The following is a 54649-nucleotide window of genomic DNA, read 5'->3' as shown; positions in this document are numbered from 1 at the left end:
GCGTCGCCCGCCAGTGTCGTGACGTCGACCGAGGGCGGCTGGATCGGGCCGGTGCCGATGGCGCCGGTCGAGGGCGAAGGTTCGGCGACGCGGGTGGGCAGGGCCACGACCTCTCCTGCCCGCAGGCGGTCGTTCGGGGCCAGGCCGTTGAAGCGGGCGACCTCGCGGGCATCGACGCGCAGGCGGCGCGAAAGCTCTTCCACCGTGTCGCCGCGCTGGGCGATGGCGACCTGATAGCCGGGATAGGAGATGACGCCGCGATTGTCGGGTTCGGGCCGGGGGGCCAGCGTCTGGACCGAGTTGGTCGTGTCGAAGCCGTTGCCGATGCTTCGGAGATCAAAATCCAGGGGTTCGTTGCAGGCTGTCAGCGCCAGAAGCGAAGCCGCGCAGCCGAGCATACGCATGGGGGAGAGTGCCGTCATGGGTCCGTCCGCCTCAATCTGTCCATTCGGGCCCGGTTTTCCGGGCTCCTGATACCGCTCTACTCTTGTCCCAGCCCTTCGATGAGCGGGACGAACCGGACGGGCAGCAGTTCCTCGTAATCCAGCCCGTCTTCGGTGCGGCGCACGCGAATGAGGCTCTGGACCGTGTCGGACTGTCCCACCGGCAGGACCATGATACCGCCAACGGCGAGTTGCGCCAAGAGCGGACCTGGGGGGTCTTCCGCGGCTGCCGTGACGAGAATCCGGTCGAAGGGGGCCTGTTCGGGCAGCCCGAAGCTGCCATCGCCGGAAATCGCCGTGATGTTGGTCAGATCCATCCCTTCGAAAAGCTTGCGGGCAGCGCGGACGAGCCGGGGATGGCGGTCGATCGTGTAGACGCGGCGGGCGAGCTGGCTGAGGATCGCGGCCTGATAGCCGGAGCCGGTCCCGATTTCGAGCACCTTGTGGCGCGGTTCGATCTCGAGCGCCTGGGTCATGAGGCCCACGATCGTCGGCTGACTGATCGTCTGGCCGCAGGCGATCGGCAGCGGCGTGTCGTCATAGGCGCGGTCCGAGAAGGTATCCGTGACGAACGGCGCGCGGTCGATCTTTTCCATGGCCGTCAGCACGCGCTTGTCGGTCACGCCGCGGGAGCGCAGCGTGTAGAGGAACTGCATCTTGCGGGTGGCGTCGTCGCTTGTCACCGCTGGTTCTCAGCCGAAGGCACGGGAGAAATCCTCCAGCGTGCGGGTGCAGGTGAGGTCGGCGCGCATCGGCGTGACCGAGATGTAGCCATCGAGATTGACGGCGACGTCGGTGCCGGGGGCGGAGGTGATGTTCTGCTGGCCGCCCTTGATCCAGAGGAACTTGCGCCCCGAGGGGGAGAGATGGGGTTCGAGGCCGAAGGAGATGCCGCGTCGGTAGCCCTGCGCCGCGGCCTTGAGGCCGAGGACATCGGCGGCGGGAACGGGCGGGAAGTTGACGTTGTAGAAGAGGCGATAGTCTTCCTGCTCCTCCGGGGTCGTGTCGAGAATGCGGCGGACCGTGTCGGCCCCGTGCTGGCGGGACGCCTCGAACGGGTCATCGAGGCGCGCGTTCTTCGGCCCGTAGAACTGGGAGAGCGCGATCGACGGGATGCCGTGGAGGGCGCCTTCCATCGCGCCGCCGAGAGTGCCGGAATAGAGTGCGTTCTCGCCCGAATTGTTGCCGCGATTGACGCCGGAGAGGACGAGATCGGGCTTGGCGTCCGCCATCACCTCGTAAAGGCCGGCAAGGACGCAATCGGCGGGGCTGCCTTCGGCGGCGTAGCGCCGTTCTGACATCTGGGACATCAGGAAAGGGTGGGTGTAGCTGATCTTGTGGGCGACACCCGATTGTTCGAAGGCGGGGGCGACGGTCCAGACCTCGCCGCTGTCGCCCGCGATGTCGGCCGCGATAGCCTCCAGCACCTTGAGGCCGGGGGCGTTGATGCCGTCGTCATTGGTCACAAGGATGCGCATGGGGTTTGTCTCGCCGCCAGGGGGTCGGAGAGGGGTTAGCCCAAGGGTGCGTGAGCGGCAAGATGAGGTTGAAAATCGGCAGGAATGCCGGGTGGAGGGTGGCGCTGTTGGTAGGCGTTCTGCGGTCAGAATTTTCTAGAAAATTCTGAAAGGGCAAATTCTTCTAGAAGAATTTGGCTTTAAAATCCTTCTAGAAGGATTTTTCACCTCCGGACTGTGAGGTCTCTAGCGCGTTCAATCCGCCAAACCGAGCGCGCCGACGATCCTTTGCGCCTCCTCCTGGCACGGTGTCAACGCCGTACGATCTTCGCCCGGGAAGAACCGGGCGCGGATGGCTGTGGGCATGGGGCGTGGTTCCACGATATCGATGTGGGGGCCGGTGCGGGCCGTCTCGGCCTGCCAGGAGCGGGCGAAGGCGATCTGGGCGGCTTTGGTCGCTCCGTAATGGGAGAAGAACTTCTCGCCCGCATGGGGGTCGTCGAAGAAGACTGCGCGCCCCGACTGGCCGAGGAGCGGGGCGACATAGGGGATCAGTCGCCCGGTTGCCGTGACGTTGACATCGATGCTTTTGGTGAGGTCCTTTTCGGCCGCATGGCTCGTGACCGAGAGGGGCGCTGCATGGGCGGCCGTATGAAGCCACAGGTCAAGCCCGCCCCAGCGGTCGTAGATGGACCGGCAGAGCTGCTGCATGGCTTCTGGCAGGGCGACGTCCATCGGAGCAAGCGTCGCCGCGCCGCCTTTGGCCTTGATGCGGTCGTCAAGCTCTTCCAGCGCGCCGGTGGTTCGGGCGACGGCGATGATGTGATAGCCGGGGGCCAGCGCCTCGGCCAGGGCGGCGCCGAGGCCGCGCGAGGCGCCGGTGATTAGGGCGGTGCGGTCGGTCATCGCGGCGGATTAGCCGCGGCGGGTTGTGGCGTCAATGACAGGCGGCGACACAGCGCTCAGGGCAGGCAGTTCGGCGGGCGCAGATCCTGCACGGCATCCTCCGGGCCGCATTGCTCGCCGGAGATCGGATACTGCTCTTCCGGTTGCGCGCAGGCGGCAAGCAGGACGATAAGGGCGAGAGACGCAAGGCGTGTCATGACGGGAACCTCCGCAACGTGATCTTTCCCGCAGAGTAGCGGTTCCCATCCGCAACTCTTTGATAGAACGCAATTCGCCAGCCCGTCTGCGTCATGGCCCGGGGGTCGTCAGTTCGACGGTGCGCCCATTGCGCTGAAGGATCACGCGGCCCGGTTCGATTGCGGCGACGATATCCTGACCGATGCGGTCGCCGCGGCGGACGGTGAAGGTGCGACCGCCCGGACGGCGCAGAAGCGCCTGCGGGCTGGCGGACCCGCCCGATGTGCCAAGCAGTGTCAGATCACGGCGGGAAATGCGGACAGATGTGGTGGCGCTCCGCGCAACCCTGGGAGGTGTCGTGGTTGTCAAAGTCAGTTGCTCCGACCGGGCGACTGTCTTCGAAATTGGAAGATATGCCCGGCTCATGAGGTGTGAGTGGAGCTTGTCGATGCCATGGCGGCGGGGGCTTGAAAAGTCCCGTGCCGCGACGTCGTTTCGGGGCGGCAGGACTACGCTCACCCCGATTGTTTTGGTGCTTAGATTGACGTCTGACCAAACGTTCTGAGGTGCTCGGACGGGCGAACCTGAAGACGGCTGTCAGGCTTGCGTCTGGGCTGGCCCGGTGGCGTTGTGACGGATATTGAACTCTGCCAGCGCTTTGACGCAGTCGCCTTGGGCACCGATGCGTGACCAAAGCTCCGCGCGGTGGTCCAAGGCCTTTTCAGGTTCGAAGGCCGTCTGGTTCGGTTTGTCCGCAAGAAAGCTTTCGATATTGGCTGTCACCCTATCGATCAGGTCGTAGCAGAAATCCATTGCGGTGGCGGATTGGTACCTCGCACCCGAAAGCCGGGGAATATCGGACTTGGAGGCATTGGCGATGCGCCTGTTCCGACGCTCGAAGAAAGATTGTGCGACCTGATCCCGGTTGCGTGTCAGGTGGACCTAAAGGGGAGCGGCACCGTCATGGCTGTCGAGCCTGCCGAGGAGCCAACTGAGGCGGTTGTCGACCTCGATCTGCCCTTTGGGGTAGTCGAAGCGGGCCGCGCCGGTCGGGTGGGATCGCGCCTCGCGCCCGGCGGTAAGTTCGGCATGTGTAGGCACGCCCGAGCCAGTGGCGTGGAGCCGCAGTGGCCGGTGCAGAGAACGAAGACGTTATTCATCGCGTGCGCTCCTGTTACTCGGCAGCTTTCAGTCGGAAGCCTTTCTCGATCATGTCGGCGGGTTCGACCGGGTATTCGCCGGAGAAGCAGGCGTCGCAATATTGCGGATGGTTCGGGTCGCGGCCCTTGGCTTCGCCCACGGCGCGGTAGAGGCCGTCAAGGGAGATGAAGCGCAGGGAATCGACGCCGAGGTGGTCGCGCATTTCGTCCTCGCTCATCGTCGCGGCAAGGAGTTTTTCGCGGTTCGGCGTGTCGACGCCGTAGAAGCAGGGCCAGGCGGTGGGGGGCGAGGCGATGCGGAAGTGCACCTCTTTCGCGCCGGCGTCGAGGATCATTTCCTTGATCTTCTGGCTGGTCGTGCCGCGCACGACGCTGTCGTCGACGAGGACGACGCGCTTGCCGCGGATCAGCGCCCGGTTGACGTTGAGCTTGAGGCGGACGCCCATGTTCCGGATCTGCTCGGTCGGTTCGATGAAGGTGCGGCCCATATACTGGTTGCGGATGATCCCCATGCCGTAGGGAATGCCGCTTTGGGCGGCGTAGCCGATGGCCGCGGGGGTGCCACTGTCGGGTACCGGGCAGACCAGGTCGGCCTCGACCGGGGCCTCCTTGGCCAGTTCCTTGCCGATCGCCTCGCGCGTCTCGTAGACGGAGCGGCCGCCGAGGATGCTGTCGGGCCGGCTGAAATAGACGTGTTCGAAGATACAGAAGCGCGGTCGCTTGGGCCGGAAGGGATGGTGGCTTTCGATGCCGGCCTTGGTGATCACGACCATTTCGCCCGGTTCGATTTCGCGGATGAATTCGGCGCCGATGATATCGAGCGCGCAGGTCTCGGACGACAGGACGTGACTGTCGCCGAGTTTACCGAGAACCAGCGGGCGCACGCCCAAGGGGTCGCGCACGCCGATGAGCTTGGTGCGCGTCATGGCGACAACCGAGAAGGCGCCTTCGACGCGGCGCAGGGCATCCTCCATCCGGGAGGGGATGTCGCGCTGGAGCGAGCGGGCCATCAGGTGGATGATGCATTCGCTGTCGGAGGACGACTGGAAGATCGAGCCGCGTTCGATCAGCTCGCGGCGCAGCGCGTCGGCATTGGTGATGTTGCCGTTATGGGCGATGGCCGCCCCGCCCATCGAAAACTCGCCGAAGAAGGGCTGGACATCGCGGATCGCGGTCTGCCCCTTCGATCCGGCGGTGGAGTAGCGGACATGGCCGATGGCGAGCGAACCCGGCAGCGCCTCCATCAGCGAGGCGGAGGTGAAGGTGTCGCGGACATAGCCGAAGCGGCGGGCGGACTGGAACCCCACTTGCGGGTCGTAGGAGACGATGCCGCCCGCCTCTTGCCCGCGATGCTGGAGGGCGTGGAGACCGAGGGCCACGAAATTCGCGGCATCCGAGGTGCCGATGATCCCAAAGACACCGCATTCTTCGCGGAGCTTGTCCTCGTCAAGGGGGTGGGCGTGCCAGCGCGGCGCGGTCTGGTCGGACATCAGGTGGGTCTGGTCCCGGTAAAGACTACGATGAATCGAGATAAGGGCTGCGGGCGCCGGTGTCACGGAAAACCGCGTCTGCGTGACGCAGCGTGGCGGTTTGGCCGCAGCTTTAGCCCGTCGTCATATGGATAACGGAGCGTTGGGCGATCAGACCAATGATCGGCTGGCAGCGATGCGGCTGCCTGAGCAGGCCGCGATCGCGCCAGTTCGGGTTGTCCGGAGGATTGCGGGGCCGCCATCGGCGGCCCGTCCAGGATCACTCGGTCGGCGTGGGCGTGGTGGTATCGGTTGGCGTGGGCGCGGTCGTGGGCGTGGTGACGCCGCTTTCCGGGCCGCAATCGCCGACAAGCTGCTGGTACTGCTCGGTGAACCAGCCGATGGCGGCCTCGGGATCCTGACCCTCGATCTGCTCGGTGACCTGGGCGAAGACCTGGGCCGAGCGGCTTTCGTCGACCATCTGGATTTCCTGGGCTGTCAGGACCGTTTCGTAGACGAAGAAGCCGATAGCGACGATCAGGACACCGCGCAGGACGCCGAAGATGAAGCCGAGGGCCTGGTCGACCGTGCCGAGCGCGGAGCGCTGAACGACCGACGAGAAGAGCGGCGTGAAGAGCGAGAAGACGACAAGCGCGATGGCGAAGACGCCTGCGAAGGCGATGATGATCGACAATTCGCAGCTGTCGCCGATAAAGTCGCTGACGATCGGGATCTGGGCAATCAGCGGGCGCACTTCGCCCGCGAAGAAGAAGGCAAGGATCGCCGCACCGATCCAGCCGGCAATCGCCATAGCCTCGCGCACGAAGCCGCGCGAATAGGCGAGGATGCCCGAGAGAAGTACGATGACGGCAACGCCTGCGTCGACGAGTGTGAAGCCTTCCATGGCCTGCCCTTTTTGTCCCCGGTCAGCCGCGGGTGGGTTCGCGGCTGCCAAATATCGCCTCCACGAAGTCTGAAACATCCGCCATCTGACGCATCTTCAGACCCGTCTGCACCGGTTTTTTCGTCTCCGGCGCGATCGCTGTGGAGAAACCAAGTTTCTGCGCTTCTTTCAACCGGTTTTCGGTTTGAGGGGCCGGGCGGAGGGCGCCGGATAGGCTGATTTCCCCCCAGATGACGTGGGTGGCGGGCAGCGCCGCATCCTCCCGCGCGGAGATCAGTGCGGCGGCCACGGCGAGGTCGGCGGCGGGTTCGGTGACCCGCATCCCGCCCGCCACGTTGAGGTAGACATCGAGCCCGGTGAAGGGCACCCCGGCGCGGGCTTCGAGCACCGCGAGGATCATGGCAAGCCGCGACCCGTCCCAGCCGACGACGGTGCGGCGGGGGTTTGCATGGGGGGAGGGGGCGACGAGCGCCTGGAACTCGCACAGGACGGGCCGGGTGCCTTCTATGCCTGCAAAAACGGCCGATCCTGGGGCGGGTGTTCCGCGGTGGGAGAGGAAGAGGGCGGAGGGGTTTTTGACCTCGGCAAGCCCTCGCCCCGTCATCTCGAACACGCCGATTTCGCTGGCCGGTCCGAAGCGGTTCTTGACCGACCGGAGGAGGCGGAACTGGTGGCCCCTGTCGCCCTCGAAATAGAGGACGGTATCGACCATGTGTTCGACCACCCGGGGGCCCGCGATCTGGCCGTCCTTGGTGACGTGGCCGACCAATATGACCGAAATGCCACGGGTCTTGGCAAAATTCGTCAGCTCATGCGCGGCGGCCCTGACCTGGGACACGGAACCGGGCGCAGCATCGAGCGTGTCGAGCCACATCGTTTGAATCGAATCGATCACGGCGAGTTGCGGGCGTTCCTGATCGAGGGTCGTCAGGATGTCCCGCAGGTTGGTTTCCGAGGCGAGCGCGACGGGGCTTTCGGTAAGGCCGAGCCGTTCGGCCCGCATCTGGACCTGGGCGGTGGCTTCCTCGCCCGAGATATAGAGGGTCTTGAGCCCGCCCCGGGCGAAGCGGGCCGCCGCCTGGAGGAGAAGGGTGGACTTGCCGATGCCGGGATCGCCGCCGAGGAGGGTCGCTGACGCCGCCGTCAGGCCGCCGCCGAGGACACGGTCGAGTTCCTCGACGCCCGAGATCGTGCGGGGCGGCGCTTCGGCCTTTGTCGCAAGGTCGGTGAGGGGGATGGCCTTACCGCGGCCTGAGAGCGCCTTGGGGCGCTCTGAGAGGGGCTGGGCCTCTTCGATGGTGTTCCAGGCGCCGCAGGTCTCGCATTGGCCGGACCATTTGGAATGGCTGGCGCCGCAGGCGGTGCAGCGGAAGGCGGTGTCTTTCGGCATGGGAGAGGTTTGGCGCGGCTGGGCGCCGCGCGCAATGGGGCTGTTACGGCAGGGACGGGGCTGCGTCGGTCGGTGTGCGGTCGCGCGCGATGTGGCGCGCGGTCAGGATCGAGATCGCGATGCTGGCGAGGATGCAGCTTGTGAAAAGGTAGAGGCCCCAGCCGGTTTCGACGCGGCCGACGCCGATGCCCTTGATCACCACGATGTAGAGCGCGATCAGGAAGATGTCGGCCATGGCGAGCTTGCCCAGCCAGGACAGGACCGGCAGCACCTTGCGGCGCATCAGGCCGAAATGGACCATCGCGAGGCCGATCGTCTTGAGATACGGCGCGAAGAGCGCGAAGGCGGTGACGATCAGCGCGAGGAAGACATCGGTCTGCCAGAGCGACTGGAGGCCCGAGACGACGCTGATTTCGCTCAGCCCGAAGAGCGGCAGAAGGCCGGCGCGCAAAAGCGGCGCGAACCAGGCGACGGGGAAAAGGATCAGGAGGGCGAGGTTTGCGATACGAAGGATTGTCACTGGCACTGTCCGGAACTGTCGATGGGATCTGCCTCATGTCGGAAATGAAAAAAGCGCCCGCAAGAGCGGGCGCTGAGTTCAGGCGACATATGTGGCAAATCGGCTATTCGGCAGGTTTCGCCATCCGCACGACATTGGTCTCGCTTCCGTCGCGGATGAGGCCGAGTTCTGGCAGGATCTCGTCCAGTTCGGCGGTGAGCCGTTCAAGTTGCGAGGCGACGACGCTTTCTTCGAGATGGATCTGGTCGCCCCAGCGGCGCAGTTCGCGGGCCGTCTGCTGAGCCTTGACGATCATCTCCTGCTGGCGCTCGATCTCTTCCTGGCGTTCGGCGAGGAAAGCTTTCGCGCGGGCGATCTTGTCATCGCTGTAGACCTCAGCCAGGTGACGCGAGGTCTGACCCATCTGGGCGGCAACCTCGATCACGTCGGCCTCGAGCTCCTGCAGGTCGGGATGGTCGCGCAGGAAGGCGATGCGTTCGCGGACGGCATCAAATTCGGAAGACAGCGTGAAGATCCCCGCACGGTCGGCGGCATGAACATGATGATAGGCGCGTGCCACGTCTTCCATTTTGAGCGCGAAATTGCGGTGGCTCGTCTCGAGCCGCATCGTACGCATTGCGCTGGGCACGAAAAACATGAGCCCCACCAGCAGTGCGGTGACTGTGATCTGCAAATACATCCCGCCAGCGGGAATGATCGTGTCACCGAAGGCTAGCGGTGCCACCAGCCAAGGCGCCGCGCCCATCGACGCAGCGATCGTATAGGTTAGAGCTGCCAGGGCGATTGCCGCCAGTACGAATAGAGCGATCGCTTGCAGCCAGGCAGTCGCCGAGCGTGCCATTAAATCCATTGGTCAAGAACTCCTTCACCCCCACCGGTCTGAAGTTGAAAAATTGCCACTTCAGAACGGGAATACCCAACACACGGGATTCGTTCCCATTTTTTGACCGCTCGATAATTTCTTCTTAACACATTTCGGTCTGCGGATCAGGTAAGAGATTCCCGCCTTGTTTCGCGGCGGTAGCGGGGGCCGAGGGAGGTGAGGATTTCATAGCCGATGGTGCCTGCCGCCTTGGCCAGCGCGTCGATGCCCTGGTGGGGGCCAATGATCGTTAGGGTTTCGGGCGGTTCCTCGAGGTCGGTCACATCGACGGTGAGGAGGTCCATTGAGACGCGCCCGGCCAGCGGGCACGGGGTTTCGCCGTGCCAAAGTGTCGCGCCGTTCGAGAGCGCGCGGATCAGCCCGTCGGCATAACCGGCCGAGAGGGTGGCGATGACGCTGGGCCGTTCCGCCGTCCAAGCGGCGCCGTAGCCGACGGTTTCGCCGGGGGTGAGATCGCGGATCTGGATGACGGGGAGGTCGAGTTGCACCACGGGTTGGGCATCCGTGTAGGGCGCGCCGCCGTAGAGGCCGATGCCGGGGCGGGTGAGGTCGAAGTGGTACTCGGCCCCGAGGAGGATGCCGCCGGTCGCGGCGAGGGAGCGGCGGGTGGCGACGCCCTCGACCATTTGCAGGAAGGTGTGCAGTTGGGCCTTGTTTTGCGGGTGGTCGGGTTCGTCGGCGCAGGCGAGGTGGCTGATGGCAAGCCGCGCGGCTTCGGGCGGGATGATCTGGCGGATCGCGGCCCAGTCTGCAGGCTCGATCCCGAGGCGATTCATCCCGGTGTCGAATTGCAGGCCGAACGGGTGGGTCGGCAGCGCCTCGAGGTGGCGGACGACCTGTTCGAGCGAGTTGAGCAGCGGGATGAGGTTCAGGGTTTCGATCAGCCCGGCGTCGGCCTCCATATGGCCCGAGAAAACGTAGATTTCGGGTCCCGGTCCGAGGGCCTGACGGACGGCAGCGCCCTCTTCGGCCTGGGCCACGAAGAAGGTGCGGGCGCCGGCTGAGGCCAGCGCAGGGGCGGCGAGGTCGATGCCTAGCCCGTAGGCGTCGGCTTTGACCACGGCCCCGGTCTCGCAGGTCGTCATCGCGTCGAGGTGCCGCCAATTCTCGGCAATCGCCGCAGGATCTATCGTGAGCAGTCCGGTTCCCATGGGGCAGGGAAGTGATGGATGCGCGCGTGCGGGTCAACCGCCCAGGTCATTCTGGCGGGGGTCGTCAGCTGCGTGCTAGGCTGCTTTCCGGGAGGAGAGATCATGGAGCGGATCCGGTTGATGCTGGCGCATCCGAGCATCCTCGTCATGGCGGCGGCGGTGCCCTTGGGTATTGGTCTGGCGGCGGGCGGGCCGGCCTGGGTCTGGCTGTTCGTGCCGTTGGGCGTGCTGGCGCAGATGGGCAACGAATACGCGCTGCACCGCTTCGTCTTTCACCTGCCGCCGCCGCGCCGGCAATGGGCGTTCGATCTGCTCTATCAGGCGCATTACGGGCACCATGATTTTCCGACGAACCGGAAGCTGTTCTTCGCGCCGATCTGGGTGACGGTGCCGGTTCTGGTGGGGAATTTTGTTTTGCTTTTCGGGGTGTTGGCGACGCTTGGGGTGGTGTATGCTTTGCCGATCGCGGCTGCGGTCGTGCTGATCGGCGGGACGGCGACATTCCTGGGCTACGAATGGTTTCACATGACCGCCCATCTGGACGTGCCCAAGATGCGGGCCGAGCGGCATGTGACGCGGCTGCACAACCAGCACCATTTCCGCGACTTCTCGAAATGGTTCCACGTCACGCCGGGCGGGGCCATCGTGGACCGGGTGATGGGGACGGCCATCGACCGGGAGAGCCTGAAGGCGCAGCAGCGGATCGAGTTCATCCGGACGCTGGGTCTGCGGCCCGACGATCCACGCCTGATCGCCGCGCGGGAGCGGTTTGCGCCGCGCTATGGGCTGTCGGAGGACGAGGTGCTCAGGGCGGCACGCGGCTAATGCGGAGAGATGAGGGCATCGCCCGACCTGGAGGGCGTTCCGACGCTCCTGCCGCGTCCCGCATTGCCAGAGGTTCAGGCGTTAGGCTGCTTGAGACGTTGCAAAATCGCCCTCCTGGGGGAGGTCGGGCGATGCCCGGCGGTGCCGCCGGGCGGGACATTTGAGCGGCGTGGCTCTCTAGCCCTCTGCGGCCGCCTGCCCCTCTTCCTCGGGCTCGAAGTCCAATGCCACGCCGTTGATACAGTAGCGCAGGCCCGTGGGCTGAGGGCCGTCGGGGAAGACGTGGCCGAGGTGCCCGCCGCAGCGGTTGCAGTGCACCTCGGTGCGGCGCATGAAGAACGAGCGATCCTCCTGCTCTCCCACGTTTTCCTCGCCGATGGGGGCGTAGAAGCTGGGCCAGCCGGTGCCGCTTTCGAACTTGGTCTCCGCATCGAAAAGCGGCAGGCCGCAGCCTTTGCAGAGATACGTCCCCGGCTCTTTCGGGAAGTTGTCGTGGGTGCCCGCGCGTTCTGTCCCGTGCTTACGCATTATGCGAAATGCCTCGGGCGATAGTTGCTCTTTCCACTCAGCTTCGGATTTTTCGATCTTGTTCAGCATTTGTGACATCCTGTGTCGTGTTCCCCCCTTATGTAGAAGGTCAGGTGGGGACGCCAAGACTGAGGGATGTTCGGATGATCCTTCTGGAAAAAGGGCGCTATGCCGCCCGTCTGGCCGAGACGGAGGCCGATATCGCGGCGGCGCAGGCGCTGCGCCACCGGGCGTTTTTCGGGCGCGAGGGCGTCGATGCGGACGCGTTCGATGCGATCTGCCGCCATGTTCTGGTGGAAGACGAGGGGCGCCTTGTCTGCTGTTACCGGGTTCTGCCCCTGGCCCATGGGGCCGAGATCGGGCGGAGCTACTCGGCGCAGTTCTATGATCTGAAAGCGCTTGAGGCATTCGACCGGCCGATGATCGAGATGGGGCGATTTTGCATCGACCCGGACGTGCGTGACCCTGATGTGCTGCGCGTGGCTTGGGGCGCGATGACGCGGATCGTGGACGAGGGCGGGCACGGGATGCTGTTCGGCTGTTCGTCGTTTCAGGGAACGGATCCAACGCCTTACGCGGAAACCTTCGGGTTGCTGGCGGGTCGGCACGTGGCGCCCAAGCGCTGGCGACCGGGGCGTCGGGCGCGGCAGGTCGTGTCGCTGGGCAAGGCCCTGATCCCGGCGCGGATCGCGAATGCGACGCGGGCGATGCCGCCCTTGCTGCGCACCTATCTGAGGATGGGCGGCTGGGTGAGCGACCACGCGGTGATCGACAAGGCGATGGGCACACTGCATGTGTTCACGGGGGTCGAGGTCGACCGGGTGCCCGGGGGGCGGAAGCGGTCGCTGAGGGCCATCGCCGGTTGATCCTTTCGGGCTTGCGGCTTAGCTGACGCGCCATGGCGCGTGCACCCCTTCTGCAACTCTCCGACATCTCGCTGACTTTCGGCGGCGATCCGGTGTTTTCTGGGCTCGATCTGGTGGTGCAGCCGGGGGACAGGGTGGCGCTGGTGGGGCGGAACGGGTCGGGAAAATCCACGCTTCTCAAGGTGATGGCGGGTCTGGTGGAGCCGGATGCGGGGGAGGTCGTGGTGCCACCGGGCGTGTCGGTCGGCTATATGGAGCAGGACCCGGAGATGGCGGGCTGCGCGACCTTGGGTGACTATGCGGCGAGCGGGCTGGAGCCGGGGGAGGCCTACCGGGTCGAGATGGTGGCTGAGGGGCTGAAGTTCGATCCTGCCCGCGCCGTCGAGGTGGCCTCGGGCGGGGAGCGGCGCCGCGCGGCCCTCGCCAAGATCATGGCCGAGGCGCCGGAACTGATGCTGCTGGACGAGCCCACGAACCATCTGGATATCGAGGCGATCGGCTGGCTGGAGGGCGAGCTGAAGGCGGCAAGGGCGGGCTATGTCCTGATCTCGCACGACCGGGCGTTTCTGCGGGCGCTGACCCGGGCAACCCTTTGGATCGACAGGGGAAAAGTGCGCCGTCAGGAAGAAGGGTTTGCCGCCTTCGAGGCCTGGCGGGACAAGATCTGGGAGGAGGAAGACAGCGCGCGCCACAAGCTGGACCGCAAGATCAAGGCGGAGGCGCGGTGGGCGGTTGAGGGGATCTCGGCCCGGCGGAAGCGCAATCAGGGGCGGGTGCGGGCGCTGGCCGATCTGCGGGCCGAGCGGGCGGATATGATCCGGCGGCAGGGGGCCGCGGCGATGGCGCTGGAAGCTGGACCGAAGAGCGGAAAGCGGGTGATCGAGGCGCGGGGGCTGGCCAAGACGCTGGGCGGGAAGGCCATCGTGACGGACTTTTCCCTGCGGGTCGGGCGTGGGGAGCGGATTGCCTTTGTCGGGCCGAACGGGGTGGGAAAAACCAGCCTTCTCAAGATGTTGCTCGGGGAGGTGCCGCCCGATGCGGGGGAGGTGGTTCTGGGCACGAACCTCGAGGTCGTGGTGTTCGATCAGGCGCGCGCCCAGCTGGATCCGGACATGTCGCTGTGGGAGAGCCTGACGGGCGACAGGGACATGCGGGTTTCGGGGGCGGCGGATCAGGTTCTGGTCCGGGGCCAGCCCCGGCATGTCGTTGGTTATCTTAAGGATTTCCTGTTTTCCGAGGCGCAGGCGCGAGCCCCGGTTCGGTCGCTGTCCGGGGGCGAGAAGGCCCGGCTGCTGCTGGCCAAGATCATGGCGCGGGAGAGCAATCTGCTGGTCCTCGACGAGCCGACGAACGACCTGGATGTGGAGACGCTGGACCTGCTGCAGGAGTTGATCGGGGAGTATGACGGGACGGTCCTGCTGGTGTCGCACGACCGGGATTTCCTCGACCGGGTGGCGACGACGACCGTGGCGATGGAGGGGAACGGGCAGGCTGTCGTCTATGCCGGCGGGTGGAGCGATTACGTGTCCCAGCGGGGGGAGCGGGCCGCGGAAAGTTCCGCGAAAGCAAAGGGTTCGAAGGCCAGGGCGGCGGCCAAGGAAGAGGCGAAGCCGGAGGGGTTGAGCTTTACCGAGAAGCATCGGCTGGAGGCGTTGCCGGGGGAGATCGCCCGGCTGGAGGCCGAGATTGGCAAGCTGGAAGGGCTGTTGTCGGACCCGGATTTGTACGGGCGGGAGCCGGTGAAGTTCGCCAAGGCGACGGAGGCCCTGACCGAGCGGCAGGCCAAGCTGGGCGCGGCCGAGGAGGAGTGGCTGGAGCTGATGGAACGGGCCGAGGCAACACAGACCTGAACCTATTGGTGGCGGCTTATGGGTCTTTCCGGCGCCCTTCGGCGAATCGCCAGAAAAACAAGGTTAATCCGGGAAAATGAGGGTGCGGCATCCGGGCGGCAAATGGTCGGCATCACGTCGGAGGGCCGAACGCAACACTGGCGGTGTTAACGGAGCGCGCGGTGATTTTGGTGCGCAACGGGTGGAAACGGTTCGGGGGTGGCAGAGGGGGATTGTTGAAAATCGCTGGACGGTCCAGCGCAGAGGCAGCGCAGCATTCAAACTGATATGACTATGCCACATCCTGATCGCCGGGCGAGCGCCTGACCGGGGGCTGGCGCCGCTAACGGAGGAACGGCGCGCTTTATGGCAGCCAAGCTCGTGCCACAGATCGGGCGGGCAGCGCTCCGTCCCCAAAGCGCCAGACCGCGTTCGTCGGGCAAAAGGTCCACTGGACCTTTTGCTGATCCTCCTCACCCAGTCAGGCGCTCGCTCGGGCAGCGGCGGGGCCGCTTGATTCCGGGCGTGATGCTAACTCCTCCAATGTCTGGATTGAGCCCCAATTTGACGGATGCTGCTCCCGCAATGAATGGCTGCTTCAGAGAGTGGCTCGGGAACTCCTAATTATTGTGTCCTATAACTCGATTGATCGCGTCGATGGCGATCTCGCCAATTCGTTCGGCTCCCGGCTGACTCGGATCGTATTAGGCGACGGTCAATCCAAGCACATTACACCGAGCCAGGATTCTATCGAGGCACGCTAGAAGGTCGTTTCCAGAAAGCCCGCCTGTTTCGGCATACTCGTTAGCCATCCCCTCCGATGTATCAATGCAATCCATGTCTAGATGGATGAGCACTGCGTCAGTGTCTATTGGCAAAAGGCTGTTGAGCGCGTCGGCGAAGGACTGGGGCCGGTGACGACCGCCCTGAACCATTGAGACAGCCGCAGCCGAGAGACGATGGAGAAGGCCGCCCTCCAGATTGCGTGATCCGCAATAAAGGAGCCGATGAGGTTCCAGCGGACTGAACCCCGGAACAGTCATTGCAAAGCGCCGCCAGCACTGCCCAGTTAGGGTCGCAGCCCCCATGCTGTCGAAGTAACCATGCTCGATGTCCTCGGGCGTGTAGAAGTCGGTGTGACCATCGAACCAGATCAGTGGCACATCAGGGCTGCCGAGACCGGCATAAGTACCAACTTCTACGTTGCAATTACCCGACAGGACCAGCGGGAAGCGACCTGTGCGAACGGCCTCAGAAACGGCGTGTGCAACCCGTCTCTTAACTTCGAATGCCCGCCCCACCTCGCCGTCGCACTCGGGAATATGGCCGAGGTCGGATAAGCTGGTTTCGACTCCAACGCGTTTCAGGTCATCCGCTAGACCCATTTCCATCAGGCGGATTGGACCGGCGCCAACGCGATCCTCCCGTACACCGCCATGATACGGCGCAAGTATGATCTCTACAGATTTCACGTCGCTAGGATGAAGCCTGACAGTTTTAAGTGCAATTTGAGAAGCCGCCGTTCGTTAAGCCGCAGCGAATTCACACTTTGTCCCGCTGAATGGCCTTCCATCTCGTGCGCAACACGAGCCGGGCCAGTGGCGGCCCGTGGGGTGGCGCTACACCGGTTGCGCGGCGCGCTTCTATGGTGCTGTGTTCATCTTCCCTCTGAGGTCAGGGCGCGGGTGGCAAAGCGCCAGCCCTCGGGGCGGGCCGGCGCTGGCCCGGCGCCTTCGGCTTGAGTCCGGGCCAGTCAGCGCTCTGCGACCGATGCCATTTTTCCATAGGGTAGCAGATAGAGCTTGATCTCAAGTTAGGTTGAGATCGTACCGCTGTGATCCTCAGCAGGAGGACGGTCATGGCGGACGTGCAGAGCACACCGGAGGCGGAGACCTTCGTCTCGTGGCGGGAGTTTCTGGGGAGCCCTCATGCCGCGTCGCTGGCCTTGGTTTGCCTGGCCGTGTGGCTCCATGCCGCCGACAGCCTGATGGTGGCGACGATGCTGCCCGCGATCGTGGCCGAGGTTGGTGGAGCGGCGCTGGTCGGCTGGTCGGTGTCGCTTTACGAGATCGGGTCGATCGTCGCGGGGGCGGCGAGTGCGCTTTTGACGATGCGGTACGGGCTGCGGGGCCCGATGGGGCTGGCGGCGCTGCTGTTCGGGGCGGGGTGCCTGTTGAGCGCGGTCAGCCCGACCATGCCGCTGGTCCTGACCGGGCGGGCGATGCAGGGGCTGGGCGGAGGTGGGCTGGTCGCGATGGGATTCGTGGCCGTCAGCGTGCTGTTTCCGCGGCGCTATACGGCGCGGGCGATGGCCGTGATCTCGGGGCTTTGGGGCGTATCGGCCTTTACCGGGCCGCTGATCGGCGGGTTGTTCGTGGAATTCGCGACCTGGCGCTGGGGGTTCGCCTTTTTCGGCGCGCAGGCGTTCCTGCTTGCCCTCTGGATCCTGGTGCGGAGCGCGGCGGGGCCGGTGCGCCCGGTGGACGGCGGCACCGGGTTCCCGGTGGGGCGGCTGGGCCTTCTGTGCCTCGGGGTGGTGCTGGTGTCGCTGGGAGGCGTGGAGGTCGCGCCTTTGCGGACCGGGCTGTTCGTGGCGGGCGGGATCGCGTGCCTGGCCGGGTTCCTGTTGCTGGACGGCCAGGCGGAGGCGACGCGGCTTTTGCCGCAGCGGCCGTTCGATCCAAGACGGCGCGCGGGTGCGGCGCTGTTGATGATCCTCGCGCTGTCGGTGGCGACGATCCCGATCCTGGCGTTCGGGCCGCTTCTGATGGTGGCGATCCACGGGATCTCGGCCCTGACGGCGGGATATGTCGTGGCCTGTTCGTCGATCGGCTGGACGGTGACGGCGGTGTTGGTAAGCGGCGCGCCGGAGCGGTTCGACCGGCTCTGGATCGCGGTCGGGATGGGGCTGGTGGCGCTGAGCATCGCGGGTTTCCTCTATGCGGTGCCCGCCGGGCCTGTCTGGCTGATCGCCGTCTTTGCGGCTGTCGAAGGGGGCGGCTTCGGGCTGGCCTGGACGTTCATCCTGCGGCAGGCGATTGCGGGTGTGGCGGCGGCGGAGGCGCAGCGGATCTCTGGCGCGCTGCCGACCGTGCAGCGGTCGGGCTACGCGCTGGGGGCGGCGGTGATGGGGATTGTCGCGAACGCGTCCGGATTTCTTTCGATGGCGGGGGCGGAGGATGCGGCGCGGGTGGCGGCCTGGGTCTTTGCGGCGTGCCTGCCCTTCGCCGTGATCGGATTGGGGGCGATGGCGGCATTCGTCGGCCGGAGCAGGAGGGCGGGGATGCGGTGAGACTGTTCCATGCCCGTGATGTCGGGCCTTTGTGGCGGGGTCGGCAGGCGGCTGCGACATCCCGTGCACCGGAGTGTCACAAAGCTATGATGATGATTTGTGTTATACGGGACTCCTACTAACCCAGCAGGAGAGACAGATGTCCCGTAAGGAGATCATCGAGAGCCAGGAATACGGCAACAAGGCCGAAGCGTTCGAAGCCTATGACGATATTCCGACGAACCCGAACCTCGGCAACACGATCGGCGACGTCATCAACCGCCGCTACGGTCGCCGCGACGTGATGCGCGGGATGCTTGGCGTGACGGCGACGACCGCCCTGTTCGGCACCTCCGCCATGGTCGCGCCGCGTCAGGCCGCCGCGCAATCCGCCGCCGAGAGCCGCTATGTCTTTGACGAGCTGGCCTGGGGCAACGACGAGACCCACCATATCGCCGAGGGCTATCGCGCCGACGTGCTGCTGCGCTGGGGCGACCCGATCACCGCGGACGCGCCCGCCTTCGATCCGCTGAACCAGAGCGCCGAGGCGCAGCTGCAGCAATTCGGCTACAACAACGATTACGTGGGCTATGCCGAGATCGAGCCGGGCCGGGGGATGCTGTGCGTCAACCACGAATACACCAACGAGGAGGTGATGTTCCCCGGCCTGGGCCGTCAGGACCGCGACGGGTTCCAGGGGATGACGAAAGAGCTGGTCGATATCGAGATGGCGGCCCATGGCGGCACCGTTGTCGAGATCGCGAAGGGCGAGGACGGCCTGTGGGCGGTCGATCTGGAGAGCCCGCGGAACCGGCGGATCACCCCGCTGGATACCGAGATGACGTTCTCGGGCCCGGCGGCAGGCCATGTGCGGCTGCAGACGAACGACGACCCCGAGGGGATGCGCGTGATCGGCACGATCAACAACTGCGCCGGCGGCATGACGCCCTGGGGCACCTACCTGATGGCCGAGGAGAATTTCCACGGCTATTTCTGGACCGACAATCTGGACGCCGCGGGCGATCCGGTGATGGACAGCGGCAATCCCGAGACGACCTCTTACGGGCGCTACGGTGTGCCGGGGGCGTGGTATGCCTGGGGCCGGTATTACGACCGGTTCAACATCGATGCCGAGCCGCGGATGCCGAACAAATACGGCTGGATCGTCGAGGTCGATCCGATGGATCCGGATTCGGTCCCCGTCAAGCATACGGCACTGGGCCGGTTCCGGCATGAGGGGGCCGAGACGACGGTGTCGTCGGGCGGTCAGCTGGTGATCTATTCCGGCGACGACAACCGGTTCGACTATCAGTACAAGTATGTCTCGGCCGGGACGGTCTCGGACGACCGGGCGGCGAACAGCCAGCTTCTGTCGGACGGCACGCTTTATGTGGCGCGGTTCAACGATGACGGCACCGTCGACTGGCTGCCGCTTGTCCACGGGGAAGGCCCGCTGACGGCCGAGAACGGGTTCAACGATCAGGGCGACGTGGTGATCGACGCGCGTCTGGCCGCCGACCTGCTGGGGGCCACGCCGATGGACCGGCCGGAAGACGCGCAGCCGCGCGGCGACGGGACGGCCTATATCATGCTGACCAACAATACCCGGCGCGAGACCGGCAATGCGGCGAACCCGCGGCCCGATAACGCCTTCGGCCACATCATCGAGATCAAGGAAGATGGCGGCGATCATGCGGCGACCCGCGGCACCTGGGACATCCTCGTGCGCTGCGGCGATCCGGAACTGGCCGGGATCGGGGCCCAGTGGAACCCCGAGACGAGCGAGAACGGCTGGTTCGGCTCGCCCGACAACTGCGCGATCGATGCGGAGGGGCGGCTCTGGATCTCGACCGACCAGGGGTCGGGCTGGGCCAATACGGGCAAGTCGGACGGCCTTTATGCGCTGGAAACCGAGGGCGATCTGCGCGGGCATTCGAAGCTGTTCTTCCGCTGCCCGGTGGGCGGCGAGCTGTGCGGGCCGTACTTCGCCGACAATGACGAGACGCTGTTCCTGGCGGTCCAGCATCCGGGAACGGACGGCACCCGGAACTTCGAAGGGTTCGAGCGCGATTCGACCTTCGAGGATCCGGCGACCCGCTGGCCGGACTTCCAGGACGGGATGCCGCCGCGCCCGTCGGTCGTCGTCGTCACGAAGGAGGGCGGCGGCAAGATCGCCGTCTGATCCCTCAAGACAGGACGGAACGGGTTGTCGAAAGGCGGCCCGTTTCTACCTCTGGCCGATCCACCTTGCGCGTTTGCCCAAACGTGGTAGCCTTGACGCTGCGGGGGAGACGAGTGTCCGCTGGTTGCACGTAGGGCAGGCAGAGTTGGGAGGCTCGGCATCATGCACCTCAAGAAACCCAAAGAGACACCCGGCGCGCAGCATGGCCCTGCGCGCATTCTGCGGGAGCGTTTGTCGGACGACCGGCTGGAAAGTCTGGCGCGGGAGGCGCTGGAGCGGCTGTCGGGCGGCACCCCGGCCGGTGGCGCCGGAGCCGCCGATCCGGAGATCCTGGACGCGCTGACCGAAGCGCTGGTCGCCCCGGGCCAGTACGAGGCGATGCGGATCGCCCGGGGGCTGATGGCATCGGGCGCGGGAATGGAGCGGCTCTATCTCGATTATCTGGCCCCCGCGGCGCGGCGCCTTGGCGTGGCCTGGGAAGAGAGCCGCCTGAGCTTTGCCGACGTGACGGTCGGGACCAGCCGGATCTACGGCATCATGATGCTGCTGCGGCGGGTCCATGCGCGCGCGGCCGGCCTGAAGGGACGGCATGCGGTGTTCGCCGCGGCGCCGGGAGAGGATCACGTTCTGGGCGTGCAGATGGCGGCCGATCTGTTCCGTCAGCACGGGTGGGAGGTGACGATCCGCGTCGGGCTGGACCATGAGAACCTGGTCAACGACCCCGTGATCGAGGAATGCGGCCTGATCGGCCTGTCGGCCAGCGGAGAGCGAAGCCTTCCGGCGCTGATCCGGCTGGTCATCGCCCTGCGCTATGCCAATCCGGAAGCCTTCGTTCTGGTCGGCGGCAATTTGGTGGAGACGGAACCCGCCCTTCTGCGGCTCACCGGCGCCGACGGCCTGGCCCGCGACCTGCCCGCCACGATCCGCCGGATGGAGCGTTATCTGGAGGCTTGATCGCGAAGCCAGTCGGCGAGGTCTTCGCCTTCGAGCTTGCGCTGGGCCAGTTCGATGATGAGAGGGCCGATGTCGTCTACTGTCCACGCAATCTGCACGCCGTTCAGGTCGAGGCAGACGTCCATCGACTGATGCGCTGTCCGCTTGTTGGCGTCGTTAAAGCAATGGCCCGTTGCAATCGCTTCGGCATAGGCGGCAGCGAGATCGAAGACATCGCGGATCATGCCGTAGGCGAGCTTGTTCTGGACGCGAGCCAAGGCGCCATCCAACGACTTGTCCCGCGCCAGTCCTTCCAGTTCGCCGGGGTTGAGAACCGCGTCATGAACGGCGACGACCAGTTCGGTCGTCAGAAAAACGTAGGCCATTTACTTGTCGCGGAGGTAATCCAGCACCGGCTGATTGATATGACGGCGGCGCTGGAGGCTCTCCATCACCTCTTCCATCGTCGCGACCCGGTGCTCTCCGGGGTCAGACACGGCTTCAACCGGAACGAAATATCCAACAGGCTTGGAGTTCTTCATGATCGCCACCGGCTTGCCCCGGGCGCGGTCGAGCACCTTCTGCGGTTCGCGCAGTTCGGTCATCGTGGCGATTTCGTTGGTCAGTAGCCGGGTCATGTGCGCCTCCTCGGGGTATCGCCAATATATATTGCATATAGATTTGTGCAACACCGTATACTTTATAATATACAATGTGGTGCTTAAAGTTCGATAAAGACCCGCGGCACGTCTGCCCCATTGACCGGCTGTCTGTTCCCCCGCATATCCCCCTGATGACCGACCTTGCCCATATCCGCAATTTCTCCATCGTCGCCCATATCGACCATGGGAAGTCCACGCTGGCCGACCGGCTGATCCAGGAGACCGGCACGGTGCAGGATCGTGACATGAAGGAGCAGCTGCTCGACGCGATGGATATCGAGCGGGAGCGGGGGATCACGATCAAGGCGAACACCGTGCGGCTGGACTATACGGCCAAGAACGGCGAGCAGTATGTGCTGAACCTGATCGACACGCCGGGGCATGTGGATTTCGCCTACGAGGTGTCGCGGTCGATGCGGGCGGTGGAGGGCTCTCTGCTGGTCGTGGACTCGACGCAGGGGGTCGAGGCGCAGACGCTGGCCAATGTCTATCAGGCGATCGACGCGGATCATGAGATCGTGCCGGTCTTCAACAAGATCGACCTGCCGGCCAGCGATATCGACCGGGTGGCCGAGCAGGTGGAGGATGTGATCGGGATCGATGCGTCCGGCGCCATCCCCGTTTCAGCCAAGACGGGGCAGGGGATCCGCGACGTGCTGGAGGCGATCGTGGCGCATCTGCCCGCGCCCAAGGGCGAGCGGGACGCGCCGCTGAAGGCGATGCTGGTCGACAGCTGGTACGACGCCTATCTGGGCGTGATCGTTCTGGTGCGCGTGATCGACGGGGTGCTCAAGAAGGGCGACCGGGTGAAGTTCATGTCGAACGGCACGGTCCATCCGGTGGACCGGGTGGGGGTGTTCAAGCCGGCGCTCACCAATGTGGATCAGCTGGGGCCGGGAGAGATCGGGTTCCTGACGGCCTCGATCAAGCAGGTGCGGGATACCCGCGTCGGCGACACGATCACCCATGAGAAGAAGGGCGCGACCGAGGCGCTGCCGGGTTTCAAGCCGTCGCAGCCGGTGGTGTTTTGTGGCCTCTTCCCCGTGGATTCGGCGGAGTTCGAGGATCTGCGGGACGCGATTGAGAAGCTGGCGCTGAACGATGCGTCGTTTTCCTTTGAGATGGAGACCTCGGCCGCGCTGGGCTTCGGCTTTCGCTGCGGGTTCCTGGGGCTGTTGCATCTGGAGGTGATCCGCGACCGGATCGAGCGGGAATACGATATCGAGCTGATCACCACGGCGCCGTCGGTGATCTACCACGTCTATATGCGCGACGGCACGATGGTGGAGTTGCACAACCCCGCCGACATGCCGGACCTGACGCTGGTCGACCATCTGGAGGAGCCGCGGATCAAGGCGACGATCCTGGTGCCGGACGAGTTCCTGGGCGACGTGCTGAAGCTCTGCCAGGACCGGCGGGGGATCCAGCTGGACCTGACCTATGCGGGCAGCCGCGCGATGGTGGTCTATGACCTGCCGCTGAACGAGGTGGTGTTCGACTTCTACGACCGGCTGAAATCGGTGACGAAGGGCTATGCGTCCTTCGATTACCAGATGGAGGGGTATCGCGAGGATCATCTGGTGAAGATGCAGATCCTGGTGAACGAAGAGCCGGTGGATGCGCTGTCGATCATGGTCCACCGCGACCGGGCCGAGGCGCGGGGGCGGGCGATGTGCGAAAAGCTCAAGGACCTGATCCCGCGGCACATGTTCAAGATCCCGATCCAGGCGGCGATCGGCGGCCGCGTGATTGCGCGGGAGACGCTGGCGGCCTTGCGCAAGGACGTGACGGCCAAGTGCTATGGCGGGGATGCCACACGGAAGAAGAAGCTGCTGGAGAAGCAGAAGGCCGGTAAGAAGAAGATGCGCCAGTTCGGGAAGGTGGATATCCCTCAGGAGGCGTTTATTTCGGCGCTGAAGATGGATTCCTGACCGGTCACCTTTTGGGTGATTTTTGCGGCCTGTCCGGTATAACATCCTGCAATGCCGACGATCTTTCGACAGCACGGGTTCCGGTTCTTCTTTTATTCGAACGAAGGCGATCCGCGCGAACCGGTGCATGTCCATGTGATGAAGGACGGCGGCGAAGCGAAGTTCTGGCTAACGCCGGTGGTGCGGGTCGCCCGGTCATCCGGGTTCGATGCGCGGACCTTGCGGCGGCTGGCAGGGGTCGTCGCAGAGCGGCGGGCCGAGATCGAGGAGGCATGGCATGACCATTTCAGCGACGAAGGTTGAGTTCGACGCAGACACGATGTGGGTGTCGCTGGAGGATGGCCGGACGCTGGGCGTGCCGTTGGCGTGGTTTCCGCGGCTGATGGCGGCGGATGCGGCGGCGCTCGCGCAGGTTAAGATAAGTGCGTTCGGGCTGCATTGGGAGGCGCTGGACGAGGATATCTCGGTGCCTGCGCTTCTGGAGGGGAAGGCGGGGTAGGTGGCGGCTTGAGGTCGGGGCGGCTCTGGAGGATCGATATCCAGTTGGGGGTGTTTATCTCGACTTTGAATATGGACAGAGATTGCGTTAGTAGACCCGTCTTGGCGTTCTTTAATCGATGGGCATGAAGCTTAGTTGGTCAAACATAATTTGGGCATTTCTTTTTCTGCTGTCTTTGAGCTTTTTCGTAAGAGGGTACTTGGAGGCCTTTGGATTTAGTGGTCGTGATTATTGGACATTCTCAGCGTCCTTCTCTGTATTTCGAAGTATTTTTCTTGACTTTCTGTCTTCATTGGTAACGTTAAGGCTGTACTTTTCTGTTCTTCTGGCGCCGATATTCATTTTGACTTCCCCGCGAAATTTAAGATTGCCCCTAAAAATTTTAGGAGCAAGAAAACTCCGATATATTAGAAAGGCCATATACATCCTTGCGATAGATCTGGGGCCTGTATCTTGGTTTATGCCACTATTTCTGACTCCGTTTATTACAACTGCAATTCCTACCGCTTCGATTTTCTCGATTTCGATTTTCATCATGTTTTATTTTTTGATTATGTTCTTCGTTCCGCGAGATATTTTCCATATCGCTCGCCGGAGTTCTTCTGCAGCTGATGGGAATTGGATCGATTTCATTAGTTCTCGACGCACCGCATGGGGTGTTCGAAGCCTAACAATACTTTGGATCGGAGTTTCATTCTTCATGTATGAGTTGGGACACGAAACTGGAAGAAACATAGCGCTGAGTCCAAGTCATTTTGCTTCGATTGAAGGGATGGGGAACTGCTTGATCGTTGTTGGTAGAAGCAACACACATATCTTTGTAACCAACAGATGGCGGACGACCTCATATGCGGTGCCCCATGAGAGAGTAGATAGTATAATGTATAGAGATTTCTCGACCGATTGTTCTGAGTGATCTCTTATATCTCGTTTTAGAGGCTCAGCTCCTATTGGTAAATGCGTGTTGTTGCAACGGCTCAAGCAGCACGCCGGTAGGGCTTTGGGAGGATGGTGCGATTAGCTCAGAGGCGCCCCGTCGGGTCGGGCGCAGCCCTCTCCTCTCTTGATCCGATGCGGCGCATGTTGACGCCTGTGGGGTCGGGCGCTGCCCTTGTCTCTGTTGACCCTTGGTCAGCGCTCCGACTTGCCCCAAATCAAGGCCGCCCGTTGGGATCCGGGGCAGTCTCCTCCGGAACACGACCAGAAGGAGGCATCGATGCCTGATCTTGTTGCCATGGCCGAAAAGCTCCGCGCGCGGCGGGCGGAGTTGGAGGGGGAGATCGCGAAGATTGCGGACGAGCTGGACGATCCGGTCCCGAAGGATTGGGAGGACAGCGCGTCGGAGCGGCAGGGGGATGAGGTGCTGGAGGCTCTGGGCTCTCACGATGCCGCCGAAATGCGCCAGATCGACGCCGCGCTCGCCCGGATCGAGGATGGCAGCTATGGCTATTGCGTCCGCTGCGGCAGCGAGATCAGCGCCGAACGGCTGGCCGTCGTGCCCGCGACGCCGGTCTGCCGGACCTGCGCCCGGCAGATCTGAGGGCGCTTCGGGTCGGGACCCTAGAAGAGGTTGCCGCCCTGATCCTCGGCAATCGCGTCGGCGCCGACGGCGGCCCCGGCCCCCACGGCGGCGGCGCAGCCCTGCAGCAGGGGCGCGGCAAGCAGGAGGGCAGCGATCAGAAGGGCTTTGCGGGGCATGGCGGTCTCTCCTCTGTCAGGTCGCAGGGAGAATGGCGCCCTGACGGAAAAGGTTCCCGGGCCCGGCGGAGGCCCGCCGGGTCGAAGATCCCCAGATTGTCGAAGGGCCCGCCCGCCCGCGCGCTTAGAAGAGGTTGCCGCCGCGCTCTTCCGCGATGTGGTCGGCGCCGATCGCCGCGCCCGCCCCGAGCGCGAGGACGCAGCCCGAGAGGGTTCCGCTAAGCGCCGTGAGCGTCAGGGCCAGCAGTAGGATGCGTGTCATATGTCTCTCTCCAGGTGGTGCTGGCGGAGAGTACCGTGCGCGGCGGGCAAGGGGCCAGCGGGCGGGGGCGTTTTGGCGGGAAAGCGCGGCGTCCGGGCAACTGTGACGTGTGGGTGGGCTTGGCACCGGCGGCGGAATGAGCGATCAGGCAGGCAGGGAAGGACGACGCCCCCGGCGCGTCTGCGTATCCGGGATGAGGCAAATGCTCCGCAAGTGGTATTTCGCGGTCAACGAGAAGGGGTTCCGGTCGAGCAGCCCGCTGATGCGCGTGGCCGTGGGCTCGGCCCTGGCGAATACGGGTCTGGAGCCGATCTGCCTTTATAACGGCGCCGACGAGGCGCATGTGGCGCAGCTTGAGGCGTGGGGCGCGCGGGTGGTGCGCCATACAAGCCGGCTGGAGGCGCATCTGCGCAAGGGCTACGGCGACAAGTACGACGTCTTCTCAGGCCACTGGCTGCGCGTCGATATCCCGTGGATCGAGCAGGAGGAGGATGTGATCCTCTATACCGACATCGACGTGATGTTCCTGCGCCAGCCGCGGGTCTGGCTGCGGCCGGTCTATCTGGCGGCCGCGCCGGAGCGCTATCGCTGGCGGTGGCCGCATTTCAACAGCGGCGTGATGGTGCTGAACCTGCCGCGGATGCGGGCGGTCTATGACGCGTTCGCCGCGACGATCGCCAAGCGGATGGAGGGCGGCTGGACCGAGGCGGGGCATGACCAGGTGAGCTACAACAACTTCTTCAAGAGCCGCCGTCAGCCCCTGGCCCATGCGATGAACTGGAAGCCTTACTGGGGCGTCAACAAAGATGCGCGGATCATCCATTTCCACGGGCCCAAGCCCGCGAACATCCTGCACATGCGGGAAGGGCGGAAGCCGCCCATGCGAGAGACCTACCAGAAGCTGTGGTCGACGGACAAGGAAGCGTACGATCATTATTGCGCGCTGTTTCAGGGATATCTGGAGGCGTGACGCCGTGCCCTTTCGGGGGTAATCCCAACGCCTGCGCGCTTGTCGCGAGTGTCACGGCTTGCCATACCGGCCCTGGGGGAAGGTGGTGTTGTCATGGTTCGGCCGAATACCGTAGCGTCGCTTTGGATCGGTGCGTGCTTGTCGCCGATCGAGCAGCTGTCGCTTGCCTCCTTCGTTGCGCGGGGGAACCCCGTCATCCTCTACAGTTACAATCCGGTCGAGGGGGTGCCGGACGGGGTGGAATGCCGGGATGCAGCCGAGATCCTGCCCGCGACCCGGATCCTGCAGTATCGCAAGGGCGTTTCGCAGGCGCTGCATTCCAATGCGTTCCGGGTGGAGCTTTTGAGCAAGACCGATGCGGTCTGGGTCGATACCGATATCGTGGCCCACAGGACCTTTGCCTTCGACAGTCCCTACATCTTCGCCGAAGAGAAAGATGGCGTGTTCGGAAATGCCGTCTTCCGGTTGCCCGCCACGTCGCCTGCCTTGCGGAAGATCGCGCGGCCCTACCGCACGGGCTATGGCTTTCCACCGGACTGGCCGCGCGCAAAGCGCTTGCGCTGGATGCGGATCCATCTGCGGCTGCGCTATCCGATCGAGAACTGGCGGTATGGCCGCGCGCCCTTGCATTTCTCCCGCAAGCTTTGGGAGACGGGGGAGGCCCGCCATGCCTTGCCGTCCGAGACGTTCTATCCGGTGCTCTTCGCCGATTGCGCGCGACTGATCGAGCCCGGCGGGTTCGACCCCGGCACGCTGCCCAGGGAAAGCCACGCGGTGCACCTGTTCACATCGCGGCTGAAACTGCTGCTGGCAGAGCGGTATGGCGGCCGGGTGCCGGAAGGGTCTTACCTTGACCGCCAGCTGCGGGCCCATGGGGTTGAGTGGTCGGTGCCGTCTCCGCAGGACGGCGGGGTTCCGCCGACACATGCCGCACACGGAACGTGCGCGGTTTCGTGATGTTGCGGCGCGGCATCGCGCCATATCTCCCCAGTATCGCAACCTTAGGGAGATGACTCCGATGCGCCTTGCCGCTGCTTTGACTGCTATGACCCTTGCTCTGCCTGCCGCCGCGCAGGAGCTGCAGGTTCCGTCCGGGACCTACACGCTCGACCCCACGCATACGAGCGTCGTGTGGAAGGTCAGCCATTTCGGTCTGTCGAACTATACGGGCCGGTTCGAGACGATTTCCGGCTTGCTCGAGCTTGATGCCGAGAGCCCGGCAGAGAGCGTCGTGACGGTGACGGTCGACCCGGCCTCGATCTCGACCGGGTTTCCGTTCCCGGAGCAGGAGGATTTCGATGGCAAGCTTGCCGGGCCCGAGTGGTTCGCGTCGGGCGAGCATCCGGAGATTACGTTCACGACGACCGGGATCGAGGTGACCGGGGACAATACCGGGACGATGACCGGCGATCTGACGATGATGGGCACGACGCTGCCGGTGACGTTCGAGGTGACGATGAACGCGGCGATGGAGGCGCATCCGATGATCAGCGATCGCGCGGCGCTTGGCTTCTCGGCGGTTGGAACGGTTGACCGGACGGAGTTCGGGCTGGAGAACCTCTCTCCGGCGATCGGGCAGGAGGTGGAGATCCTGATCGAGGCGGAATTCCTGCAGGCGGTCAGCTAGGCCGTTTTTTGCGATTTCCTGACCTTTAGGGGGACAGGAACCCTCGCAATGCTGCCTCGACCTCGCGGGGGTTGTCGGCGTGGAGCCAGTGGCCGGCGCCTGGGATGGTTTCGATCCGTGCCTTCGGGAAGAGGGCGCGGATCTTTTCTTCGTGATCGGGGCGGACGTAATCGGAGGTTTCGCCGCGCAGGACGAGCGTCCGGCCGGTATAGGCGCCGTCGGGGTCGGGGAAGCCCATGATTTTGGGCATCTCATCCGCCAGCGTGTCGAGGTTGAGGCGCCAGCGTTGGCCCGCCACGTCGAGGCTTTGGGCGAGGAAGGCGGTGGTGGCGGGGTCGAGGCCGAGGTCGAGCTCGGACCGGCGGGTGAGGGTGGATAGGTCGGCGCGGCGCATCGCCTCGAGCGGTTCCATCTGGGAGTGGCTGTAGGCCACCGGCGCGATGTCGAGGATGGCGAGGCTTTGGACGAGGGCGGGCTGGGTGAGCGCCAGCGTCATGACGGCCTTTCCACCCATGGAGTGGCCGACATAGTGTGCGGGGCCGAAGGCGGCGAGGTCTTCGGCCAGATCCTGATAGGAATGGGTATCGAGATTCGGGCTGTCGCCGTGATTGCGCATGTCGGGGGTGATCACGGTGAAGGCGTCGGAGAGCCGCTTGGCGATCACGCCCCAGTTGCGGCCCGAGCCATAAAGGCCATGGGCGATGACAACTTTGTCGCCTTGTCCTTGAGTCGTTGCGTTCAGCATTGAGCCCTCCTGCGGCCCACTATATGGGCGGCGCCATGGAAAACCACCGCCGGATCAGGGAGATGAGCGACGCGCTTCAGGAGAAGCTCGCGGCGGCGTTCGGGCTGCGCGCCCCGGATCTGGAACGGCAGGTGCGCAAGGTCGGGCGGCTGCTGCCGCGCCGGCAGCGGCGGAATGCGGCGCGGATCATCGAGGCGGAGAAGCTGACGGCGCATCCCAAGCTTTTCCGGCAGGTGGATCAGGCCGGGATCGAGGGGGCCTATCGGGATCTGGCGGGTTGGCTGGACGGCGTGAACGCGTCGGAGGCGCGGGTGACGCGGCTTCTGAACTGGCTGGCGGGGATGGTGCTGAGCCTGATCGTGATCGGGGTTCTCGTGGGCCTCGTGATCGCGTGGCGCGACCTGGTCTGAACGTTTCGGTTGCTTGACAGGCGCGGGGCGGGGGGCCAAGCCTGAGGCCATGTTCGACCTGCGCCCGGTGGGATACGTAATCGGCCTTCTCGTGGCGGCTTTGGGTCTGACCATGGCCGTGCCTTTGTTTGCCGACCTGCTGGCGGGCAACGGGGAGTGGCCGGTCTTTCTGCAATCGGGGATCGTGACCGTGCTGTCGGGGGCGCTGATCGCCTTGGCCTGCGCCAATGGGGTGGGCGAGGGGCTGACCATCCGGCAGACCTTTCTGATCACGACGACGGTCTGGCTGGTTCTGCCGGTTTTCGGGGCGCTGCCGCTGATGCTGGGGGCAAGCGCGATGGGGTTCACCGACGCGTTTTTCGAGGCGATGTCGGGATTGACCACCACGGGATCGACGGTGCTGGAGGGGATCGAGGATCTGCCCGACGGGATCAAGCTGTGGCGGGGCCTGCTGCAATGGCTGGGGGGCGTCGGGATCATCGTCGTGGCCATGGTGTTCCTGCCCGAGCTGCGGGTGGGGGGGATGCAGATCTTCCGCACCGAGGCCTTCGACACGATGGGGAAGATCCTGCCGCGGGCGGGTGAGATCGCGCGCCAGATCTCGGTCATCTATGTGACGCTGACGCTGGCCTGCGCGATGGCCTACAGCATCGCCGGGATGGGGACGCTGGATGCGGCGACCCATGCGATGACCACGGTGGCGACGGGCGGGTTTGCCAATTACGACGCGTCCTTCGGTGGGTTTCCGCCGGCTGTGGAATATGTCGCGGTGGTCTTCATGATGCTCGCCGCGCTGCCCTTCGTCCGGTACGTCCAGCTGCTTGCGGGGAGTGCCCTGCCGCTGTGGCGCGATCCCCAGGTGCGGGGGTTCTTCATGACGGCGGGGGTGCTGGTTCTGGCGATCACGCTGTGGCAGCTGTCGCGGTCCCCTGGCACGGGGGAGGAGGCGTTCCGCAAGTCGCTGTTCAATGTCGTGTCGATCCTGACCGGGACGGGCTATGCGAGCGACGATTACATGCGCTGGGGCGCGTTTCCGGTGGTGATGTTCTTTTTCATCGGCCTGATCGGGGGGTGCGCTGGATCGACGGCGTGTTCGATCAAGATCTTCCGCTACCAGCTGCTGTTCGCGTCGATCAAGGCCCAGATCCGGCGGATCCATTCGCCGTCGGGCGTGTTCGTGCCGCGCTATGACGGGCGGCCGGTGGGGGACGACGTTCTGAATTCGGTGATGTCGTTCTTCGTGTTCTTCACCGTCACGCTGGGCGCGATTGCGGTGGTTCTGGGGATGACGGGGCTCGACTTCATCACCTCGGTCTCGGGGGCGGCGACGGCGTTGGGCAATATCGGGCCGGGGCTGGGGCCGGAGATCGGACCGGCGGGGAACTTCGCGGGGCTGGAGCCCGCGGCGAAGTGGATCCTGGCGATCGCGATGCTGATCGGGCGGTTGGAGGTGATGGCCGTTTACACGATCCTGACCTGGCAATTCTGGCGGGCGTAAGAGCCGGGCGGGGCGACTGCGTGCCGCTGCGCGTCACGATACTGGGCTTCGCCCGTTCGCCAGCGAAACCGTCCACTGGACGGTTTCCGGGAAGCTGGCTCACCCCAGACCCGGCCTTCGTTTGCGCGGGGTGGCTGGTGTCAGTCCCAGCAGCCGACGAGGACGGTGATGCGGGCGGCGTCTTTCGTCAGGCGTTCGGGGGTGGTGCGGGCCTCATCATTGGCGGCGGCGAGCGTGTAGCCCGCCTCGGTCAGGCGGCTGGCGATCGCGTCGGCATCGACCATGAAGCTGACGCCGTCGGGCAGCTGGCGACGGCTTTCGCTGGCGGGCAGCGCCATGCCGACGACGTTGCCGCCGAGGTCGAGGACGGGACCGCCCGCATCGCCGGCCTCGGTCGGCAGGTCGAGGCGCATGAGGTGGCGTTCGCCGCCGAGCCCCTGGATATCGGCCAGCGTGCCGAAGGTCATCGAGGGGGCGTTCAGGAGCCCCTCATACGGGTAGCCGGAGACCGCGAGTTCGCTTTCGATCCGGGGCGTGCGGGTCTGGAAGCGCGCGATGCCGGGCGGCGAGACGGGCGTGGCGGGCGCGAGGACGGTGAGGCCGAGCGCGTCGTCGGTCAGCGCCACGGTCGCCTCATGGCTGTCGTCGATCGTGATGCGGCTGCAGCCGTCGACGGCTTCGCTGGCGGTCAGAACGTGCCCCTCTTCGGTGATATAGGCGCCGGTGCGGGCGCGGAGGGGTTTGCGGATTTCGAGGCCCGAGATTTCGCCCAGTTGCTGGTCATCCGGGTTCGGGACGGCGTCTTCGAGCACGCCCGGCAGGAAGCGGAAGCTGGCGCGCATTTCGGTGACGAGGCGGGTGCGGCGGGCCTCGTCGCCGGCGGGCCAGACGAGGATGAAGCCCTTGATCGTGCCGTCGCGCAATTCGCCCAGGGCGAAGGTCGAGATGCGGTCGTTCGCACCTTCGATGCGGAACGCGGTATCGGTGCGGCGCCGGTCGCCGTCTGGCGGAATGATCGCGAGGGTTTGCAGGATCTCGTAGAGGCCCGCCATGCGCGCGCTGTCGCCCGCCTGCGAGATCAGGAGGAGTTGGGCGCCCTCGACGCCGTCGGCGGTGTAGCGGGCGAAGGGGGGCGCGTAGGCGTCGAAGCGGACAGCCTCGGTCGGCATCATCATCTCGATGCCCGCGCGGTCTTCGGCGACCATGCGGAGGCCGAGGCCGTCGAGGACCGCGTCGTACCCTTCGAGGAGGGCTGTGCGCTGGGCGGTCGTGAGCACACCGGTGACGCGGTAGCGGTTCTGTTCCTGCCAGACCGCCATCGCGTCGCGGGTGCCGCGACCGAAGAGGCCGTCGATCGCGCCGTTGTAGGTGCCCGCCCATTCGAGCGCCCGCTGCAGACGCTCCCGTTCGGGGCGGGTCAGCTGCGCCTCGCCCGCGCGGGCCTGGGAGACGGTTTCTTCGGGTTCGATCGGGAACTGTTCGTCCGGCAGCACGGCCGGGACCGATGGCGCCTCTTCGATGACGAGCGGGATCGGGGTGACCTGCACCTGGGCACCGGCGCCCGCGGGCCAGAAGCGGCGTTCGAAGGCGGTCCCGGTGGCGATGAAGCTGTCGCGCGGGATCAGACCGTCGCGGAGGAGCTGGCGGGCCAGCGCCTCGGCATCGGCCTCCGCGTAGGGGCCGAGGACGATGCTGTACCAGCCGGAACGCAGGGAGAAGCCGCTGACGTCGTTCAGGCGGTTGGCGTAGAAGCGGGCGCGGTCGGTCGCCTCGGCCAGGCTGGGGCGGGCTTCGATCTGGATCCAGGCGTCCTGGGCGGCTGCTGGGCGTGCAAGTCCGGTCACACCGAGAAGAAACGCAAGAAAATAGCCGTAAAACACAGGTCGCATGAAGAGCTCCGAGGCGATTTTAATAGGGGGCAGGATGCGCGTTCTGCCCTTCGATGTAATAGCTCGCGGGACATTATCAGCGTGCCGGGCGGCTGCACGCTCAAATTCCCGTAAGCCGATGGCGAAAGATCGCGGCGTGGCACAATTGACCCTATCGGTGCGCCTGCCTATGGAGGGCGCGCGCGACGCGAGGGGCCCGATGGCGGAAAAATCGAAGTCTTTTCAGGAGATCATCCTGCGGCTGCAGACCTATTGGGCGGGCCGGGGCTGTGCTGTGTTGCAGCCCTACGACATGGAGGTAGGGGCGGGGACGTTCCATCCGGCGACGACCTTGCGCGCGCTGGGGCCGAAGGAATGGGCCGCGGCCTATGTGCAGCCGTCGCGGCGCCCGACGGATGGGCGGTACGGGGAGAACCCGAACCGGCTGCAGCATTATTACCAGTTTCAGGTGCTGATAAAGCCGTCGCCGCCGGATCTGCAGGAGCTTTATCTGGGGTCCTTGGAGGCAATCGGGATCGATATGGGGATGCACGACATCCGCTTTGTCGAGGACGATTGGGAAAGCCCGACGCTGGGCGCCTGGGGGCTGGGCTGGGAAGTCTGGTGCGACGGGATGGAAGTGTCGCAATACACCTATTTCCAGCAGGTCGGTGGGCATGATTGCCGCCCCGTTTCGGGGGAGCTGACCTATGGGCTGGAGCGGCTGGCGATGTATGTGCTGGGCGTGGATCACGTGATGGACATGCCGTTCAACGATCCGCAGACGCCCATCGCTTTGAGCTATGGCGACGTGTTCCGCGACGCGGAGGCGCAGTATTCCCGCTGGAATTTCGACGTGGCCGAGACCGACGTGCTGCTGCGCCACTTCGTCGATGCGGAGGAGGAGTGCCACCGGATCCTCGCAGCCCCTGCGACCGACCCCAAGACGGGGCGGGAGATCGTGATGGCCCAGCCGGCCTATGACCAGTGCATCAAGGCGAGCCACATCTTCAACCTGCTGGATGCGCGCGGCGTGATCTCTGTCACCGAGCGGCAGGCCTATATCGGCCGGGTCCGGGCGCTGGCGAAGGCCTGTGCGGATGCGTTTCTTGAGACGCCTGCCGGTGGGGCCGCGGCGTGACAGCGAGGATCGCCGTCTTGGCCATTGTTCTGACCGCCGCCATAGCGGGGGCGGCGATGTATTACTTTCAGGTCTATGCCTTCTACGAGGAATTGCCCGAGGGCGAGGTCGTTCTGACCACCGTCGGCGGGGTGGAGGAGCCGATCCTGGCGGACGGGTTCGCGGGGATCGATTCCGAGAGCTCTCCGCTGCGCTACCGGGCCTGTTTCGAGACGCCGCAGAGCCTGGCCATGCTGACCGAGACCCATGTGATCCGCGACGATGCCGCGCCGCGGAACGCGCCCGGCTGGTTCGGGTGCTTCGATGCCGAGGCCATCGGGGCGGCGGTGGAAAGCGGCGAGGCGGTGGTGTTTCTGGGGACCGAGAACATCGTCTACGGGGTCGACCGGGTCTTTGCCATCTTCCCAGACGGGCGCGGCTATGGTTGGCACGAGATCAATGCCTGCGGGGAGGTCGTGTTCGACGGCCAGCCGGTGCCGGAGGATTGCCCCGACCCCGACGATTTCCCTGTGGAGCAGAGTGATGGCTGACCTTCTGATCGAACTGCTGTCCGAGGAGATCCCGGCGCGGATGCAGGCGAAGGCCTGTGAGGACCTGAAGAAGCTGATGACCGACGGGTTGGTCGAGGCGGGGTTGACCTATGGTTCGGCCGGGGCGTTCGCGACGCCGCGGCGGCTGGCGCTGCATGTGGAGGGCCTGACCGAGCGGTCGCCGGACCGGCGGGAAGAGCGGAAGGGGCCGAAGGTCGGCGCGCCGGAGAAGGCGGTCGAGGGGTTCCTGCGGTCGACCGGGCTGACGATGGAACAGCTGGAGGTTCGCGCGGCGGGCAAGGCGGAGGCCTATTTCGCGGTGATGGAGGTGCCGGGGCGCCCGGCGGCGGAGATCATCGCGGAGGTGCTGGAGAAGACCGTGCGGGATTTCCCCTGGCCCAAGTCGATGCGCTGGGGGGGCGGGTCCTTGCGATGGGTGCGGCCCTTGCAATCGATCCTGTGCCTGATGACGCGGGAGGATGGGGCGGAGGTCGTGCCGGTCGAGGTGGACGGGATCCGCGCGGGCGACGTGACGCGGGGCCACCGGTTCATGGCGGCGGGCGATATCCGCGTGACGGGCTGGGATGATTACGTGGCCAAGCTGAAGCGGGCGCATGTGGTGCTCGATCCGGCCGAGCGGGCCGAGGCGATCCGCAACGAGGCCTCGCAACTGGCCTTCGCGCAGGGACTGGAGATGGTCGAGGACAAGGGGCTGTTGGCCGAGGTCGCGGGGCTGGTCGAATGGCCGGTTGTGCTGATGGGAGAGATCGGGGCCGATTTCCTCGACCTGCCGCCGGAGGTGCTGCAGACCTCGATGAAGGAGCACCAGAAGTTCTTTTCGGTGCGGAACCCCAAGACGGGCCGGATCGAGCGGTTCGTGACGGTCGCCAATATCGAGGCGCCGGATGGCGGGGCGACGATCCTTGCGGGCAACCAGAAGGTGCTGGCCGCGCGGCTGTCGGATGCGAAGTTCTTCTGGGAGAACGATCTACGGACGGTCGAGCGGATCGGTCTGGAAGGGATGGCGGAGCCGTTGGCCAACGTGACCTTCCACGCCAAGCTGGGCTCGCAGGCGGATCGGGTGGCCCGGATCGAGGCGCTGGCGCGGGAGATCGCGCCGATGGTGGGCGCCAAGCCGGATCTGGCGGCGGAGGCGGCGCGGATTTGCAAGGCCGATCTGGCGTCGGAGATGGTCTATGAGTTCCCGGAACTGCAGGGGATCATGGGGCGGTATTACGCCAAGGCGGCGGGCCATGACGACGGCGTGCCGGAGGCCTGCGAGGAGCATTACGCGCCGCTGGGGCCGTCCGATGACGTGCCGACGGGGGCGGTGTCGGTGGCCGTGGCGCTGGCCGACAAGATCGACACGCTGACCGGGTTCTGGGCGATTGATGAGAAGCCGACGGGGTCGAAGGATCCTTACGCGCTGAGAAGGGCGGCGTTGGGGGTTATTCGGATCACTTTAAGTGATCAGAAACCTATAGATCTTCGGCCACTTATAGCAGCTGCAGCTGCTAAGCTTGACTTTGAAAGCCTTAACGGTGCCTTCACTGCCGAAGAACTGGAACTTTTAACTGGTCGACGGGCCGATATCTCGAAGACTCGTTTCGATGACCTCCTCTCCTTCATCCATGACCGCCTGAAGGTCCATCTCCGCTCGGAGGGCATCCGGCACGACGTCATCGACGCCTGTATCGCGATGCCCGGCAACGACGACCTCACCTTGCTGGTCAAGCGGGCGGAGGCTCTGCAGGCGGTTTTGCAGACCGAAGATGGCGAGAACCTCGTGCAGGGGTTCAAGCGGGCCAACAACATCCTGACGCAGGCGGAGGAGAAGGACGGGGTCGAGTATTCCTATGGCGCCGATCCGAAATTCGCCGAGACGGCGGAGGAAAAGGCGCTGTTTTCCGCCCTCGATGCGGCGGAGAAGGAGATCGCTCCGGCGCTTGAGGCGCAGGACTTTCCCAAGGCAATGGCGGCGATGGCGGCCCTTCGCGGGCCGATCGATGCGTTTTTCGAGGCGGTACAGGTCAATGCAGACAATGAGATCCTTCGGCGTAACCGCTTGAATTTGCTCAGCCGGATCCGGCAGCTTTGCACCTCTGTAGCCGATCTGTCGCGCCTCGAGGGTTAAGACGCGACGTTCGACTAAGGTTTGCTTGATGCAAAGCGCCTAAAAACTATGCTGTTGCGGCAGGAGATATGCCGCAGTGCAGAAACATGAGCCCTATAGCCCGATCACCCTGATCACGCCGACCGCCAGGATGGCGGCCGAGGTGCATGGGGGCCGCGCGAAGTGCCTGCAGCGGCTGATCCGCCTGGACATGCCGGTGCCGACGACGGTGGCGCTGAGCTTTGATGCGGTGCGCCGGATCGCCCATGGCTGGACCCCGGATATGGAGGCGCTGCTGGCACCGTTCGGGGAGGATCCGCTTTTGTCGGTGCGGCCCTCGTCACTCGACCCCGATTGGGGCGGGCCCGGGGCGGTGCTGAATATCGGGATGAACGGGGTGCGCCATAAGACGCTGGCCGCGCAGATCGGGGACGCGGCGGCGACGGCGCTGTATCTGCGGTTCATCCAGTCCTATGCGGTGAACGTCGCGCGGCTGGATGCGGAGCCGTTCCGCCATGCCGAAGGCGACCTTGACGCGATGCTGGCGGCCTACGAGGAAGAGACGGACGAGCCGTTCCCGCAGGACCCCGCGCAGCAGCTGTCGGAGGTGTTGCGGTTCATGGCGCGCGCCTGGGACGGGACGACGGCGCGGATTCTGCGCGAGGCCAAGGGGGCGCCCGCGGATGCGGGGCTGGGGCTGGTCGTGCAGGCGATGGCTTTGGGTGTCGGCGCGCCGGAGAGCGGCGCGGGCGTGATCCAGTTCGCGGACGAGGCGACCGGTGCGCCGCAGATCAAGGGCCGCTACAAGAGCCAGAGTCAGGGGCGCGATGCGCTGAAGGGGAACGGCGCGATTTACCTGACCAAGGATGCGCGGGGGCCGTCGCTGGAGGAGCTGTGCCCGGCGATCTATGCGGACCTCGTGCGGTTCGGGACGCTCGCACGCCAGAAGCTGCGCGAGGAGATGCAGATCGAGTTCACCATCGAGAACGACGCGCTGTTCGTGCTCGATGCGGTGCGCGTGCCCCGGTCGAGCCGGGCGGCGGTGCGGATCGCTGTGGCTCTGGCGGAGGACAAGATCATCCCGCGGGAGGAGGCGATCCTGCGGATCCCGCCTGCGACGCTGAACGATCTGTTGCACCGGCAGGTGGCGCCCGGGGCGGATCGGGATGTGTTCGCCCGCGGGATCGCGGCGAGCCCGGGGGCGGCGTCGGGGCGGCTGGTCTTCTCGTCATCGGAGGCGCAGGCGAGCGCGGCCCGCGGCGAGCCGAGCGTGCTGGTGCGCCGGGAGACCACGCCGGAGGACATTCGCGGGATGCATGCGGCGAGTGCGGTCGTGACGGCGCGGGGCGGGATCACCAGCCATGCGGCGGTGATCGGCCGGGGGCTGGGGCTGCCGTGCATCGTTGGAGTGTCGGCGCTTGCGATCGATCCCAAGTCGCGGACGGTGACCGCGAGCGGGCAGGTGCTGGCCGAGGGCGATCTGGTGACGGTCGACGGGCATACGGGCGAGCTGCTGGTGGGCCAGCCCGAGATGGTAGAGCCTGCCTTGGGCGAGGCGTTCCAGACGCTGCTCGACTGGGCGGATGCGGTGCGCGATATCGGCGTGCGCGCCAATGCGGACACGCCGGCGGATGCCGAGACGGCGCGGATCTTCAACGCCGAGGGGATCGGGCTCTGCCGGACGGAGCATATGTTCTTCGAAGGCGAGCGGCTGACGGTCATGCGGGAGATGATCTTTGCCGAAAGCCCGGCGGACCGGGCCGCGGCGCTTGACCGGCTGCTGCCGATGCAGCGGGCGGATTTCGCGGATCTGTTCAAGATCATGCGCGGGCTTCCGGTCTGTATCCGGCTGTTCGATCCGCCGCTGCACGAGTTCCTGCCGACCGACAAGGCGGGCCTGCGCGAACTGGCCGAGGCGCTGGACCGCCCCTTGTCGGACGTCACCCACCGGGCGCGCGAGATGTCGGAATACAACCCCATGCTGGGGCTGAGGGGCGTGCGGCTGGGCATCACGGTGCCGGAAATCTATGATATGCAGGCCCGCGCCATCTTTGAGGCGGCGGCGGATGTCGCCCGCCATGGGGATCCGGTGATCCCGGAGATCATGATCCCGCTTGTCAGCGCCCGGCGCGAGGTGGAGCTTGTGCGCGGCCGGATGGACGCGGTCGCCGCGGCTGTGCGGGCCGAGAAGCGGGCCGAGATCCCCTACAAGCTGGGCGTGATGGTCGAGACGCCGCGGGCGGCGTTGCGGGCGGGCGATATCGCGGAATCGACGACCTTCCTGAGCTTCGGGACGAACGACCTGACGCAGATGACCTACGGCCTGTCGCGCGACGATGCGGGGCGGTTCATGTCGGATTACGTGCAGAAGGGCGTCTATCGCGAGGATCCGTTCCACACGCTTGACCTGGAAGGGGTGGGCGAGCTTCTGGCGATGGGGGCGGAGCGGGGGCGGGCCATGCGGCCCGATATCGTCCTGTCGGTCTGCGGCGAACATGGGGGCAGCCAGGCGGCGATCGCCTTCTGTCGCGCCTACGGATTCGACTACGTCTCATGCTCTCCTTTCCGGGTGCCCGGTGCGCGGCTTTCCGCCGCCCGGCTCGCGATTTCGGAGCGGATGGGCTTTGCAGAGCCACCGCTCAAGCCAGGCAAGGTGCTGATCTATCAGTGATTTTTGCCGGATTTCGGTTTGGTTCCAGGGTGCGGCGGATTGGTCACAGTCCGGGGGTTTACCTGCGCGTCGCCTTTCTTTAGGTAGCCCGCTGTCCGCGGGTTAGGGGCCCGCCTAGAGGGGACGTTTGCTGATGTTTGTGAACAAGACCAGGATCCGCGCTGCGGCGGCGGCAGCCTTTGCTTTGTTTTCCGGGGTCGCTCTTGCCGATAACGCCGTCTACGACGACCGTATGTCCGATCTTCTTGACGAGGATCACGGCGCGATCGCCGCTGTGCCAGAGCTTGATCTGCCTGATATCGCCGCCCATGCCGATGCGATCGCAGAGGCGATGAACAACGATGTGCCAGAAGTTCGCTATGACCGCGATTTCCTGGCGGAGCTGCCCAAGGCCGATGGCGGCGAACAATGGGAGTGCCTGACCGAGGCGCTGTATTTCGAGGCCCGGGGCGAGAGTGTGCGCGGCATGTTCGCGGTGGCCGAGGTGATCCTCAACCGGGTCGACAGTGCGCGCTATCCGGACACGATCTGCGGCGTCGTCAATCAGGGGACGGGTCGGAAATATGCCTGTCAGTTCAGCTATACCTGCGACGGCATTCCCGAGGTGGTGAACGAGCCACGGTCGTGGGACCGCGTGGGCAAGGTCGCGCGTTTGCTGATGGATGGTGCGCCGCGGAAGCTGGCAAAAGGGGCCACCCATTATCACACGCGCGCGGTGAACCCGAACTGGGCGCAGGTCTATCCGAAGGTCGCCGCGATCGGCGCGCATCTGTTCTATCGCCAGCCGTCACGCACGGCGTCGAGGGCCGCCTCGACCGGCTGACGCTGGACGCGCGCCGCGCGCTTCGCTAAGGCAGCCGCGCCGGGAGAGGAGCGGCTGATGATGTCTGACGAGATCCATCTGGCCTTTGCCCATCCCGACGAACGCGCGGCCGCCACGGCGGATGGGCCGCGCGACCGGATTTCCCTGCGCGACCACGTGGTTGAGGTGGAGATTGGCGCGTTTCAGGCAGAGCGTGGTGTCCGGCAGCGGATCCGTTTCAACATCGTGGTCGAGGTGCGCCGGATCGAGGGGCCGGTCGACGATGATGTGGACCGTATCCTCTCTTACGACCGGGTGACCGAGGCGATCGCGGCGGAGATCGGGGCGGAGCGGATCAACCTTCTGGAGACGCTGGCCGAGCGGGTGGCGGAGCGCATCCTGATGGAACCGCAGGCGATGCGGGCTTTTGTGCGGATCGAGAAACTCGACCGGGGGCCGGGAGCCTTGGGGGTCGAGATCGTGCGGAGCCGGCGGGACGGTCTGCGGCTGGTCGACCGGGCGGAGGACCGTGCGCCGCATCCGCGGGTGGTGCTGCTGTCGCAGGAGGCTGTCGCGTCGGAGCATCTGACGGCCTGGATCGACGGGCTGGCGGCGGATCCGGTGCCTGCGATCCTGTGCGTTTGCCCGCCCGAGGTCGCGGCGCCAGTTGCCGCCGCATCGATGGCGCAGCGGCGGATTGATCTTCTGGCGCTGGAGCAGGCCGCTTGGGTTCTGGCCGGGCGCGACCGGCGATGTGTGGTAGTCGAGACGGCGACCGAGCTGGATTGGGGGATGAAGAACGGGCAGATCAGCGTCTGGGCGCCGTCGAAGCTGGTGCTGGACATGGCCCATGCCCATCCGCCGGGGCCGGGCGAGCCGGTTGCGCTGGCCGGATGGTTCGCCGGGCAGATGGCGGCGCGGGAACTGGTCTGCGTCGGCGTGACGGCTCTGGCGGCGGATGTGCCGGTGCGGGCGGTTGACGTGGCGGCGGCGAGCCTGGTGTGAGCGTCTATTACCGACCGATCCCGGTGATCAGCCACGCCTATGGCAACGCGTTGCCTTTGGCTGGGGGCTGGGAGCGGTTTCTGCATGCGGAACGGCTGGAGCGCGGTCGCCCGGCCGAGATCGTGCCGATCTGGGAGATCCCGGACGACCGGCTGGAGGCGCTGACGGCGCCGCGTCCGGCGATTGCCGGGATGGCATGGGACGCGCCGCGGCTGATGGGGATCGTGAATGCGACGCCGGACAGCTTCTCGGACGGGGGGCTCTACGAGACAGCGGAGGCGGCGATTGCGCAGGGGCGCCGGTTGATCGACGACGGCGCGGATTGGTTGGATATCGGTGGGGAGAGCACCCGGCCCGGAGCCGAGGCGGTGCCGGTGGAGGAGGAGGTCCGCCGGGTCGTTCCGGTGATCGAGGGGCTGGTTGGGACTGTGCCGATCTCAATCGACACGCGGAAGGCGGCGGTGGCCAAGACGGCGCTGGAAGCGGGGGCCGGTCTGGTCAACGACGTATCGGCAATGACCTATGACCCCGAGATGGCGGCGGTCGTCGCGGCGGCGGGGGCGTCGGTCTGTTTGATGCACGCGGCGGGAGACCCGAAGGTCATGCAGGACGATCCGCGCTATGAGGACGTGCTGCTGGACGTCTACGACGCGCTGGAGGCGCGCCGGGATGCGGCGGAGGCGGCGGGGATCGCGCGGGCGCGCATCGTGCTGGACCCCGGGATCGGGTTCGGGAAGACGTTGGAGCATAATCTGGCGCTTCTGCGGGGGCTGTCGCTGTTTCACGGGTTGGGCTGCGTTCTGCTGCTGGGCGCGTCGCGGAAACGTTTCATTGGCGTGATTGGGTCGGCGGAAAGCCCCGCTGACCGGGTGCACGGATCGGTTGCCGTTGCGCTGCACGGCATCCGCCAAGGGGTGCAGATTTCCCGTGTGCATGATATGGCTGCGACACGGCAGGCGGTGGCGCTGGAACGGGCCTTGCAGGGATAAGGGTCCGAGGCGCGCCGCAGAGCGAGGACAGGCGATGCGGAAACTTTTTGGAACTGACGGGGTGCGCGGGCAGGCAAACGTGCATCCGATGACGGCCGAGATGGCCTTGGCTTTGGGCGCGGCGGCGGGGCGATACTTCCGACGCGACGGGTCGAACGTGCACCGGGTGGTGATCGGCAAGGACACGCGGCTGTCGGGATACATGTTCGAGAATGCGCTGACGGCGGGCCTGACCTCGACCGGGATGAACGTGCTTCTGCTCGGGCCGGTGCCGACGCCGGCGGTGGGGCTGCTGACGCCGTCGATGCGGGCGGATCTGGGGATCATGATCTCGGCCAGCCACAACCCGCACGAGGATAACGGCATCAAGTTCTTCGGGCCCGATGGCTTCAAGCTGTCCGACGAGGCGGAGGCCGAGATCGAGGCGCTGGTCGAGGCGGGGACTGAGCCGACGCTGGCCGCGAATATCGGGCGGGCGAAGCGGATCGATGACGGGCGATTCCGGTATCAGGAACGGGTGAAGTCGACTTTTCCTGCGGGCATGCGGCTGGACGGAATGAAGGTCGTCGTCGATTGCGCCAACGGGGCGGCCTACAAGACCGCGCCGGAGGTGCTGTGGGAGCTCGGGGCGGAGGTGATTCCGGTCGGCACCAGCCCGAACGGAACCAACATCAACAAGGATTGCGGATCGACCGCGCCGCAAGCTGCGGCCGAGGCGGTGGTGAGCCATGGCGCCGATGTGGGCCTGTGCCTCGACGGGGATGCGGACCGGATCATCATCCTCGACGAGACGGGCCGGGCCGCCGATGGCGATCAGATCATGGCGCTGCTGGCCCGGCGCTGGGCGGAGGAAGAGCGGCTCAAGGACGGGACGCTGGTGGCGACGGTGATGTCGAATCTGGGGCTGGAGCGGTTCCTCGATGCGCAGGGGATGCGGCTGGAGCGGACCAAGGTCGGGGACCGCTACGTGGTCGAAGCGATGCGTCAGAACGGCTGGAACCTGGGCGGCGAGCAATCCGGCCATATCGTGATGACGGATTACGGGACGACCGGCGACGGTCTGGTCGCGGGGCTGCAATTCCTGGCCGAAATGATCCGGTCGGGTCAGCCTGCGAGCGCGCTGTCGCAGGTCTTTACCCCCGTGCCGCAGCTTCTGCGGAACGTGCGGTATTCGGGCGGTGATCCGCTTTTGGTGGCGTCGGTCAAGGCACGAATTGACGATGCGGAGGTGCGGCTGAATGGCAAGGGGCGGCTGCTGATCCGCAAGTCGGGGACGGAGCCGCTGATCCGGGTCATGGCCGAATGCGAGGACCCGGATCTGCTGCAGCAAGTGGTGGGAGAGATTGTCGCAGAGGTAGAAGCGGCGGTCTGAGGAACCTTCCGGACTTTGAACTAGTTTAACGCTTAGAAACTGGTTCGAAACACTGGAGTACAAGATGGAGAGCTTTCCACTGATCGCCCTTCTTGCGCTCGTGACCTTTGGTATCGTCATTGCCTTCGCGCTCATGAGCAAACGCAGGACGGAAGAGAAACTTGAAGATCCAACCGCGCCAAGATCGCGATTGGCCGACGACACGCCCGCAGAGTGACGGTGTGCTACAGGATGCAAAAGCCCGGCCTTTCGAGGCCGGGTTTTTCATGTCTTGCGGCGGATTAGCCGTCTCAGGGTCGGCCACTGCGTGACGGTGATCCCGCCGAGGATCAGCAGCAGGGCCAGTGCCAGCTGCGGCGGGACGGGTTCGCCGAGGACGAGCGCGCCGAAGATCACCGCCCAGACGGGCACCTGAAAGTTCGTGAGCGACATGAATTGCGGCCCGGCGCTGCGGATGACGAGGACGCGGAGGAGATTTGCGCCTGCGGTCGGGATCAGGGCGAGGACGACAAGGGCGGTGAGCGCGGTCGACGTTTCGATAGCGGGCAGGCCCTCGCGGATCAGTGCGATGGGCAGCACGATGGCGGCGCCCACGGTGAGCTGAGCGGCGGCGAGCCGGATCGGCTCGATCGGCGGGCAGAGGCGGGTGGCGATCGATGCCGTGGCATAGCAGGCTGCCGCGCAGAGGCAGGCGGCCTGGCCCCAGACCTCGGCCAGCCCGTCAGCGCCCCCGTCGAACCGGCCCCAGAAGAGCGCAGCGACCCCGCCGACGCCGAGGAGCACGCCGATGGTCTTGCGCAGGGTCATGGTCTCGCCGGGGACGAAGAGGTGGCTCAGCGGTAGGACAAGGAGGGCGATCATCGCCATCGAGACGCCGGCAAAGCCCGAGGCGACGCGCACCTGACCCCAGCTGAGCAGGAAGAAGGGCAGGGCCGCGCCCATGGCGCCAATGAAGAGCATGTAGGGCCACCGTGCGCGCCCGTCCGTCTCCACCCTATTTGGAACGACTTGCACGATGGCGAGCATCAAGGCCGCGGCGAGCGTCAGCCGCCCCGCCGCGACCCAGAGCGGGCTGAACCCCTCGAGCGCCAGTGCCACGCCGATGAAGGTCGCGCCCCAGACGAGGCCGAGCGTGACGATCATCGCCCAAGAGGCGAGGGTTGGGGCGGAGGGTTGGGTCATGGGAGGGTCAATGGCAGGTCGGGTGGGTGCAGGCAATTGCCGACGCTTCGCTGCCCGTCGAACGATCCCTAATGAAAGACGGCGCCCGGTTTCCCGGACGCCGCACCGATGTGTCAAAGGCGCCTGTCGGCGTTAGTTCTTTTCCTGATCCACCAGCTTGCCGGCGGAGATCCACGGCATCATGCCCCGAAGCTTCTTGCCGACCTCTTCGATCTGGTGTTCGTCGTTCAGGCGCCGGGTCGCCTTGAAGAAAGGCTGGCCCACGGCGTTTTCCGACATGAAGTCGCGCACGAAGGCGCCGCGCTGGATGTCGGTCAGAATGCCTTTCATCCGCGCCTTGGTCTCTTCATAGGGCAGGACGCGGGGGCCGCTGACATATTCGCCGTATTCGGCGGTGTTCGAGATCGAGTAGTTCATGTTCGCGATGCCGCCCTCATAGATCAGGTCGACGATCAGCTTCACCTCGTGGAGGCATTCGAAATAGGCCATCTCGGGGGCGTAGCCCGCCTCGACCAGGGTTTCGAAGCCGCAGCGGATCAGCTCGACCAGGCCGCCGCAAAGCACGGCCTGTTCGCCGAAGAGGTCGGTTTCGCATTCTTCGCGGAAATTCGTTTCGATGATGCCCGAGCGCCCGCCGCCGATGGCCGAGCAGTAGGACAGCCCCAGTTCGAGGGCTTTCCCCGAAGCGTCGGTGTCGACGGCCACGAGGCAGGGCACGCCGCCGCCCTTGGTGTATTCGCCACGCACGGTGTGGCCGGGGCCCTTTGGGGCCATCATGATGACGTCGATGCCGGGCTTCGGTTCGATCAGGCCGAAATGCACGTTCAGGCCGTGGGCAAAGGCGATGGCGGCGCCTTCGCGGATGTTGTCGTGGACATATTTCTTGTAGGTTTCGGCCTGCAATTCGTCGGGCATGGTGAACATGATCAGGTCGCACCAGGCGGCGGCCTCGGCGATGCCCATGACCTGCAGCCCTTCGCCTTCGGCCTTCTTGGCAGAGGCCGAGCCTTCGCGCAGGGCGACGGCCAGGTTCTTGGCGCCGCTGTCGCGCAGGTTCAGCGCGTGGGCATGGCCCTGGGAGCCGTAGCCAAGGATCGCGACCTTCTTGTCCTTGATGAGATTCACATCGCAATCGCGATCGTAATAAACGCGCATCTTTGTCCCTCCGCTGGCCCGTCCCCGGGCATCATTCTTGCGTCCGGAGCCTTCTAGCGGTTTTGCCCGCGAGCGCAATCCGCCGTCAGAGGCCGAGACTGCGCTTGAGCGCGTCCTTTGCGAGGGGGGAGTAGCGGAAGCTGCGCCAGCCCTGCCCGGCGGCGGCGTTGACGTTGGTGCCAGAGGCGTCGATCAGCATCGCCTCGCCCGGCTTGATTGCGAGCGTATCGGTCACGGCATCGAAGAAGGCGGGGTCCGGGCGGGATGAGCCGAGGAGCCCCGAGGCGAAGACCTGTTCGATGGACGGCCAATCGCCGAGATGCGTTTCGATCAGGGTTGCGCGTTCCGCATCGGCATCCGCCAACGCAACGTGCCGCAGGGATTTCTGGGCCAGGACCTCGGCCCAGAAGAGGAGGCTGTCGTCCAAGTCGATGGAATCGGCCGGGTCGGCCCGATTCAGCACGCCGTCGAAATCCCAGGCGATGACCTTGAGGTCGACTTTCGGAAACAGACCCATGCGCGCGCCTCCCGTTGGTCAGGATAGCCCGAGGAGCCGCCCCTTGTCACTGCGGCAGGTCACCCACCGAGCCCGAGCCGCATCAGGCCGCGTCGGATCGGCGGGATGTCGTGGAGGGCGCGCATGGCGATGGAGCGAACCTGCCGGACCGCCGGGTGGCTCGCCATCGAGGCCCGGTTGAGAAGATCGACGCCAGCGACGCGGAGGCCGACCTCCAACCGGCGCTTTCGGTCGTAGCGGTCGAGCATCGCGCGGCTGCCCAGCTGATCGGGGGCGGCGCGGGCGAGGTCGCGGAGGCAGACTATGTCGGCGAGGCTCATGTTGAGGCCCTGCGCGCCGATGGGCGGCACCGCATGGGCGGCTTCAGCGATGAGGGCCGTCCGTTCCGCCGCGAACCGCTGGGCGATGAGGCTGGACATGGGCCAGGCGGTGGGGCGGGTGACGGGGGTGAGAGGCCCGAAGAGCGCCTTGCTGCGGGCGGTCGCCTCTTCCGCGAAGGCGGCGTCGTCGAGGGCCAGCATGCGGTCGGCCTCTTCCGTCGCCTCCATCCAGACGATGGCAGAGCACGGGGTGCCGTCCTGGTCGGGGAGGGGGACGAGGGTGAAGGGGCCGCCGCTTTGGTGGATCTCGGTCGAGACATTGTTGTGGGGCACGGGATGGGTGACGGCGAAGCTGAGGGCTTTCTGGGGGTAGCGGACCTGCCTTGTGCCGATGCCCAGCATCCCGCGCACCGGGGAGCCCTTGCCGTCGGCGGCGATGAGCAGCCGGGCGGCGATGCGAGCGCCGTCGGAGAGAGTGATGCGCGCCTCGGCCTCTCGCGTGAGGATGTGTGTCGTGGCGAAACCGGTGCGGAGCGTGACGTTGGGCATCTCATCGATCCTGGCCAGAGCCTCACGCCGGATCAGCCAGTTCGTCAGGTTCCAGGCGAAGGGACGATCGGAGATGTCGGCGGCATCGAAATCCCGGCTGGCGCCGCCTTCATCGGCGATGCGCATGATCTGGAGCGGCATGGCGTGGGGGTCGAGGCGCGGCCAGAGGCCGACCTCCTCCAGCAGGGCGCGGGCGGGCTGGAGAAAGGCGGTCGTTCGGGTATCCGCGCCGTCCGTGTCCGCCTCTGTCACGGGCGGGGCCGGGTCCACGCAGAGGACGCTGAAGCCCTCGTTGCCGAAGGCGATGGCGGCCGTCAGCCCGGCGATCCCGCCGCCGGAGATGAGGATGTCGGTGCGTTCGATGTCCATAGTCATGATCTAGGCGATCCAGCGATCAGGTCACACGATCTGCGACAGAAAGCCCGCGAGGTCGTCGGTGTGATGGTGGATATGCGGCGCCGGATCGGGTTCGCCCGCGACGTGGACCGTGCGCAGGCCGAGGGCGAAGGGAGTTTCGAGGTTGCGGATGTCATCCTCGAACATGGCAGAGCGGTCGGGGGTCAGGTTGTCGCTGTCGAAGATCGCGTCGAAGGCGGCGCGCTGGGGCTTCGGGACGTAGTCGGCATCTTCGACGCCGTAGATCGCTTCGAACAGGTCGGTCAGGCCACGGGCGGCGAGGATGCGCGCGGCGTGGCCGCGGCTACCATTGGTGAAGACGATACGGCGGCCGGGCAGGGCGTCGATTGCGCGGCGGAGGCCGGGATCCGGCGCGAGCGCGGCGAGGTCGATGTCGTGCACATGGTCGAGGAAGCCGTCGGGGTCGATACGGTGTTCTGCCATCAGGCCCGCCAGCGTTGTGCCGTAGCGCTGCCAGTAGGTGCGGCGAAGGGCATGGGCGTCCTGTCGGCCGAGGTCCAGGCTCTCCATAATCCAGTCCGCCATCCTTTCTTCGATCTGGTCGAAGAGGCGGGCATCGGGAGTATAGAGCGTATTGTCGAGGTCGAAGACCCAGTGGCGGATCGGGGCGAAGGCGGTGCGTGGCATGATCGGGACGCTATCGGTGCGGGCGCCGGGGTGCAATCGGTGGCGGAGCGGATTAGGATAGGGTGGCCCGCAGGGAGAGGCTGCCATGGTCGACGCGAAAATGCCGTTGAAAGACGCTTATGACATGATCCTGGAAGCGATCGATGTGGGGATCTACCGCCCCGGCGACCGGCTGGTGGAAAGCGAGCTGGCCGAACGGTTTGGCGTGTCGCGGACGCCGATCCGTGAGGCGTTGCAGCGGCTTGAGACGCAGTCGCTTTTGACGCGGGATGGGCGGTCGTTGATCGTCGCGTCGCTCGATCATTCGCAGCTGGCCGAGCTTTACATAGTTCGGGGAGAGCTTGAGGGGCTGGCCGCGCGGCTGGCGGCGACCCACGCGACGGACGAAGAGATCGCGGTTCTGCGGGATATGGCGCTGGCCGACCGCGCGCTTGTGGGCGATCCGAAGGCGCTGAGCCGGGCGAACCGGCGGTTCCACCGGCAGATCCATCTTGCCTCCCACAACCGGTTTCTGGTGCAGCAGCTGGACCTTGTTCACCGGTCCATGGCGCTGTTGGCGACCACATCGCTGGCCGCCGAGGGGCGCGGCGCCGATGCGCTGGAAGAACATGAGGCGATCGTCGAGGCCATCGCGGCGCGCGATCCGGACGGCGCTTATGCGGCCCTGCGGGATCATTTGTCGAAGGCCTACATGACCCGGCTCAGGCTGGATGCGGAGGCTGTGGAGGCGGCGGAGTGACCGATGCCGCCGGGCCGAGGAGCAGGCCATGGGCGGTCTTGTCCCAGTAGAAGGGACGGCAGGCGAGCTCCCACAGCGCCTTGTAGGAGGCGAGCGCGGCCAGCGGGAAGTAAAGGTGCATCATTGGCAGCCACCAGGCGAGGCCGCGATGGGTCGTCCTGCGAAGAGCAAGGAGGCCGATGATGAGATTGACCAGCTCCGAGAGGAGGAAGAGGCTGATGATCGGCCAGAGCGCGCTGCCCAGCAGCTCGCGCGTCGCGGCTAGCCCGCCGAAGGGGATCAGCCAGAACGACCAGAAGACCGGAGCGAGCGTGAATTGCGTGAGGGTGCCGAGGAAGATCACCTGAACCGCGAAAAAGCCCCGCGGCCCGAGCTCCCGCCAGAGCTGGACGGGGCGGCGCATATGAACCGCATAGGTGATCGCGTAGCCCTTCAGCCAGCGGGACCGCTGCTTGACCCAGGGCCACGCGCGGCCATTCGCCTCTTCCCCCGTGACGCTGTCCAGGAGCTCTGTCCGGTAGCCCCGGCGGGCGAGCCGGATGCCGAGATCGGCATCTTCGGTCACGTTGTGGGCGTCCCAGCCGCCGAGTTCCTCGAGGATTTCTCGGCGGAAGAACAGCGTCGTGCCGCCCAGCGGGATCGGCAGGCCCAGCTTGCGGAAGCCGGGCAGGATCATCCGGGACCAGGCGGCGTATTCGATGGTGAAGCAGCGGGTCAGCCAGTTGACGTGAGGGTTGTAGTAGTCGAGCGCCCCCTGAAGGCAGGCAACATCAGGGCCGAAGGCTGCGAAGCGGGCGGCCACCTTGCGCAACTGGTCAGGGGCAGGCGCGTCCTCGGCGTCGTAGATCCCGATGATGCTGCCCTGGCAGAAGTCGAGCGCGAAGTTCAGCGCCCTTGGCTTGGTCTTGAGCGTGCCGCGGGGGACGGCGATCGTGCGGATCCAAGGCGGCAGGGGGGTCTTGAGGAGGGTCTTGCGGGTGGTCTCGTCATCCTCTTCCAGCGCGAAGCGGATTTCGAGGCGGTCGCGGGGGTAGTCGATCGCGCCGAGGCGGGCCAGCAGGTGTTCGGCGATCCGCTTCTCCCGCAGGAGGGGCACGATGACGGAGATCACTGGCAGGCTATGGGGGACGGCCGCGGGTTCGGCGTGGTCCGGAGCGCGGTCGCGGATGACCTGCCAGGCTGCCAGCGCCTTGACGGTTGTCGAGGCGATGAGGGCGAGGATCGTCCAGCCGCAGATGGCGACGACCGTTGTGGCGGGGGCGAGTACCAAGGCAGTCAGGAGGCTCGCCAGAGCGAGGCCGAGGACGAGCGCGGCCCGGCCTGCCTTCCAGTCGCGGCAGCTTTCGGAGGCGGCGACCCGGGTTTCGGCCCGGTGGCGCAGGCTGTGACCCGCCGCGCGACGCAACGCGCCCTCCAGCGCCGATTGGGTCGTTACGGCCATCCGGATGCGGCCGAAGGTCTTTTGTAGCGCGTCCCGGTGACGGGCGAAGCTGTCGGGCCAGGGGGTTAGCACGATGACGGCCCCGCCGGCCTGCCGCCAGGGCAGAAGGCCGAGGCGGGCGGCCCGGTGGGCGCCGAAGCGGGCAATGAGCGCCTCGTCGGGCAAGGTTCCCAGAGGGTCGATGAGTGCGGCGCCGTGGGCGATGGCGGCGGCTTTTGCGGTTTTCTCCTCTGCCGTGGGGGAGGGGAGGGCGGCCCGTGCCTTGTCCCGCGCCGCACGAATGACCGAGAGGGGATCGCGGGGGGCGCCCGAAATGCGACCGAGCGGGCCGGACGGTGCCGGGACCTCTTTCCGGTGGTCCAAGGGCGCTGTGTCGCGTCCTGCCGTCATGTCGTTCATGGCTTCGCCCTGGCGCATTTGCGTCGGGCTCAGCTTGCGCCATCAGGCTTAAGGAAGGTTTAAGCGGCGCCCTGACGCTCGGCGATCGCCTTGGCGAAGCGTTCGAAGAGGTAGTAGCTGTCCTGCGGGCCCGGGCTTGCCTCTGGATGGTACTGGACCGAGAAGACGGGCCGGTCTTTCATGCGGATCCCGCAATTGGAGCCGTCGAAGAGCGAGATGTGCGTTTCGGCCACGCCCGCGGGCAGGGTCTGGCTGTCGACGGTGAAGCCGTGGTTCATCGACGTGATCTCGACCTTGCCGGTTTCCATGTCCTTGACGGGATGGTTCGCGCCATGATGGCCGTGGTTCATCTTGATCGTCTTGGCGCCGAGGGCGAGGGCCAGCATCTGGTGGCCGAGACAGATGCCGAAGACGGGGATTTGGGTCTTGTCGAGCACTTCCTGGATCATCGGGACGGCGTATGCGCCGGTAGCCGCCGGGTCCCCCGGCCCGTTGGAGAGGAAGAGGCCGTCGGGGCTTTGGGCCAGCACATCCTCGGCCGTTGCGGTGGCGGGGAGGACCGTCACGTCGCAGCCGGCGGAGGCCAGGCAGCGCAGGATGTTGCGCTTGGCGCCGTAATCGATGGCCACGACCTTGGGGCCGCCCGGCGCCTTGTCCGTATAGCCCTCGGGCCAGGCCCAGCGGGTTTCGAACCAGCGGTAGGACTGGGCGCAGGTGACATCCTTGGCGAGGTCGAGGCCGATGAGGCCCGGAAAGGCGCGCGCGGCGGCGACGAGCGCCTCGACATCGAATTTGCCGTCGGGATTATGGGCAAGCGCCACGTGCGGGGCGCCCTGATGCCGGATGGCGCGGGTGAGGCGGCGGGTGTCGAGGCCGCCCATGCCGATGCGGCCGCGGGCGGCGAGCCAATCGGGCAGGCGGCCCATGGCGCGCCAGTTCGACGGCTCGGTCGGGTCCCATTTGACGATCATCCCCTCGGCGACCGGGTCGGCAGTCTCGTCATCCTCGGGCGTGATGCCGGTATTGCCGATATGGGGGAAGGTGAAGGTCACGACCTGGCCCGCATAGGACGGGTCGGTCATGATCTCCTGATAGCCGGTCATCGCGGTGTTGAAGCAAAGCTCCGCCACCGTCTGGCCGGTGGCGCCGAAGCCCTGGCCGTAGAAGATCGTACCGTCTGCCAGGGCGAGGCAGGCGGTGGGATGGGCGATCTGGGGCATCGAAGGCTCCAACGGGTTTGGCAAATCCCGCTGGGTTTAGGCAGGCGCGGCGGGGCGGTCAAGCCGTGGGCGACGCGGGGTCGGCTGTTGTCAGTGCCGACGGTTGAGACTACGTTCCGGGATCTCGGGGGAGCAGCCGGACGGGACTGGTCATGGATATGAAAACACGGGTCAGCGGGGCGTTGAAAGACGCGATGCGCGCCAAGGAGATGGGGCGGGTGTCGACGCTCAGGCTCATCAACGCGGCCATCAAGGATCGCGAGATCGCCATGCGGGGCGACGCGGCCGAGGGTGAGCCGGCGGAGATTAGGGATGGCGACGTGCTGTCGATCCTCGGCAAGATGGTCAAGCAGCGGCAGGAAAGCGCACGGGCCTACGAAGAAGGCGGGCGGCTGGAGCTGGCCGAGGAAGAGCGTAAGGAAATCAAGGTGATCGAGGAGTTCCTGCCCCGTCAGCTTGATGACGAGGAAAGCGAGAAGGCCGTCGATGCTGCGATCGCCGAGACGGGGGCCGAGAGCATCCGCGACATGGGCAAGGTGATGGCCGCGCTGAAGGCGAAATATACCGGCCAGATGGATTTCGGGCAGGTCGGGCCGATGGTGAAGGATCGGTTGAGCTAGGGTGAGCGGCGTCCCGGAGATCGTCCAGTGGACGATTTCAGCCGCGAACGCGCGAAGCGCTAGAGGCAAGCCGTTTAAGTGCTGAGGTCATCGCCCTCCTGGGGGGCGGCGATGCCCGGCGGTGCTGCCGGGCGGGCGCTTTGGGCAGCGTGGTTCTTCGCTCCGAACCTTTCGCCGCTTGTTTGTCTAGAAAGCTGGAAACCGCGCTCTGATCTCGGCCAGCTGTTCTTCATCCCTGACCTCGAACCGCTGGGCGAAGCGGGATTTGAAGCTGGTCCGGCCGCGGCGGGCGCCGAAATTGTCTCCGTGGTTCAGCAGATACATCACCGCGGGATCCTCCAGCGGCGTCAGCGGGCGGCCTGAGAGGTCGGCGAGGTAGGGGAACATGCGGTGTTCGTGGCTGAGCGTCTGGGCGAGGAAGTCGATCTCCTGCTCGGGGCCGTTCTTGAGATCGTAGCGAAAGGCGGTGCAGCTGCCGCAGAGCTTCCAGAACGCTTTTTGACCGGGATTTCCAAGGCTTTGTGGCTCGGCTAGTGCGACGCGTCCCGCGCCGATATCGGCGACATAGCCGCGCGTGACGAGATAGCCGCCGCGCTTGCGCTGCTTGGCCATTAGAGAGAGCTGGCCATCGGCGAGGAGGTCGTCGGCATCGAAGCTCATCGCGTAGCCGTCGGGGGCGTCGTCGCGCTGTTCCAGCAGTGCTTGGGTCAGACGGCGGAGTTTGGCCCATTTGTCATTGCCGTCGACCTCCTCCCTGAAGGGAAGATATCTGACACGGGCGGACCAGGGGATGCTGGGGCGTTCCTGACAGCAGATATAGGCGGTCCAGTTCGTGTAGTCCTGGCGTTTGAGGCTTTCGACGGTGCGGGCGAGGCGCTGGGTGACGCCGTCCCAATCCGTCACATCCTTAGGGCCGACAAGGGGGATGAGGAAGGTAAAGGGCGGGTTTTTCGGGGGTTTTGGCAATCGCCCGAGGCGGCGGAGGCGGATCGCGGCGCGTTCGGACGCGGTGAGGCGGATGCGGCGCAGGGCCCATTCGGCGCCGAGGCCGCCTGTCGCCTGCCTGAGAAGGAACCGCCGGAGCTTGGGCGTCGCGGGGACCTGGGTCACTGCCGGGCGGCGGAGAGACGGTCGCGCAGCTCTCCATAGAGGTTTGCGCGTTCTTCGGGGGTCAGGAAGGCGCCGAGTTCGACCTCGCGCCCGTTGCCGCTGAGGGTGACGTAGTTTTCGACCGGGCCGTCCTTTTCATCCAGCGCCACCTGCACCCAATAGGGGTTGGCCTGCCAGTGCTGGTCGGGGCCACGGGGGTTGTGGCGGTCGATGCTGATCTCGTCCGGGGTGAGGCGAAGTTCTTCCAGGATCTCTCCGTCCCGGTAGGAGCGTTCGAGGGCGTACCAGACGGCTGCCAGCATCAGCAGGAAGAACGGCAGGAGCCCCCAGAGGACGGGGGAGCCGATCACGGTCAGAAGCGGCAGCGCAACGAGCGTTGCCGTGGCGCCGATGAAGAGCACCATGTCGCGGCGCGGGAGCGAGCGGTAGGGCCAGCAGTGAAGCTCTGCCACCGGAGGCGTTGCGTCGCGATCCTGATTCGCCGGTTCGATCCACTCATAGGGCATGGGAATGAAGATACCCTTAACTCGGTTGCAGAAAAGCGGGTTCTGAAACGCGAAGGGGCCCCGCAATGCGAGGCCCCCTGAAGATAGCGCGGTTCAGTGCGCGTGCTTCTTGTCCCAATCCTCGCGCTTGGGGAGCTGTTCGAACGTGTGCTCCGGCGGG

The 54649-nt window shown here is 65.7% G+C and carries 59 protein-coding genes (2 of these 59 only partly in view); 26 read left to right on the top strand and 33 right to left on the bottom strand.

What is annotated here, in order from left to right:
• The 14 genes from AADZ90_RS19380 to alr all read right to left on the bottom strand — a co-directional run.
• On the bottom strand, positions 1-422 hold part of the coding region annotated (locus AADZ90_RS19380) for a LysM peptidoglycan-binding domain-containing protein (protein WP_411997103.1) (this coding region is incomplete at its 3' end). Its footprint begins 403 nt before the window's first position; 422 of 825 annotated nt are visible.
• 59 nt (positions 423-481) lie between these two features.
• Positions 482-1099, bottom strand: a complete 618-nt coding sequence (locus tag AADZ90_RS19375; RefSeq protein ID WP_367312407.1) for a protein-L-isoaspartate(D-aspartate) O-methyltransferase — start codon at positions 1097-1099, stop codon at positions 482-484.
• A gap of 36 nt (positions 1100-1135) precedes the next feature.
• Positions 1136-1921, bottom strand: a complete 786-nt coding sequence (gene surE / locus AADZ90_RS19370) for a 5'/3'-nucleotidase SurE (protein WP_367312338.1) — start codon at positions 1919-1921, stop codon at positions 1136-1138.
• Positions 1922-2155: 234 nt separating this feature from the next.
• Complete coding sequence (locus tag AADZ90_RS19365) at positions 2156-2806, bottom strand: SDR family NAD(P)-dependent oxidoreductase (RefSeq protein WP_367312339.1); 651 nt, start codon at positions 2804-2806, stop codon at positions 2156-2158.
• Positions 2807-2862: 56 nt separating this feature from the next.
• Complete coding sequence (locus AADZ90_RS19360; protein ID WP_367312340.1) at positions 2863-3003, bottom strand: hypothetical protein; 141 nt, start codon at positions 3001-3003, stop codon at positions 2863-2865.
• 91 nt (positions 3004-3094) lie between these two features.
• Positions 3095-3352 (bottom strand): amidophosphoribosyltransferase, encoded by a 258-nt coding sequence (locus tag AADZ90_RS19355; protein ID WP_367312341.1) that lies wholly within the window; start codon positions 3350-3352, stop codon positions 3095-3097.
• A gap of 228 nt (positions 3353-3580) precedes the next feature.
• A complete protein-coding gene (locus tag AADZ90_RS19350; RefSeq protein ID WP_367312342.1) occupies positions 3581-3796 on the bottom strand; it encodes a hypothetical protein in 216 nt (71 codons plus the stop codon).
• A 129-nt stretch (positions 3797-3925) separates the two neighbouring features.
• A complete protein-coding gene (locus AADZ90_RS19345; protein WP_367312343.1) occupies positions 3926-4084 on the bottom strand; it encodes a hypothetical protein in 159 nt (52 codons plus the stop codon).
• A 73-nt stretch (positions 4085-4157) separates the two neighbouring features.
• Positions 4158-5633 (bottom strand): amidophosphoribosyltransferase, encoded by a 1476-nt coding sequence (gene purF, locus AADZ90_RS19340; protein WP_367312344.1) that lies wholly within the window; start codon positions 5631-5633, stop codon positions 4158-4160.
• 259 nt (positions 5634-5892) lie between these two features.
• Complete coding sequence (locus AADZ90_RS19335; protein ID WP_367312345.1) at positions 5893-6516, bottom strand: CvpA family protein; 624 nt, start codon at positions 6514-6516, stop codon at positions 5893-5895.
• A gap of 22 nt (positions 6517-6538) precedes the next feature.
• The gene (gene radA / locus AADZ90_RS19330) at positions 6539-7906 is read right to left on the bottom strand and encodes a DNA repair protein RadA (protein ID WP_367312346.1); all 1368 of its coding nucleotides are present in this window, start codon (positions 7904-7906) and stop codon (positions 6539-6541) included.
• Positions 7907-7949: 43 nt separating this feature from the next.
• Positions 7950-8420, bottom strand: coding sequence for a paraquat-inducible protein A (locus tag AADZ90_RS19325; RefSeq protein WP_367312408.1), 471 nt, complete (start codon positions 8418-8420; stop codon positions 7950-7952).
• 109 nt (positions 8421-8529) lie between these two features.
• Positions 8530-9276: a DNA repair protein gene (locus tag AADZ90_RS19320; protein WP_411997102.1), complete on the bottom strand. Its 747-nt coding sequence runs from the start codon at positions 9274-9276 to the stop codon at positions 8530-8532.
• Between the two features lie 137 nt (positions 9277-9413).
• Positions 9414-10460 carry an alanine racemase gene (gene alr / locus AADZ90_RS19315; RefSeq protein WP_367312348.1) on the bottom strand — a complete coding sequence of 349 codons (1047 nt, stop codon included), beginning with the start codon at positions 10458-10460 and terminating at the stop codon, positions 9414-9416.
• Between the two features lie 18 nt (positions 10461-10478).
• On the opposite strand from alr, the gene AADZ90_RS19310 reads away from it, so the two are divergent.
• A complete protein-coding gene (locus AADZ90_RS19310; protein WP_367312349.1) occupies positions 10479-11285 on the top strand; it encodes a sterol desaturase family protein in 807 nt (268 codons plus the stop codon).
• A gap of 177 nt (positions 11286-11462) precedes the next feature.
• On the opposite strand, the gene msrB is transcribed toward AADZ90_RS19310, so the two are convergent.
• A complete protein-coding gene (gene msrB / locus AADZ90_RS19305; protein WP_367312350.1) occupies positions 11463-11891 on the bottom strand; it encodes a peptide-methionine (R)-S-oxide reductase MsrB in 429 nt (142 codons plus the stop codon).
• Between the two features lie 65 nt (positions 11892-11956).
• Between msrB and AADZ90_RS19300 the strand changes: the two genes are divergently transcribed.
• On the top strand, positions 11957-12679 hold the full coding sequence (locus AADZ90_RS19300) for a GNAT family N-acetyltransferase (RefSeq protein ID WP_367312351.1): 723 nt from the start codon (positions 11957-11959) through the stop codon (positions 12677-12679).
• Positions 12680-12711: 32 nt separating this feature from the next.
• Positions 12712-14529, top strand: a complete 1818-nt coding sequence (locus AADZ90_RS19295) for an ABC-F family ATP-binding cassette domain-containing protein (RefSeq protein ID WP_367312352.1) — start codon at positions 12712-12714, stop codon at positions 14527-14529.
• 683 nt (positions 14530-15212) lie between these two features.
• On the opposite strand, the gene AADZ90_RS19290 is transcribed toward AADZ90_RS19295, so the two are convergent.
• The gene (locus AADZ90_RS19290; protein WP_367312353.1) at positions 15213-15980 is read right to left on the bottom strand and encodes an arginase family protein; all 768 of its coding nucleotides are present in this window, start codon (positions 15978-15980) and stop codon (positions 15213-15215) included.
• Positions 15981-16366: 386 nt separating this feature from the next.
• On the opposite strand from AADZ90_RS19290, the gene AADZ90_RS19285 reads away from it, so the two are divergent.
• The 3 genes from AADZ90_RS19285 (at position 16367) to AADZ90_RS19275 (ending at position 20915) form a co-directional block, all read left to right on the top strand.
• Complete coding sequence (locus AADZ90_RS19285) at positions 16367-17800, top strand: MFS transporter (RefSeq protein WP_367312354.1); 1434 nt, start codon at positions 16367-16369, stop codon at positions 17798-17800.
• Positions 17801-17939: 139 nt separating this feature from the next.
• Positions 17940-19961 carry a PhoX family protein gene (locus AADZ90_RS19280; protein ID WP_367312355.1) on the top strand — a complete coding sequence of 674 codons (2022 nt, stop codon included), beginning with the start codon at positions 17940-17942 and terminating at the stop codon, positions 19959-19961.
• 162 nt (positions 19962-20123) lie between these two features.
• Entirely contained in the window at positions 20124-20915 is a 792-nt protein-coding gene (locus tag AADZ90_RS19275; RefSeq protein ID WP_367312356.1) for a cobalamin B12-binding domain-containing protein, read from the top strand.
• Here the strand turns inward: AADZ90_RS19275 and AADZ90_RS19270 are convergent.
• Both AADZ90_RS19270 and AADZ90_RS19265 read right to left on the bottom strand, forming a co-directional pair.
• Positions 20900-21280 (bottom strand): type II toxin-antitoxin system death-on-curing family toxin, encoded by a 381-nt coding sequence (locus tag AADZ90_RS19270; RefSeq protein ID WP_367312357.1) that lies wholly within the window; start codon positions 21278-21280, stop codon positions 20900-20902. The two genes, AADZ90_RS19275 and AADZ90_RS19270, sit on opposite strands and share 16 nt — an antisense overlap.
• The gene (locus AADZ90_RS19265; protein ID WP_367312358.1) at positions 21281-21532 is read right to left on the bottom strand and encodes a hypothetical protein; all 252 of its coding nucleotides are present in this window, start codon (positions 21530-21532) and stop codon (positions 21281-21283) included. It abuts the gene before it with no gap.
• Between the two features lie 155 nt (positions 21533-21687).
• Between AADZ90_RS19265 and lepA the strand changes: the two genes are divergently transcribed.
• From lepA to AADZ90_RS19250, 3 genes are read left to right on the top strand one after another with little or no spacing between them, the layout of a single operon-like run.
• Positions 21688-23487: a translation elongation factor 4 gene (gene lepA / locus AADZ90_RS19260; RefSeq protein WP_367312359.1), complete on the top strand. Its 1800-nt coding sequence runs from the start codon at positions 21688-21690 to the stop codon at positions 23485-23487.
• 51 nt (positions 23488-23538) lie between these two features.
• A complete protein-coding gene (locus AADZ90_RS19255; RefSeq protein WP_367312360.1) occupies positions 23539-23790 on the top strand; it encodes a DUF4160 domain-containing protein in 252 nt (83 codons plus the stop codon).
• Complete coding sequence (locus AADZ90_RS19250) at positions 23765-23986, top strand: DUF2442 domain-containing protein (RefSeq protein ID WP_367312361.1); 222 nt, start codon at positions 23765-23767, stop codon at positions 23984-23986. Before AADZ90_RS19255 ends, AADZ90_RS19250 begins: the two co-directional genes overlap by 26 nt.
• A 228-nt stretch (positions 23987-24214) precedes the next feature.
• Here AADZ90_RS19250 and AADZ90_RS19245 read toward each other — a convergent pair whose 3' ends face one another.
• Positions 24215-24523 (bottom strand): hypothetical protein, encoded by a 309-nt coding sequence (locus AADZ90_RS19245; protein WP_411997101.1) that lies wholly within the window; start codon positions 24521-24523, stop codon positions 24215-24217.
• A 679-nt stretch (positions 24524-25202) separates the two neighbouring features.
• On the opposite strand from AADZ90_RS19245, the gene AADZ90_RS19240 reads away from it, so the two are divergent.
• On the top strand, positions 25203-25526 hold the full coding sequence (locus AADZ90_RS19240; protein WP_367312363.1) for a TraR/DksA family transcriptional regulator: 324 nt from the start codon (positions 25203-25205) through the stop codon (positions 25524-25526).
• A 20-nt stretch (positions 25527-25546) separates the two neighbouring features.
• Here the strand turns inward: AADZ90_RS19240 and AADZ90_RS19235 are convergent, their stop codons facing one another.
• The gene (locus tag AADZ90_RS19235; RefSeq protein WP_367312364.1) at positions 25547-25684 is read right to left on the bottom strand and encodes a hypothetical protein; all 138 of its coding nucleotides are present in this window, start codon (positions 25682-25684) and stop codon (positions 25547-25549) included.
• Positions 25685-25808: 124 nt separating this feature from the next.
• A complete protein-coding gene (locus AADZ90_RS19230) occupies positions 25809-25946 on the bottom strand; it encodes a hypothetical protein (protein WP_367312365.1) in 138 nt (45 codons plus the stop codon).
• 202 nt (positions 25947-26148) lie between these two features.
• On the opposite strand from AADZ90_RS19230, the gene AADZ90_RS19225 reads away from it, so the two are divergent.
• From AADZ90_RS19225 to AADZ90_RS19215, 3 genes are all read left to right on the top strand, one after another.
• On the top strand, positions 26149-26916 hold the full coding sequence (locus AADZ90_RS19225; RefSeq protein ID WP_367312366.1) for a glycosyltransferase family protein: 768 nt from the start codon (positions 26149-26151) through the stop codon (positions 26914-26916).
• 93 nt (positions 26917-27009) lie between these two features.
• Positions 27010-27873, top strand: a complete 864-nt coding sequence (locus tag AADZ90_RS19220) for a hypothetical protein (RefSeq protein ID WP_367312367.1) — start codon at positions 27010-27012, stop codon at positions 27871-27873.
• A 61-nt stretch (positions 27874-27934) separates the two neighbouring features.
• Positions 27935-28543: a YceI family protein gene (locus AADZ90_RS19215; protein ID WP_411997100.1), complete on the top strand. Its 609-nt coding sequence runs from the start codon at positions 27935-27937 to the stop codon at positions 28541-28543.
• Positions 28544-28568: 25 nt separating this feature from the next.
• Here AADZ90_RS19215 and AADZ90_RS19210 read toward each other — a convergent pair whose 3' ends face one another.
• Positions 28569-29288, bottom strand: a complete 720-nt coding sequence (locus AADZ90_RS19210; protein WP_367312369.1) for an alpha/beta fold hydrolase — start codon at positions 29286-29288, stop codon at positions 28569-28571.
• Positions 29289-29350: 62 nt separating this feature from the next.
• Between AADZ90_RS19210 and AADZ90_RS19205 the strand changes: the two genes are divergently transcribed.
• Entirely contained in the window at positions 29351-29698 is a 348-nt protein-coding gene (locus AADZ90_RS19205) for a hypothetical protein (RefSeq protein WP_367312370.1), read from the top strand.
• 49 nt (positions 29699-29747) lie between these two features.
• Positions 29748-31196 carry a TrkH family potassium uptake protein gene (locus AADZ90_RS19200; RefSeq protein WP_367312371.1) on the top strand — a complete coding sequence of 483 codons (1449 nt, stop codon included), beginning with the start codon at positions 29748-29750 and terminating at the stop codon, positions 31194-31196.
• Positions 31197-31336: 140 nt separating this feature from the next.
• On the opposite strand, the gene AADZ90_RS19195 is transcribed toward AADZ90_RS19200, so the two are convergent.
• Positions 31337-33085 (bottom strand): trypsin-like peptidase domain-containing protein, encoded by a 1749-nt coding sequence (locus AADZ90_RS19195; RefSeq protein WP_367312372.1) that lies wholly within the window; start codon positions 33083-33085, stop codon positions 31337-31339.
• Positions 33086-33284: 199 nt separating this feature from the next.
• Between AADZ90_RS19195 and AADZ90_RS19190 the strand changes: the two genes are divergently transcribed.
• The 9 genes from AADZ90_RS19190 (at position 33285) to AADZ90_RS19150 (ending at position 43904) form a co-directional block, all read left to right on the top strand.
• Positions 33285-34205: a glycine--tRNA ligase subunit alpha gene (locus AADZ90_RS19190; protein ID WP_367312409.1), complete on the top strand. Its 921-nt coding sequence runs from the start codon at positions 33285-33287 to the stop codon at positions 34203-34205.
• A gap of 17 nt (positions 34206-34222) precedes the next feature.
• Positions 34223-34735 (top strand): DUF6446 family protein, encoded by a 513-nt coding sequence (locus AADZ90_RS19185; protein WP_411997099.1) that lies wholly within the window; start codon positions 34223-34225, stop codon positions 34733-34735.
• Entirely contained in the window at positions 34626-36869 is a 2244-nt protein-coding gene (glyS, locus tag AADZ90_RS19180) for a glycine--tRNA ligase subunit beta (protein ID WP_411997098.1), read from the top strand. The genes AADZ90_RS19185 and glyS overlap by 110 nt, the downstream gene beginning before the upstream one ends.
• Before the next feature lie 130 nt (positions 36870-36999).
• The gene (locus tag AADZ90_RS19175; protein ID WP_367312411.1) at positions 37000-39519 is read left to right on the top strand and encodes a putative PEP-binding protein; all 2520 of its coding nucleotides are present in this window, start codon (positions 37000-37002) and stop codon (positions 39517-39519) included.
• 133 nt (positions 39520-39652) lie between these two features.
• On the top strand, positions 39653-40342 hold the full coding sequence (locus AADZ90_RS19170; RefSeq protein ID WP_367312374.1) for a cell wall hydrolase: 690 nt from the start codon (positions 39653-39655) through the stop codon (positions 40340-40342).
• A 60-nt stretch (positions 40343-40402) separates the two neighbouring features.
• A complete protein-coding gene (locus tag AADZ90_RS19165) occupies positions 40403-41326 on the top strand; it encodes a dihydroneopterin aldolase (RefSeq protein ID WP_367312412.1) in 924 nt (307 codons plus the stop codon).
• Positions 41323-42315 (top strand): dihydropteroate synthase, encoded by a 993-nt coding sequence (folP, locus tag AADZ90_RS19160; RefSeq protein ID WP_367312375.1) that lies wholly within the window; start codon positions 41323-41325, stop codon positions 42313-42315. Before AADZ90_RS19165 ends, folP begins: the two co-directional genes overlap by 4 nt.
• A 34-nt stretch (positions 42316-42349) precedes the next feature.
• Positions 42350-43687: a phosphoglucosamine mutase gene (gene glmM / locus AADZ90_RS19155; RefSeq protein WP_367312376.1), complete on the top strand. Its 1338-nt coding sequence runs from the start codon at positions 42350-42352 to the stop codon at positions 43685-43687.
• Between the two features lie 64 nt (positions 43688-43751).
• Positions 43752-43904, top strand: a complete 153-nt coding sequence (locus AADZ90_RS19150) for a hypothetical protein (RefSeq protein WP_367312377.1) — start codon at positions 43752-43754, stop codon at positions 43902-43904.
• 47 nt (positions 43905-43951) lie between these two features.
• On the opposite strand, the gene AADZ90_RS19145 is transcribed toward AADZ90_RS19150, so the two are convergent.
• The 5 genes from AADZ90_RS19145 to AADZ90_RS19125 form a co-directional block, all read right to left on the bottom strand.
• Positions 43952-44869: a DMT family transporter gene (locus AADZ90_RS19145; protein WP_367312378.1), complete on the bottom strand. Its 918-nt coding sequence runs from the start codon at positions 44867-44869 to the stop codon at positions 43952-43954.
• A 132-nt stretch (positions 44870-45001) separates the two neighbouring features.
• Positions 45002-46024 (bottom strand): ketol-acid reductoisomerase, encoded by a 1023-nt coding sequence (ilvC, locus tag AADZ90_RS19140; RefSeq protein ID WP_367312379.1) that lies wholly within the window; start codon positions 46022-46024, stop codon positions 45002-45004.
• Positions 46025-46109: 85 nt separating this feature from the next.
• Positions 46110-46541 (bottom strand): HAD family hydrolase, encoded by a 432-nt coding sequence (locus tag AADZ90_RS19135; protein WP_367312380.1) that lies wholly within the window; start codon positions 46539-46541, stop codon positions 46110-46112.
• A 59-nt stretch (positions 46542-46600) separates the two neighbouring features.
• Complete coding sequence (locus AADZ90_RS19130) at positions 46601-47785, bottom strand: FAD-dependent monooxygenase (RefSeq protein WP_411997097.1); 1185 nt, start codon at positions 47783-47785, stop codon at positions 46601-46603.
• A 24-nt stretch (positions 47786-47809) separates the two neighbouring features.
• A complete protein-coding gene (locus AADZ90_RS19125; RefSeq protein ID WP_367312381.1) occupies positions 47810-48454 on the bottom strand; it encodes a pyrimidine 5'-nucleotidase in 645 nt (214 codons plus the stop codon).
• Positions 48455-48539: 85 nt separating this feature from the next.
• On the opposite strand from AADZ90_RS19125, the gene AADZ90_RS19120 reads away from it, so the two are divergent.
• Positions 48540-49193: a GntR family transcriptional regulator gene (locus AADZ90_RS19120; protein WP_367312382.1), complete on the top strand. Its 654-nt coding sequence runs from the start codon at positions 48540-48542 to the stop codon at positions 49191-49193.
• Here the strand turns inward: AADZ90_RS19120 and AADZ90_RS19115 are convergent.
• Positions 49156-51033, bottom strand: coding sequence for a glycosyltransferase family 2 protein (locus AADZ90_RS19115; RefSeq protein WP_367312383.1), 1878 nt, complete (start codon positions 51031-51033; stop codon positions 49156-49158). The two genes, AADZ90_RS19120 and AADZ90_RS19115, sit on opposite strands and share 38 nt — an antisense overlap.
• A gap of 59 nt (positions 51034-51092) precedes the next feature.
• Positions 51093-52253: a glutamine-hydrolyzing carbamoyl-phosphate synthase small subunit gene (gene carA / locus AADZ90_RS19110; protein ID WP_367312384.1), complete on the bottom strand. Its 1161-nt coding sequence runs from the start codon at positions 52251-52253 to the stop codon at positions 51093-51095.
• Positions 52254-52405: 152 nt separating this feature from the next.
• Between carA and AADZ90_RS19105 the strand changes: the two genes are divergently transcribed.
• Positions 52406-52873, top strand: a complete 468-nt coding sequence (locus tag AADZ90_RS19105; protein ID WP_367312385.1) for a GatB/YqeY domain-containing protein — start codon at positions 52406-52408, stop codon at positions 52871-52873.
• A gap of 186 nt (positions 52874-53059) precedes the next feature.
• Here AADZ90_RS19105 and AADZ90_RS19100 read toward each other — a convergent pair whose 3' ends face one another.
• The 3 genes from AADZ90_RS19100 to ctaD form a co-directional block, all read right to left on the bottom strand.
• Complete coding sequence (locus tag AADZ90_RS19100) at positions 53060-53983, bottom strand: hypothetical protein (RefSeq protein ID WP_367312386.1); 924 nt, start codon at positions 53981-53983, stop codon at positions 53060-53062.
• Positions 53980-54489 (bottom strand): DUF2244 domain-containing protein, encoded by a 510-nt coding sequence (locus AADZ90_RS19095; RefSeq protein ID WP_411997105.1) that lies wholly within the window; start codon positions 54487-54489, stop codon positions 53980-53982. The genes AADZ90_RS19100 and AADZ90_RS19095 overlap by 4 nt, the downstream gene beginning before the upstream one ends.
• Before the next feature lie 93 nt (positions 54490-54582).
• Positions 54583-54649, bottom strand: partial view of a cytochrome c oxidase subunit I gene (gene ctaD, locus AADZ90_RS19090; protein WP_367312388.1) — the end only. 1607 nt of this gene lie beyond the right edge of the window; 67 of the gene's 1674 nt are visible here — the last part of the coding sequence; its start codon lies beyond the right edge, outside the window; it ends in the stop codon at positions 54583-54585.

The organism is Aestuariibius violaceus (assembly GCF_040779325.2).
Classification (GTDB): Bacteria; Pseudomonadota; Alphaproteobacteria; order Rhodobacterales; family Rhodobacteraceae; genus Aestuariibius; species Aestuariibius violaceus.
This window is presented reverse-complemented; position numbering and strand designations above follow the sequence as displayed.

Bases quoted from the DNA above. Each gene is read 5' to 3' on its own strand.
- AADZ90_RS19375 (WP_367312407.1), bottom strand. From the start codon at position 1,099: ATGCAGTTCCTCTACACGCTGCGCTCCCGCGGCGTGACCGACAAGCGC.
- surE (WP_367312338.1), bottom strand. From the start codon at position 1,921: ATGCGCATCCTTGTGACCAATGACGACGGCATCAACGCCCCCGGCCTC.
- AADZ90_RS19365 (WP_367312339.1), bottom strand. From the start codon at position 2,806: ATGACCGACCGCACCGCCCTAATCACCGGCGCCTCGCGCGGCCTCGGC.
- AADZ90_RS19360 (WP_367312340.1), bottom strand. From the start codon at position 3,003: ATGACACGCCTTGCGTCTCTCGCCCTTATCGTCCTGCTTGCCGCCTGC.
- AADZ90_RS19350 (WP_367312342.1), bottom strand. From the start codon at position 3,796: ATGGATTTCTGCTACGACCTGATCGATAGGGTGACAGCCAATATCGAA.
- purF (WP_367312344.1), bottom strand. From the start codon at position 5,633: ATGTCCGACCAGACCGCGCCGCGCTGGCACGCCCACCCCCTTGACGAG.
- AADZ90_RS19335 (WP_367312345.1), bottom strand. From the start codon at position 6,516: ATGGAAGGCTTCACACTCGTCGACGCAGGCGTTGCCGTCATCGTACTT.
- radA (WP_367312346.1), bottom strand. From the start codon at position 7,906: ATGCCGAAAGACACCGCCTTCCGCTGCACCGCCTGCGGCGCCAGCCAT.
- AADZ90_RS19320 (WP_411997102.1), bottom strand. From the start codon at position 9,276: ATGGATTTAATGGCACGCTCGGCGACTGCCTGGCTGCAAGCGATCGCT.
- alr (WP_367312348.1), bottom strand. From the start codon at position 10,460: ATGGGAACCGGACTGCTCACGATAGATCCTGCGGCGATTGCCGAGAAT.
- AADZ90_RS19310 (WP_367312349.1), top strand. From the start codon at position 10,479: ATGCGCGCGTGCGGGTCAACCGCCCAGGTCATTCTGGCGGGGGTCGTC.
- msrB (WP_367312350.1), bottom strand. From the start codon at position 11,891: ATGTCACAAATGCTGAACAAGATCGAAAAATCCGAAGCTGAGTGGAAA.
- AADZ90_RS19300 (WP_367312351.1), top strand. From the start codon at position 11,957: ATGATCCTTCTGGAAAAAGGGCGCTATGCCGCCCGTCTGGCCGAGACG.
- AADZ90_RS19295 (WP_367312352.1), top strand. From the start codon at position 12,712: ATGGCGCGTGCACCCCTTCTGCAACTCTCCGACATCTCGCTGACTTTC.
- AADZ90_RS19285 (WP_367312354.1), top strand. From the start codon at position 16,367: ATGGCGGACGTGCAGAGCACACCGGAGGCGGAGACCTTCGTCTCGTGG.
- AADZ90_RS19280 (WP_367312355.1), top strand. From the start codon at position 17,940: ATGTCCCGTAAGGAGATCATCGAGAGCCAGGAATACGGCAACAAGGCC.
- AADZ90_RS19275 (WP_367312356.1), top strand. From the start codon at position 20,124: ATGCACCTCAAGAAACCCAAAGAGACACCCGGCGCGCAGCATGGCCCT.
- AADZ90_RS19270 (WP_367312357.1), bottom strand. From the start codon at position 21,280: ATGGCCTACGTTTTTCTGACGACCGAACTGGTCGTCGCCGTTCATGAC.
- AADZ90_RS19265 (WP_367312358.1), bottom strand. From the start codon at position 21,532: ATGACCCGGCTACTGACCAACGAAATCGCCACGATGACCGAACTGCGC.
- lepA (WP_367312359.1), top strand. From the start codon at position 21,688: ATGACCGACCTTGCCCATATCCGCAATTTCTCCATCGTCGCCCATATC.
- AADZ90_RS19255 (WP_367312360.1), top strand. From the start codon at position 23,539: ATGCCGACGATCTTTCGACAGCACGGGTTCCGGTTCTTCTTTTATTCG.
- AADZ90_RS19250 (WP_367312361.1), top strand. From the start codon at position 23,765: ATGACCATTTCAGCGACGAAGGTTGAGTTCGACGCAGACACGATGTGG.
- AADZ90_RS19245 (WP_411997101.1), bottom strand. From the start codon at position 24,523: ATGATGAAAATCGAAATCGAGAAAATCGAAGCGGTAGGAATTGCAGTT.
- AADZ90_RS19240 (WP_367312363.1), top strand. From the start codon at position 25,203: ATGCCTGATCTTGTTGCCATGGCCGAAAAGCTCCGCGCGCGGCGGGCG.
- AADZ90_RS19235 (WP_367312364.1), bottom strand. From the start codon at position 25,684: ATGCCCCGCAAAGCCCTTCTGATCGCTGCCCTCCTGCTTGCCGCGCCC.
- AADZ90_RS19230 (WP_367312365.1), bottom strand. From the start codon at position 25,946: ATGACACGCATCCTACTGCTGGCCCTGACGCTCACGGCGCTTAGCGGA.
- AADZ90_RS19225 (WP_367312366.1), top strand. From the start codon at position 26,149: ATGCTCCGCAAGTGGTATTTCGCGGTCAACGAGAAGGGGTTCCGGTCG.
- AADZ90_RS19220 (WP_367312367.1), top strand. From the start codon at position 27,010: ATGGTTCGGCCGAATACCGTAGCGTCGCTTTGGATCGGTGCGTGCTTG.
- AADZ90_RS19215 (WP_411997100.1), top strand. From the start codon at position 27,935: ATGCGCCTTGCCGCTGCTTTGACTGCTATGACCCTTGCTCTGCCTGCC.
- AADZ90_RS19210 (WP_367312369.1), bottom strand. From the start codon at position 29,288: ATGCTGAACGCAACGACTCAAGGACAAGGCGACAAAGTTGTCATCGCC.
- AADZ90_RS19205 (WP_367312370.1), top strand. From the start codon at position 29,351: ATGAGCGACGCGCTTCAGGAGAAGCTCGCGGCGGCGTTCGGGCTGCGC.
- AADZ90_RS19200 (WP_367312371.1), top strand. From the start codon at position 29,748: ATGTTCGACCTGCGCCCGGTGGGATACGTAATCGGCCTTCTCGTGGCG.
- AADZ90_RS19195 (WP_367312372.1), bottom strand. From the start codon at position 33,085: ATGCGACCTGTGTTTTACGGCTATTTTCTTGCGTTTCTTCTCGGTGTG.
- AADZ90_RS19190 (WP_367312409.1), top strand. From the start codon at position 33,285: ATGGCGGAAAAATCGAAGTCTTTTCAGGAGATCATCCTGCGGCTGCAG.
- glyS (WP_411997098.1), top strand. From the start codon at position 34,626: ATGGTTGGCACGAGATCAATGCCTGCGGGGAGGTCGTGTTCGACGGCC.
- AADZ90_RS19175 (WP_367312411.1), top strand. From the start codon at position 37,000: ATGGCGGCCGAGGTGCATGGGGGCCGCGCGAAGTGCCTGCAGCGGCTG.
- AADZ90_RS19170 (WP_367312374.1), top strand. From the start codon at position 39,653: ATGTTTGTGAACAAGACCAGGATCCGCGCTGCGGCGGCGGCAGCCTTT.
- AADZ90_RS19165 (WP_367312412.1), top strand. From the start codon at position 40,403: ATGTCTGACGAGATCCATCTGGCCTTTGCCCATCCCGACGAACGCGCG.
- glmM (WP_367312376.1), top strand. From the start codon at position 42,350: ATGCGGAAACTTTTTGGAACTGACGGGGTGCGCGGGCAGGCAAACGTG.
- AADZ90_RS19150 (WP_367312377.1), top strand. From the start codon at position 43,752: ATGGAGAGCTTTCCACTGATCGCCCTTCTTGCGCTCGTGACCTTTGGT.
- AADZ90_RS19145 (WP_367312378.1), bottom strand. From the start codon at position 44,869: ATGACCCAACCCTCCGCCCCAACCCTCGCCTCTTGGGCGATGATCGTC.
- ilvC (WP_367312379.1), bottom strand. From the start codon at position 46,024: ATGCGCGTTTATTACGATCGCGATTGCGATGTGAATCTCATCAAGGAC.
- AADZ90_RS19135 (WP_367312380.1), bottom strand. From the start codon at position 46,541: ATGGGTCTGTTTCCGAAAGTCGACCTCAAGGTCATCGCCTGGGATTTC.
- AADZ90_RS19130 (WP_411997097.1), bottom strand. From the start codon at position 47,785: ATGACTATGGACATCGAACGCACCGACATCCTCATCTCCGGCGGCGGG.
- AADZ90_RS19125 (WP_367312381.1), bottom strand. From the start codon at position 48,454: ATGCCACGCACCGCCTTCGCCCCGATCCGCCACTGGGTCTTCGACCTC.
- AADZ90_RS19120 (WP_367312382.1), top strand. From the start codon at position 48,540: ATGGTCGACGCGAAAATGCCGTTGAAAGACGCTTATGACATGATCCTG.
- AADZ90_RS19115 (WP_367312383.1), bottom strand. From the start codon at position 51,033: ATGAACGACATGACGGCAGGACGCGACACAGCGCCCTTGGACCACCGG.
- carA (WP_367312384.1), bottom strand. From the start codon at position 52,253: ATGCCCCAGATCGCCCATCCCACCGCCTGCCTCGCCCTGGCAGACGGT.
- AADZ90_RS19105 (WP_367312385.1), top strand. From the start codon at position 52,406: ATGGATATGAAAACACGGGTCAGCGGGGCGTTGAAAGACGCGATGCGC.
- AADZ90_RS19095 (WP_411997105.1), bottom strand. From the start codon at position 54,489: ATGCCCTATGAGTGGATCGAACCGGCGAATCAGGATCGCGACGCAACG.